This is a genomic window from Enterococcus faecium (genome assembly GCF_029023785.1).
In the GTDB taxonomy this organism is placed as follows: domain Bacteria; phylum Bacillota; class Bacilli; order Lactobacillales; family Enterococcaceae; genus Enterococcus_B; species Enterococcus_B faecium.
In genome coordinates this window covers 1,066,888-1,124,558 of record NZ_CP118955.1, presented here as the reverse complement: position 1 = coordinate 1,124,558, position 57,671 = coordinate 1,066,888, and the positions used below count along the sequence as shown (strand labels likewise).

Here is a 57,671-nt window from a genome sequence, read left to right as displayed (position 1 = left end):
AAAAATCACAACCAGCAAAAGCAGATTTAGAATGATTTTAGTTTTCGTTCCTTTAGACGACATCTCCTGCTCCTTAATGGAAAAAATAAATGAGAATCAAATCAACAAGTACACCTGCAGCGAATCCTATAGTAAACTTCTTTTTCCGCGTTTTATGATGGAAAACTTTTCGAGAGATCAATCCTCCCAAACCACCGCCTAACAGGCTGACAAATACCAAATTATTCTCAGGAACACGCCAGTCGCTAGTTCTAGCCTGATGTTTATCATACCCCATCAGACAAAATAAGTAAAAATTCACAATGAAAAGGTAAAACCACAAAGGATTGTGTAACAATACATCCATTACTCTTCTTCCAACTTTCTGTTAACTACTATTTCTAAGCTTTTTCTTCTTTCTTTGGTGAATAAACTGTTAATCCTTTTGATACAACAGATAATTCAACTGGAAGATCATCTGTCGTGTCTCCATCCGTTCGAGTGCCCACAGATTTTTCCTGTGCTTGGATTTTCATGCGTTTGGCTGTGAAATAAGTAATGCCGGGGATCGTATAGAATTTGCCTCTCATGATTCTAGGCAAATAAAAAATAAATCGGAAAATATCTAAGGAAGGTACGATCGTTACATGGAATTTTCCATCATCTGGGGTCGCTGAGTCGTCAAAATTTGTAAAACCGCCCACGGAGTTAGACATCGTGACTGTCAACAGTTGGGATTTTCCTTTCCAATGCTCCTCGTCTGTTTCTAAATCCAAATGATATTTTTTCTTCTTCAGCAATAACTTAAAAAACTTCTTGATAAAGATCCACGAGCCGTAACGCTGTTTTTCTTCTTGACTGATCCAAACTGCTGTATCTGCTAAGATTCCGATTGTCAGTGTAGAGATAATGACTTCATCATTGACTTGACCATAGTCTATTTTCCGTACATTACCTTCCAGGATCACGTCAGCAGCTTCTTCTTTTTTGAGGGGAATCTCAAGAAAACGTGCAAGGTTGTTGACAGTTCCACCTGGAAGTAATCCGACATGGTATTGAGATAATGTTTTTTGGAACGCTTGGACGATATGATGAATCGTGCCGTCTCCACCTATAATTACTAAAGTATCAGCTTCTATAGCTTCTGCTTTCTTGACTAATTCCGCATCATCAATCGATGGGCCAGTTTCAGCTAGTTCTACATATAATTCTGGCTGCTTTTCTTTTACATAATCTTGAAACCAGCGTGCTAATTTCTCACCCTCATCTTTCCCTGAACTTTTGTTATAAAAAACTAGCAGCTTTTCCATTCTTTACCTCCTATTTACTCTTCAAAAAAGAGGGCGGGACAACCAATTCCATTGTCCTGCCCTTTAGCCTTAGACAGATGACATTCCATCATTGGGACGAACGCCTTGTCATAAGCTGTTCTTTTTCGATTTTAACTCTTTGTGTTCAATTCTGCAATTTTTACAATCACGTCTGTTGCTTTTTCCATTACTTGTAAAGAAACAAATTCGAATCGTCCGTGCATATTTTCTCCTCCGGCAAATAGATTTGGCGTCGGAATACCCATGTAAGAGATTTTTGAACCATCTGTTCCTCCACGAACTGGTTCGATCACTGGAGAGATACCAAGCTCGATCATTGCTTGTTTCGCTAATTCCACGATGCTCATATCTTTTTCAATGATTTCTTTCATGTTGTAATATTGATCATACATATCTACTTTGATTCGTTCTTGATCAAATCGCTGATTCAACTCTTCTTGGATATGGGTGATTTGTGCTTTGCGTGCTTCGAATTTTTCACGATCATGATCGCGAATGATATAACTCATAGAAGCTTCTTCAGGATTCCCATCCAATGCCATCAAATGGAAGAAACCTTCGTATCCTTCCGTTTTTTCTGGAACTTCATCGGCTGGAAGCTGATTATGAAAATCGATTGCTAACTGTAGAGCATTGATCATTGTATCTTTTGCCGTCCCTGGATGTACATTTTTCCCTTGGATCGTGATATTTGCTTGAGCAGCACTAAACGTTTCATACTGCAACTCACCTAAAGGACCACCATCGACTGTATAAGCAAAATCTACATCGAATTGCTCAACATCGAATTTATCCGCTCCGACACCGATTTCTTCATCAGGACCAAAAGCCACTTTGATGGTACCGTGAGGGATAGAAGGATTATTGATCAAGATCTCCATTGCAGTCATGATTTCCGCAATCCCTGATTTGTCATCTGCTCCCAGTAATGTACTGCCATCTGTTGTGATCAATGTGTGGCCTTCATAATTTTTCAAATTTGGAAAATCTTTTGTATTCAATGTATAGCGTTCTTCCGCATCTAGTACGATCGTCGACTCACCATCATAGTTTTCAATGATTTGTGGATTGACTCCTACTGCATTAAAATCTGCTGTATCCATGTGAGAAATAAATCCAATGGAACGCACTTCATGATCAACATTGCTTGGTAATGTTCCCATAACGAATCCGTTATCTTCATTATAGAAAACATCAGCTAAGCCTAACTCTTCCAATTCTTTTTTCAATTCTTGCGCAAAAGCAACTTGTGTCTGAGTCGATGGAGTCGTTTTGCTTGTTGCATCGGAGCGTGTTTCTGTTTTGACATATCGTAAAAAACGTGGCAAAAGATTTTCGTACATAGTATTCTCTCCTTTTAATTAAATTGAAATGGGTTTGTATTTGTTTCAGAAACGAAAAAGTTAATATCCCAATTTTCTTCTTGTTTCCAAGATTCAAATTTCTCGATAAATCGTTGCTTGCATAACGATTCAATATAATGACCGGGATCAATTGCGATCAACCCAGCGCTTTGCATATCATGAGCCGTATGATAATAGATATCTCCCGTGATATAGACATCTGCTCTTTGGGCGATTGCTTGCGGATAAAATTTTTCACCGCTTCCACCGCAAATCGCAATGCGCTTCACAGAGGATTTTGCATTTTTTGGCTGGACTATTCTCAGTCCATCTAGTTGGAACGCTTCTTTTACTTGTTCTACAAATGCCTCTATAGAAATTTCTTGCGGCAATTCACCTACTCGTCCTAACCCAAACATTTCGACTGGTTCATCTATAGCGAAAAGATCATAAGCAGGTTCCTCATAAGGATGAGCTGACCGCATGGCTTGAATCACTTGTTTTTCGATAGTTTCCGGCAAAATAACCTCAACTTTTGCCTCTTGAACTTGTTCTGTCTTCCCTACTTTCCCAATCGCTGGTTGTGCACCAGCTTCCGGAGTAAATCGACCGTGTCCAATCGAGGTAAAACTTGTACCGGTATAATCACCTTGTGTACCAGCACCAGCTGCAGCTAATACTTCACGCATTTTCTGTGCATGATCCACAGGTACATAAACGGCCAGTTTTTTATAATGAATCTCATGAGTCTTTACTAAATAACTCTCCACTTCAATACCGAGAAGTTCACAAAACCAGTCATTCAGTCCATCCCAAATAATATCCATGTTCGTGTGTGCTGCATAGACGGCAATATCATGTTTCAACAAATCTGCATACATTTTTTCTTGTGGCTGATCAGTAACCAGCCGTTTTACAGGACGAAAGATTGGAGGATGTTTAGCAATCAGCAAATCGATTTTTTTCTTGATTGCTTCTTCGACCACTTCTGGACGAACGTCTAATGTCATCATTACTCGTTGGATTGGCTTATCCAATGTTCCGATATGCAGTCCGACTGGGTCTCCTTCTTCAGCTAGCCACTGAGGACAATAGCTTTCAAACTTTTGGATGAAGGTGCGTCCGCTGATTGTCATGTCTTTAAAACCTCCTCAATCATTTGGATTTCCTGCTCGATTTGTTTTTGACGTGTCTCTTGATTAGCTGCTTGTTTGAGCTGTTCACGGATAGCTTTTCTTTGTTGAAGCTCTCTTGTCCATTTTGATTTGAAGATCTCACTTTTCTCTTCAAGCAGAAATGGCCCGAACATCAGCTCCATTTCATTGTAAGTAACTGGTTTTTGTTCTTTTTCGGCTACAATGATTTCATATATTTTTTTATTTTCTTCAAGTATTTTTTCTGATTGGATTTTATACTGATTTTCTTGCAGCCAAGATCGTAATGTACGCTCTCCGATGTTTGGCTGAAGGATCAAACGTTCTTGTCCGCTTAAGCGTTGATTCAACTTGCCAGCTTCTAGGATATCTCGGATCAGTGAACCTCCCATACCCGCAATCGTGACAGCTGTAATACCATCTTGTGGCTGGATAGCATCTAGACCATTTGCAAGGCGTACGGTGATACGGTCTTCTAATCCATCTTTTTTGACTTGCTTACGTGCTGATTCATAAGGACCTTGAACGACTTCACCAGCAACTGCATATTCGATTTTTCCTCTTAATATCAATGCAACGGGTAAGTAAGCGTGATCTGATCCAATGTCTGCTAAACGAGCGGATTCAGGAACAAAGTCACCCACTGCCGCTAAGCGCTGAGATAAATCTAAATGGTTCATAGCTTCACTCCTTCTAGATAATTATAGCATTTTCCAAATAAAATAAGGAGACTAGGAATAAAAAAATTCCCATATCTCCTTAAAAAATATACCTTTTCGTTCTATAAAACAACATTTTCTTATTTTTGAAAAAATGTTGTTGGTTATTTGTTCAATGAAACATCAATAATCGAATCTCCAGGAACTTGCGGTGGGATAGACATCGTCATGATCGGCATCTCAACTAATGTAAATTGGACTTTGTCACCGATTTTCAATTCATTTATGTCCACGCTTATTTTTTCAGCAGTAGCATTTAAGATCACTCCGTCATTGCTGAATGACGTTCCCATATTCGCTGGATCTTCTTTGGCCATGACATCGACGAGTTTCAACTGAAGCGTTTCTTCTTCTGCTTCTACTTGAGTGATACTTTCAATCGTTCCAACAAATATGCTTTGTCCCTCCGTTTTCGTACTGCTTGTTTTTACTGTTTGACCCGCATCAATCGAATCAACAGAACCTGTGTTGCTATCTGCGCTACCGCAGCCTGCTAAAAGAAAAAATAGACCAACTACAGATATACTAGAAAAAATAGCCCTCATAAAAAATCCTCCGTTTAAGTTTCTGCATTACTTGTTGCGGTGATTGTCTCCGGTCATTTCTGTCCATATAATGATTCGCTGACCTGCTTTTACTACTAGGTCAAATGTCAGTTGGACTTGTCAACTGTTCAACCATTGCGTCGGTTGCGACCAGTCATTTCGATTTCTTTTGTCAAATAACGTATGCGTTCCATTATCCGTTTCGCTTTTAGCGGCTCTTCATCTCCACGTTGAGTGACGGACAAATGCTGTTCCAATTCATCCATTGTAAAATTCGATGAGAAGAAGGTTGGTAACTGTTCCTGCATCCGATATTGAAGGATAACACCGAATACTTCGTCTCGTATCCAACTACTCATCGCATCTGCACCAATATCATCGATCATCAAAATAGGTGAACGTTTCACTGCATCTAACTTTTCTGCCACTTGATCTTTTCCGATTGCCTGTTTCATCTCAACGGCAAATGTCGGAAAATGGACTAGCGTCGTGGTGAATCCAGCAATCGCTAATTCTCTCGCTGTTGCTCCTAATAAATATGTTTTTCCAATACCAAAACTTCCTACTAGATACAGTCCTTTATGATACCCTTTTGGATCAGCAGTATATTTCTCTACAAAATCTAGGGCTTCTAAGCTCGCATATCCTCGTCCATCTGTACGTTCAAAGTTTTCAAAAGAAGCCGATTGAATATCTTTTGGCATATCCATTGCTTTTACTCGGCTTCTGATTTCTTCTTGTCTTTGCCGTGCTAACAATGCTTCCGTTGGTACATAAGTGACATCCACATAATGAAAATTCAATGTCAGCTTCGGCTCATAGCCGGGAGCGATCATCGTTGGATCGTTTTTTTGATATTTACGCTTTTCTTGCACGAATTCATACAATTTGGCGTAACTTTTTTCAATATCCGCTTGTGTCAATTCTTCTTGGTGTGCGCTTAGAAAAGCTTGAACATCCGCATCATTTAAGACTTCAGCGATCATTTCAGCATACTTTTCTTGATAATTGCGTTTGCTGATGATCCTCTTCAATTCTTTGCCTACGTCTTCCACTAGATGTCACCCTCCTTTTTTGCCAGGTATTCTTTAAAACGGCGGTCAATCTCTGCTTTTTTCTCGCTGCTGATCTGTTTTTCATCTTTTGGCTGATTGACCCAATCAGGAAGCTTTTCCCGCCGAACATTTCGCTTGCCATTTGGATAATTTGTTTGCTTCTTTTGTTTTGATTGTTTTGCTTGATTGCTTATTTGCCGAATATGCTGAATTGCTTCTTCTGCTGTGGCGATTTTCTTTTGTGCCCATTCATTTGCCACTGTATTCACATAACTAGCATTTAAGCTAGCATTATTTTTGATCACCAATACATAATTCAACAAAACATTGATCACGCTACTGGAAAGACCTGATTGAGAAACAAGATCTTGCAGTAACCAGTTTTCTTGTTTAGAAACATATCCGCCTTTTTCTGACTTGATTGCTTCCAGATATTTCATCGGTGGAATGCTCTGTGCTTCTTTTATCAGCTGAAGCGCTGCGTTTGTCAAATGTTCGTTTGACGAGGGTTCATTACTGTTTTCAGAAACCGCAACTGTTTCTTTTGTTTGCTTCACCGGACGTCTCTGCATTGCCAAAATGGCTTTTTGCAGTTCTTTTTCAGATACTTTTTGTTCACTAAAGTCATAAGATTGACTGATCAGTTCGCCAAGTGTCAATTCATCGAAACCGTAAAGCTGATGATACATGTCGACTTGTTTGATGATTGGATCATCAAGACTTGCAATATGTTTTTTTGCCAGCCAATCATTCAAAAACTGCCAATCGAATGTCGAATCTGCTTCAAGTAATGCTACTGATTCAGATTCTTCAAAAGATTTATTCAGCGATTCGATGTTTTCTTGATTAGCAGCGTACACTGCTTCATTGAAGCGATAAACATCTAAAAATTTTTTTGTGATTTTTTGATATCCCTCTGCTGTATGCCTTTTAGGTTCAAACAATTGGGTAAGCTTCTGGAATCGTCGTTCACCAACTTTTTCCAGAAGAAGAAAAGCCAGAACAGAGTCTTTGAAAAATGCTTTAGGAATGAGTGGTTCTAACAGCTCATAAATAAAACGAGGTCCCAGATCACTATCTTCTTTAAAATAAACATCCAGTAAGCCGATTCCTTCTAGCTTTTTTCTTGCATCATAAAATTGCGGGATACCGCAGCCTAGACTACTAAGCAGATCTGCATGCATCCCTTCAGGACCTTTGCCAGATTCTTGAGAGATTTCTGATAACAGGGTGAAATAGATACTCAAGGCTTCTCCGCCGATTAGTGGCTGATAAAGATACAGCAAGGCGTTCTTGCTGTCTTCTCTCAGCGGAGCCGCTTTTCTTCCTTGGTAAATATTTTTTGGTTGAAGCTCTTTCCAAGCATTTTCCAAGGAAATGCCTCCTTTTTGTTTCTTAATTGTTTTCTTTATTATTCTCTTTATTATTTTCTTTTGCTTTATCCACGATATCTTGCAACTCTTTTAAGAAAACAGACATATCTTTGAACTGGCGATAAACACTTGCAAAACGAATATAAGCGATTTCGTCTAAATCAACTAAATCTTCCATCACATATTCACCAATTAGATTCGTCGATACTTCGTTTTCTCCGAGACTGCGTACGCGGTTTTCGACATGGTTGACGATTTGTTCCATTTGTTCCATAGCTACAGGTCTTTTTTCTGCTGAACGGATGAGTCCTCTTAAAATTTTATCGCGATTGAACTCTTCGCGTTCCCCGTTTTTCTTGATTACTAATAACGGAGCAGCTTCAATTCGTTCAAATGTAGTGAATCGGAACGAACAATTCTCACATTCGCGACGGCGACGGATCGCACGTCCATCATCTGCTTGACGGCTGTCGATTACTCGTGAATTATTATGTTGACATCTGGGACATCTCATTTTGTCTCACCTCTTGCATCGCATTTTATATAAAGGATGTGTCTTTCTTTACAACTAGTTGTATTATAACACGAAACAAATCACAAACGCGACTGTCCTACCCAAAAAACACGGATATAAGAACAATTTTTTCTACTTTCATGCGTAATTGTGTCCCCTGTCCTTACTAAATTTCAATTTTCCAATACTGATCACCTTGATTACTGAGAAATAACTTACACAAAAGCTGATTTAGTCATCTAGCACAAAAAACTTGAAGCAGATGAACACCTTCTCATCTGCTTCAAGTCACATCTCGATTTTTTACTATTTTATAACTTCTCTTCGATTCCTGTATAGTGTTTCATTCGCTGTTCCTCGATTTTTTGCTCATCGGGAATGTGGTCACTTTCTGGGAGCGGTGTTTTACTACGATCAGGTGTCGGATTTTTTCGTTCTTGAGTCAAATCTTGCCGCTTCGCTTCTTCTTCTGCCTGCTGGTCTTCTATTTCATCGATTCTTGCTTGGTACTGCTTTTCTTTTTCTTCTGCTGTTTCTGATTGCGTACGACCTTCATCGATTAGATTTTCTTTATTGAGCATCTCGCCGATTTTTTCTTTTGCGTTACCTACGACTTTATCCTTTTGATTTTTTAATGATCCCATCGCTATCCCTCACTTTCTATATACTCAGGATAGCAAAATTGACACAGATACTCAAAGAAAGCGATTAGCAAAAAGCCAATTTTCGATTTGTCCCACAAGTTTTTCTTTTGTTCCATTGTTGTCGAACAAAATATCCGCACGCTGCTTTTTTTCTTCGATTGGAAGTTGACTACTAATTCTCTGCTGCGCTTGTTCTAGCGTCAGTTGATTACGTTTCATCAAACGCTGAAGCTGAGTTTCTGGCGTAGTATAAACGACAGCTACTGCATCCATATAGTGGTCATAATGACCTTCGTAGAGCAATGGGATATCTACAATTACTAAAGGATGATTGGAACTTAGAGAGGCGATTTGATCTTTTATCGCTTTTCGGATAAACGGATCTAATAGCTGATCAAGTTTTTGCCGTTTTTCCTTTGATGGAAAAACAATCATCCCAAGTTTCCCTCGATCTAGTTGCCCATCAGGCTGCAATACCTCTTGGCCAAACACTGATACAATTTTCCTCAGAGCAAGCGTTCCAGGCTCAACAGTTTCTCTGGCAATCACATCGCCATCGATCAAAGGAAATCCATGAGACTGAAAGACTTTGGCTGCCGTACTTTTACCGGTAGCTATTCCACCCGTCAAACCTAAAACAAATCCTACTTTGCGATTTTTAGCCTTTGACAATTCGGACAATAGTGCGTCCCCCTTTGTGCCACTTTTGTTTTCACGATCGGCGTTCCACAACGTATACATGGTTTGCCAGTTTGCTGATAGACATGCAGTGCTACTTGAAATCCGCCTGATTCTCCTAATGCATTCAAATAACTGCGAATCGTGGTACCTCCGGCTTCTATTGCACGATCCAAAACATCAATGATCGATAGACGTAATTGTTCTACCTCTTTGGGGCGCAGTGTGTTCGCCGGTTGTTCTGGATGGATCTTCGCTTCCCATAATGCTTCATCTACATAAATATTACCTAGACCAGTCACTAGACGTTGGTCTAGCAGCAATGGCTTGATTGCTTTGTGGGACTTTTTCAGTCCATTTGCGAAATCTGCTAATAAGAAGCTATCTGGCAAAGGCTCAGGTCCCAATTTCATGATTCCTCGGTAAGTTGCACTTGCTCCTTTTTCGACGATTGTCATACGACCAAATTTTCGTACATCGTTGTAGCGAAGTTGGCTTCCATCCTCAAAAAAGAAAAGTACATGCGTATGTTTATCGATTGGTGTATTTTCTTTCGTAAATTGATATTTTCCTTCCATTCGCAAGTGTGAGATCAGTTCATAATGATCGAGATGAAAAATTAAAAACTTCCCTCTACGTCCAATGGATTGGATGGTTTCGCCAACAAGAGAAGCCTCAAAGATGGGTGTCTCTGGTTGCTCGATGATCTTGGGCCACAAGACCTGAACTTTTTGAATCGTTTTTCCTACTACTAACCGTTCCAATCCTTTACGAACGGTTTCTACTTCTGGTAATTCTGGCATTTTTTCTTTTCACCTTCATTATATTGCTCTGTCTTAAACAATGTTTATTTTGCTTCGTACCACGTTTTTCCCCAACTGCTGTCAGTGATCAGTGGTACATGAAGAGAAACAGCTTGTTCCATAACTTCCTTCACCAATTTATCTAATGATTCAAGTTCTTTTTTCGGTACCTCGAAGACAAGTTCATCATGAACTTGTAACAGCATCGTAGCTTGAAGACCTGTTTCTTTTAATCGTTTATCCAATTCGATCATCGCGATTTTCAAAATATCAGCAGCACTTCCTTGGATTGGTGTATTGATAGCTGTTCGTTCCGCAAAAGAACGGATATTGTAATTTCTTGAATTGATGTCTGGCAGATATCGACGGCGGTGATACAGCGTTTCGACGTAGCCTTGGTCTTTTGCTTCGCGTACGATTCTTTCCATATATTCTTTGACACCTGGGTATTTTTCAAAGTACGTATCGATGTATTGCTGTGCTGCTTTTCGGCTGATTCCTAGATTTTGTGAAAGTCCGTAATCAGAGATGCCATACACGATACCAAAATTCACTGCTTTTGCCTGCCTACGCATATTTGGTGTGACATCCTCTGCCTTTTCGATTCCAAATACACGCATCGCTGTGCTGGCATGGATATCTTGACCTTCTAGGAAGGCAGCTTTCAAATGTTCATCATTTGAGATATGCGCAAGTACGCGTAACTCGATTTGTGAATAGTCAGAAGAATAAATCAGCCAGTCTTTTTCTCTAGGAACAAATGCCTGACGTATCTTTCTCCCTTCATCTAATCGAATCGGGATGTTCTGCAAATTAGGATCAACAGAGCTTAATCGTCCTGTTTGGGTCAATGTCTGGACATAACGGGTATGCACTTTTCCATCTGATTGGATCACTTTCAGCAGTCCCTCGACATAGGTAGATTGAATTTTTGCAATTTGACGATAGGTGAGGATATCCTCTACGATTGGTGCTTGTTCACGAAGCTGTTCCAGTACATCTACGGCTGTGGAATATCCAGTTTTTGTTTTTTTGATAACGGGTAATCCCATTTTTTCAAATAAGATCACTCCTAATTGCTTTGGTGAATTCAAATTGAATTCTTCGCCGGCTTCTTCGTAGATTTTTTGTTCGATCTCTCTTAAGCGAGCAGAGAACTCGCCCTTCATTTCTTGTAAGCGAGTCGCATCTACTTTGATCCCGCTTATTTCCATCTCTGCCAAAATGATAGACAATGGCAGTTCCATTTTCCGGAAAAGATCTTCTTGGTTTTTATCTGCCAGTTCTTGGCTCAATTTTGGTGTCAACGCATTGATTGCAGCTACTTTTCGCGCTAAATGAGCAAAAAAGAGTTCCTCTTCTTCTGGTAAACCTTTTTTCGCCCCTTTGCCGTATACAGCTTCATCTGATTGGATATCGTTGTATCCGTAATGAGCAGCTATTCCTTCGATATCTGTGCTTTTTTCATTCGTATCGAGAAGGTATGCACCTAGCAAGACATCAAAATCGATTCCTTTCGTTTTTCCAGTATAGCGGTTTAAAGCAACATAAGTTCGTTTCGCATCATATACTTTTTTCAGCCGAGTCGGATCAGTGATCCAAGAATGGAACGCTCGGTTTTCGAATACAGATAGATCGTTCGTGACATAAATTTTCTTTTCTGTCCCCCACGCTACTCCGACGATTTCCTCTGTATGATAATTGTCGCCCATCATTTCCACGTACAACGCCATATCCGTAGTAAACATTTCCTCTTTGAATTCATGAACGACTTCAAACAAAATATCATCCATTTTTACTTCTTCTTCTACGATATTCAATTTAGAAAGGAACTGATTGAAATCCATTTCTTTATAAAACGGAACGAGTTTATCGAGATTTTTCCCTTCATACTTCAATGAGTCGATAGAGACATCCACAGGCGCTGAAGTATTGATGGTCGCCAATTTTTTCGATAAGAAAGCCTGCTCTTTGTCATTTATCAGATTTTCTTTCATTTTGCTTTGCTTCATTTCATCGATATGTTCATAAATTCCTTCGACTGAGCCATATTGTTTCAATAGCTTGATAGCTGTTTTTTCACCGATTTTAGTCACACCGGGGATATTGTCAGAGGCATCTCCGGCTAGTCCCTTCATGTCAATAATCTGTTTTGGCGTCAACCCATCATATTTTTCCGCTACATGTTCTGGTGTATAGCTTTCGATATCGCTGACACCTTTTACAGTGATATCCACTTTTACTTCTTTACTAGCTAATTGAGTCAAATCCCGATCACCTGAAAGCACGACGACATCAAATTGATCTTTGTCTACTTTTTCTGCCAAAGTACCGATAATATCATCTGCTTCATAATTGGGCAATTCGTAATACTGTACCCCTAGTCCTGTCAACAAATCACGTATATATGGCATTTGTTCTTTGAATTCGCCAGGTGTTTTGGATCTTCCACCTTTGTACTCCGCATACATTTCTGTCCGAAAAGTCGTTTTTCCTGCATCGAACGCAACCAGAACATGAGTCGGTTGCTCTTTTTGCATAACATTTTCAAACATCGTATTGAATGCATAGATTGCATTTGTATGAAGACCGTTTCTATTTTTGAAACGTTCAAGAGAATTGTGAAGCGCAAAGAATGCGCGAAAAGCCACACTGTTCCCATCAACGAGTAATAATTTATTTTTTGTCATCTTCTTAACTCCTTACTGTAAAGTTCTTATTCATTCTAACAAAGAATCCTGCGGAATGCGAAAAGAAAAAGCGGGACCATACCAAATAATTCGGTATAGCCCCAACTGATGAATTTTTTTCTTTTTTAGTTGTTCCGTCCAAAGATTCTCAGAAACGCCAAGAACAAGTTGATAAAGTCCAAATACAGCTTCAATGCCATGAATACAGCAATTCCACTATGTGCTGTTCCGTTTGTCTGGACATAGATATTACGGATGCTTTGGTTATCATAAGCTGTAATCCCTGCAAAGATGACGACTAACAGTAGGGAGATGAACAGCTCAACTACGCTACTTCTCAAAATGAAGATGTTCAAGACTAGTGCAATGATCACTCCGATTAAAGCTGCCTGTCCTGCTCTTCCAACCCCGCTAAGATCTCTTTTTGTTGTTACTCCGACAACAGACATCCCCATGAACATCAAAGTAGCTGTCAAGAAAGCTTGCGTTACTGTTCCAATATCGTAGTATGCAAGAGTAACCGCTAATGTTATGCCATTCAAAAGAGAGTAGGCAATAAATCCACCGATTGCTAAGCTCGGATTCTTTTGTGCTTTTACGCCTAGAACCATTACTAAAATCAGTTCAACGATCCACAGACCCACAAAGCCTAGTGGAAAATTATTGATAAAAGTTGCTAATTGCAAAGGAAATACCCAAAGAGCCAAGTAAGAAGTGACTGCACTAAGGGCAAGTCCCATACCTAAAAATCCATAAACTTTTGCATAAAAACGATTGATACCTGACATTGATGTACTTGGATTATTCATTCAATTCACCTTCACTTTCGATTGCTATTTCCAATTCAGGAACTTGTGGCGGTTGGACCATAACGACAGCATCCAACACACGATCTTCGTTCGTATTCTCCGCTTCTACAGAAATCGTCACCACATCCTTCATCTTATCTACTTTTATGACCTCAAACTGAAAAGTCAGTGTTTCATAATGGAAAACCGGTTCAATAAAATTGACAGAAAAATTGACAACATGTGATCCTGGTCCAGGAAGATGCTTTGAAATTGCACTTGTGATGATCCCCATCAGCATCACTGATGGAACGATTGGCTGTTGATATTCTGTTTTTTGTGCAAAGTCATGTTGGATATACAAAGGATTTGCATCATTCGTCAATCCCAAATACAGCAAAAGCTGGTTATCTTCAATAGATTCTGTTAAGGATAACGAGTCGCCTTCCTCGATTTCATTTATTGTTTTTCCTAGTTTTCTCGGCTTACCTATGTTCAAGATAGAAACCCTCCAGTTTATTTTTAATCATACATTATTGTACCAAAAGTAGCGTAAAAGGCAAGTTCTGCTCCCTTGATTTAACAGATTCCTATAGTTTACAGAGGTCGTGAAAAAGCTGTCCTGCATCAAATAATAAGAACAGCCAAGAAAAAACAGCTTCTCATATTTTTCATTTGGCTGGACTTATTACCGCAGATGCAAGCTTTTGAACACCGTTTATCTGAGGTCGTGAAAAAGCTGCCCTGCATCAAGTAATAAGAACAGCCAAGAAAAACAGCTTCTCATGTTTTTGATTTGATTGGGCTTATTACCGCAGATGCAAGCTTTTGAACACCGTTTATCTGAGGTCGTGAAAAAGCTGTCCTGCATCAAGTAATAAGAATGGTCAAATAAAAATAGCTCCTCATATTTTTCATTTGATTGGGCTTATTACCGCAGATGCAAGCTTTTGAACACCGTTTATCTGAGGTCGTGAAAAAGCTGCCCTGCATCAAGTAATAAGAACAGCCAAGAAAAACAGCTTCTCATGTTTTTGATTTGGTTGGGCTTATTACCGCAGATGCAAGCTTTTGAACACCGTTTATCATAAGTTGCAAAAAAGGGGGATTGGCAAGATTTTTGCCACTCCCCCTCTTTCTATTTTTATAAGGACACTGCAGTAATTGTATTACAGTACATTTTTCGTCGTGCTGCTTAAAAGTTTTTCATACGCTTGTTCAAATTTTTGAACATCTCCAGCACCCATGAAGATTACTACTGCATCATGATAATCTAACAATGGAGATACATTATTTTCTTTGATGACTTCTCCACCTTTTTTGATTTTCGCTCCAAGGTCTTCAATCTTAACGTTTCCTTGTTCTTCCCGAGCCGAACCAAAAATATCGCATAAGTAAACTTTATCAGCTAAATCAAGTGCTTCTGCAAATTCATCCATCAATGCAATCGTACGCGTAAACGTATGGGGTTGGAAAACTGCAATTATTTCTTTATCTGGATATTTTTGGCGTGCGCCATCAATCGTTGCTTTGATCTCTGCAGGGTGATGCGCATAATCATCGACTACGGTCATGTCTGCTACGATCTTTTCACTGAATCGACGTTTTACTCCTGGGAAAGTCAGCATTTCTTCTGCAACTTCTTTCAGATCCAGTTTTTCGAAATAAGCTACTGCAATAACACCTAAAGCATTTAAGATATTGTGTTTACCGAATGCTGGTACAGTGAAGTGCCCAACAAATTCATCCCCATGATAGACATCAAAAGCAGAACCAGAAGTTGTGCGTTCGATGTTTCGTGCTTGGATATCATCGTTTTCTGTGACACCATAATAATAAATCGGCACATTTGCTTTTAATTTGCGTAAATAAGCATCGTCACCATACGCAAAAATAGCTTTTTTCACTTGTCCAGCCATTGTTTGGAAAGCTGTAAATACATCGTCGATACTTGTATAATAATCCGGATGATCAAAATCGATATTGGTCATGATTGCATAGTCTGGTGAATAGGCAAGGAAATGACGGCGATATTCACAGGCCTCAAATGAAAAGAATTCCGCTTGCGGATCACCATGTCCTGTTCCATCTCCAATTAGATAACTTGTTGGACGGACACCACTCAATACATGAGAGAGCAGTCCAGTCGTACTTGTTTTTCCGTGAGAGCCTGTTACAGCGATACTCGTATAATTTTGGATAAAATGACCAATAAAGTCGTGATAGCGAATCACTTCCAAACCTAATTCTTTTGCTCGCTGGATTTCTTCATGTGAATCAGGAAATGCATTTCCTGCAATGATCGTCATCCCTGGTTTTACATTATCTGCGTTAAATGGCAGAATCGTGATATTTGCTTTTTCTAAATCTCTTTGTGTAAAGAAATATTTTTCAATGTCTGATCCTTGGACATTTAGACCTTGTTCATGTAAAACAAGAGCCAAGGAGCTCATTCCTGAACCTTTGATACCAACAAAATGATACAATTTATTTTGATTTTCCATTTGAATCCTCTTCTCTTATCTAGCGTCCATTCTTTTAGCTATTACATTCAACACGCTCCTCATTATCTTATAAACGATTGAAAATTTCAACCAAATTTATTTGGAAAGGAGGATTCGCTTGCTAAAATGGTCAAGTACGGGAAAAATCCGTTTTTATTGACTCTTTAATTCTGGTGTAAGAAGACCAAACTTCCTCTGATATATCAATGTGAGGAATAAAATCTTTTCCTTTCGGACCATAGCCGTTCTCATCGTCATGGAGACGTTCCATTTCTCCTAATACTAGCGCATGGAAATATTCCTTAGGCCATTGATGATTCAGTTCTTTTGCTGTAAAGATGATCTCTTCAGAAAAGTGAAGGATTTCCGGCACAAATGGCACAGCATTCGCGAAAATAGTTTGTTCATTTTGCCATACTTTCTCAAAAGTTGCTCGAGTCCTGCGTTGCAGTGTCGGATCATTCATCAATAAGATTTTTTCTGGTACAGCTCCTAAGGAATGAAGAATCTCCAGTGAAAAAGTGGCGTTCTCTCCAGAATTTGTAGACTTCGATTCTATCAGAAAAGCCTTATCGGGCAAATCATAGACTTCTTTTAGATACTGACGACAGATTTCACTTTCACTCATGCCATCTTCAAAATGAAATCCTTGCTTTTCAAAATTCTCATAAAGGATTCTAGTCGCATGCCCCACCCCTCCGACCAAAAACAATTGATCTACTTGGCCATTTAAATACATTTGTGCTGCTTTATCAGCTAAGATAGGAAGACAGTTTCCAGCTAAAATAAGTGTAGGTGCCGTCAGTTCCTCAAAATTTCCCTCTTCAGGTGCGGCTAAAAAATTTAATAGCTGATTCCAGTCTTTTAGATTCCTCTGCTCACTTTTTTCCAAAGGCCTTCTATCCTTTCATCTGATTTTTTGTGCTTCATTAAAGTCTTCTCTTTTTGTCTCAATCCATTTGATTTCTCCATGACATCTTCCACAACGATATTTGCGTACATCGATTCTTCTCTTGCGGCAGATCGTGGCAGAACAATCTTGGCATCGATAATACTCCATCTTTATCTGTTTCTTCGTCAAGGCTGGTGCATAGCGCAACCCTCCTGTTTTTTTCAAAAGATACTTGAAATCCATATCTTTATGCTGATACCCTCTTCCAGCTAGATGAAGATGATAATGGCAAAGTTCATGTTTGATGATTCCTGCAATCGTCTCTTCGTCTGACTCTTCAAATAGCTTCGCATTAAAATCTAAATGATGATCGTTTAAATGATAGCGCCCGCCAGTTGTACGTAAGCGTGGATTGAACATTGCTTGGTGCTTGAAAGGAAGCTGGAAGCTTTTTAATGATATCTCTTCTACTAACTGCTGCAGTTCTTCTTGTGTCAATTTTTGTTACTCCTCATTGTTACTCTTCATAAGGGGAAAGCATCGTCAAACTGATTCTGCCTTTTTTCGTATCGACTTGTTCTATCCAAACTGTTACGATATCTCCTACTGACACGACATCTGTAGGATGCTTGACGAATTTTTTGCTGAGTTTCGATATATGGACAAGTCCGTCTTGCTTCACACCGATATCAACAAATGCGCCGAAGTCAATGACATTACGGACCGTTCCAGTCAATTCCATCCCTGGTTTCAAGTCTTCCATACTCAATACATCTGTACGTAATAAGGGCGCTGGCATCTCATCACGCATATCTCGTCCAGGTTGTGTCAGCCCAGCTAAAATATCGGCTAACGTTTCTTCTCCGACTGATAGGCTTTCAGCCAGTTTCTCTACGGATAATCGTGTCAATTTTTCTACTGCTTCTTCTGTACCAAGCTCTTTTTCTGAAAGTTGGACTGAAGTTAATATTTCTTTTGCAATAGAATAACTTTCGGGATGGATACCTGTGTTGTCCAAAATGTTTTTCCCACCAGGGACTCGCAAGAATCCGATTGCTTGTTCATATGCTTTTGGTCCTAAGCGTGGCACTTTTTTCAATTGAGTTCGTGCGGTGAATTCTCCGTTTTCTTCACGATAAATGACAATGTTTTGGGCAGTTGTTTTATTCAATCCTGATATATGCTGCAAGAGCTGCGGGCTTGCTGTATTCACATCCACACCTACTTGGTTAACCGCTGTTTCCACAACAAAATCCAATTGTTCAGCCAAACGTTTTTGAGAAACGTCATGTTGGTACTGGCCTACTCCGACAGCTTTAGGATCGATTTTGACTAATTCAGCTAAAGGATCTTGCAGGCGACGGGCAATAGAAACAGCACTTCTTTCTTCAACTTGTAGATGCGGAAATTCTTTTCGTGCAATTTCGCTAGCGGAGTAAACAGAAGCGCCTGCTTCGTTGACGATAGCGTAATAGGTTTTATGGTCGGCGGATTTCAACTGCTCAGCCACAAAAAGTTCAGATTCCCGACTGGCTGTACCATTTCCGATAGCTACCATATCTACTTGATATTTATTAATTAATTGGATAAAAGCTGGTCCAGCAGCTTCTCTTTTTGCTTGCGCTGCAGGTTTATGAGGATAAATAACTTCGATTGCTAAAACTTTCCCTGTCGCATCTACGACTGCTAGTTTACATCCAGTACGATAAGCCGGATCAAATCCCAGGACAACTTTACCTTTTAGTGGCGGTTGCAACAAAAGATTACGGAGGTTTTCGCCGAAAATAGCGATTGCTTGCTCATCTGCCTTTTCAGTCAATTCATTGCGCAGTTCTCGCTCGATTGCTGGCTGAATAAAGCGTTTATAACTATCCTGATAGGCTTCTCTGACGAATGAAGAAGAAGGAGAGGCAGGATTTTTGACTATTTGGCGATCCAAGTAAGCTAAAATTGCTGCTTCATCTACTTGAAAGAATACTTTCAGAATATCTTCTTTTTCTCCACGATTAGTAGCTAATATTCGATGAGAAACCATTTTATGGACGGGTTCTGCAAAGTCATAATACATTTCATATACGCCTTTTTCATCTGCTTGCTCATCCTTGACATTGCTGACATACATACCTTTGTTATACGTATAAGACCGAATCCAAGTCCGAAATTTTGCATTATCGCTGACTTGTTCAGCAATAATCTCATGAGCACCGTGCAACGCTTCTTCGGCAGAAGAGACTTCTTTTTCTTTGTCAATATATTTTTCTGCTTCAGATTGCACCTCTCCATCTGTAAGCTGCATCAGCCACTTCGCGAGTGGTTCAAGTCCTTTTTCTTTAGCAATCGTTGCTTTTGTCCGTCGTTTTTGTTTGTATGGACGATACAAATCTTCCACTTGTTGCATTTTCACGGCTTGGGTGATTTCTGCTTCTAACTCGGGAGTCAGTTTCCCTTGTTCATCGATTAGCCGAATCACTTCAGTTTTACGTTTTTCTAAGTTTTCAAGATAGGCATACCGCTCTTCGATTTCACGAATCTGGACTTCATCAAGACTTCCAGTCATTTCTTTTCGGTAACGCGCGATAAAAGGAACAGTGTTTCCTTCATTTAACAAATTAAGTACAGTAGTCAACTGCTTAGGACGATAGTCTGAAAGTTCTTTTTGTACAAGCTGAATGATCGTCTGGTTCAAATTTTCCGTCATTAAAATGCCTCTTTTCTGCTAAAAATTGCTTCTTTATTCTATCATACTTTTTATCCTGGGTTAAACTACTGAAAGAAACAATATTCTCTATAAAAATAAAAAGAGCCGCAACAAAGTCACAGCTCCTTCATTCTTTCCATTAGTCAGATTCCATGCCAAGGTCCTTCGTTGTTCTGATATTCAATATCTTGAAGAATACCTTCCTTGTCAAAAACAACCCCATGCAATGACCCTCCGAATACAGCCCCACCGTCCATTCCGATTTTATGATCCTGAATCCAGAGGTCTGTTGTCTGCATATCTCCATGGAGCATTGGTGTAATCGTATGTCCAAATACAATTGTCTTACCTGTATTGTTTTTCCCTTCATGAAATGGTTCCCTTATCCAAATAAAGTCTCTTAGACTTGTCTTACGCCAGTCTTTCTTTGTCAAATCCACACCGGCATGGACAAAAAGATAATTTTCCCATTCATAATACAAGGGGCGCTGGACTAAAAATTTAATCAGTTCTGAATATCTCGATTGGATCATCATCGAGATTTCAGTTGGGGAGTATTCCTCCGATGCCCCTGGGTGAATCAGGCTTTCAAACGTTTCTTTTCCACCATTTCTCATATAAGGCGCATACCAGTCCTCCGGTGATTGCAGAAATTGCAAAAAATATTCTTCATGGTTTCCCCGGAGGTAAATGGCTCCTGTTTCTTCGACTAATTGCTTTCCTAATAAAAAACATTCTTTTGTACGAGGACCTCGATCATTGAGATCCCCTAATAAAACAAGCTGATGGATCTTTGGATCATAATAGTGAATAAGTTTTTCAAAAAGCTCATGTTTGCCATGGACATCCCCAATAGCATAAATCAATGATTTCATGTGGATCACCATCCTCAACGCTAGTATAGCGCATATTGGAAATGGTCGACAATCAAAACTATTGTTTTCTATTTAATTAAAGCTGTAAACCGCAGTTCTGCTTCTTCTGGAGAGATTCCATGGTCTTGAACATAGCGATTGCGCGGATGTTTCGCACACTCTATGCTACATGCTCCTAAATGTTTTTCTTCATTTTCAATGGAAGCAAGAATCTGACGATTGCACTCAGGATTGCTACAATTGATATATCGTTCACATGGTGTTCCGTCAAACCAGTCGCGACCGACGATTTGTTTATCTACTTGGTTGATATCGACAGCGATCCGTTCATCAAACACATACATCTTGCCGTCCCATAATTCTCCTTGGACTTCAGGATCCTTACCATAAGTAGCAATACCGCCATGCAGCTGTCCGACATCTTTGAATCCTTCACGGACAAGCCAACCAGAAAACTTCTCGCAACGAATGCCACCAGTACAGTAGGTCACTACCCGTTTTTCCATAAATTCTTCTTTGTGCTCGCGGATCCAGTCTGGAAGCTCTCGAAAACTGCGTATATCTGGGCGTACAGCCCCTCGAAAATGTCCCAAGTCATATTCATAATCATTCCGTGCATCAATCACCACTGTCTGTTCATCTAAAATAGCTTCTTTAAATTCTTGCGGTGAAAGATAGGCACCTGTCACTTGGTTTGGATCAATGTCCTCTTCTAGCTTTAAACTTACAAGCTCTGGACGGTATCTTACAAACATCTTCTTAAAGGCATGTCCTTCGCTTGGATCGATCTTGAACATCGTATCAGCAAATCGAGGATCAGCTTTCATTGCTTTCATATAGGCAGTCGTGTTTTCAACGGTTCCAGACACAGTACCATTTATTCCTTCTTCAGCTACTAGAATACGACCTTTAAGATCCAAAGATTTGCAAAAGGCTAAATGATTTTTGGCAAATTCCTCTGGTTCTTCGATTTTTGTATAATTGTAATAAAGCAGTACTTGATAATCCATGTATTTCTTCCTTCCTTCTTTTCGTTCCTAAACAGTATAAAGAAGGCGTTCGCATTTGACGATTTATTTGCTTGTGTATAATTACGCATGGAAAGTTTTTTGTTTACATAATATTATTATTTGAATTAAAAAGACTTCGCTTTCCTGTTTCGCACAGAAAAACAAAGTCTTTATTTCTATTATTTACCTGTAACCGCAAAGTAGTTGCCATCGGGATCAGCAAAGTTAAAGACATATTCTTCTCCAAGCTGTACCATATCACCTAATGTGACTGATTGCGTCTGCATTTTTTTATATAGTCCAAAGATATCTTTACTGTAAAACATCAAAGATGGGGCACTAGTAGCTGTGCCAGGTGAATGGGACTCAACAAATGCTCGATCATATAACAGAAATGAGGTTTGACTGTCCTCAACTCCTACTTCAATTATAAGCGTCCCATCCATTTCTTGACGATCTTTTTCCGCAAAGCCAACTGCTCTCCAAAACGTTGCATTTTTTTCTACATCGTCCACATAAAGCATGATTTTTATTTCATTCGTAAACATCTGTTTCCTCCTAAACGATCTGTTCTAACATTCTCAACTTTGTCAGTTTACCATAGGAAAATGGGAAAATCTACGAAAGCTCTCAACAGAATCGTCCTACTTAAATACGCTTTTCTTTAATAATAAATAAGTTGGTTGTTTTTGTTATTTACGCTTTCACTTTTCGGAATAAATAATGTGTATTTATATGGAATAAATAAAAAAAGAGGTCGTGACTAAAAACAAGTCACAACCTCTGGTAAACGGTGTTCAAAAGCTTGCATCTGCGGTAATAAGCTCAACCAAACGTAAAATATGAGGAACTATTTTTGTTTGGCTGTTCTTATTACTTGATGCAGGGCAGCTTTTTCACAACCTCTTATTCACGGTGTTTCAGAAGTAGCTTCTCGGAAATAAGCCGAAATTTCACAAAAATTTGAGAAACTATTTTTAGGAAACTTCTTCTTATTTCTTAAAGCTGACCACTTCTATCACAACCTCTTTTTGACTATGCATTCACATCGATCACTTTAGAATCATCATTGATGACATCGCGATCTAAATCTTTGATGCGTGCACTTGTCACGATACCAGCTACCATGCTACCGCTGACGTTTACTGCTGTACGTGCCATATCGATTAATGGTTCAACAGAGATAACTAACCCAACGATTGCTACTGGCAAGTTCATTGCCCCTAAAACGATCAGTGAAGCAAATGTTGCGCCCCCACCGACTCCAGCTACACCAAAAGAACTGATTGTTACAATTGCCACAAGCATCAAAATAAATTCCAAACTAAAGACATTCACTCCAGCTGCTGGTGCGACGATCGTTGCCAACATAGCTGGATAAACGCCAGCACAGCCGTTTTGTCCAATAGACAAACCAAAACTTGCTGAGAAATTAGCTGTTGCATCATCTACTCCTAAAGCTTTTGTCTGAGTCTCGATATTCAATGGCAAAGCTCCAGCACTTGAACGTGAAGTAAACGCAAAGCTCAATACCGGAAAGGCTTTTTTGAAATAGTTGATTGGATTGACTTTTGCACCAATCAAAATCAGTGAGTGGACAATCAAAACAGCAAGCAATGCTACGTAAGAAGCAACGACAAATTTACCTAAATTGACGATAGCTGCAAAATCACTTGTTGCCAAAACGTTTGTCATCAAAGCAAATACTCCATAAGGTGTCAAACGCAAAACAAGCGTCACGATCCGCATAATGATTTTATACAGACTGTCGACTAAATCTGAAAAGAATGCTGCTTCTTTTGGCGCTTTTCTTTTCACGCCTAGATAAGCGATTCCGACAAATGCCGCGAAAATAACGACTCCAATCGTACTTGTTGCACGACTACCTGCTAAATCAGCAAAAACGTTTTTAGGGATAAAGGATAAAATCTGCTGTGGAATCGATAAGTTTTCAACTGTTTCCTGACGTGTTGCCAGTTCAGAGATTCGTGCTGTTTCTGCAGCTCCTTGTGTGAATTTAGCTCCTTGGAGTCCGAACAGCATTGTTGAACCAATTCCGATCAATGCTGCAATAGCTGTTGTTCCAAGTAAAGAAGTCAATACAGTCGCACTAATTTTCCCTAGCTTTTCAGAAACTTTCATTTTTGTGAATGCACCAATGATCGAAATAAACACTAAAGGCATAACTAGCATTTGCAAGAATGATACATATCCTTGACCTACAATCCCGATCCATTCCATTGATTGAGTAACGACTTTGTCGTCTACACCAAAGATCAATTGAAGCAGACCGCCAAAGACGATACCAACTCCTAATGCTGTAAAGACGCGTGTTGAAAATTTTGTATGGCGCTTTTGCATACGATAGAACACATATAATAATGCCGCAAAAACTAGAACCACTAAAACTGTGATGAGTGTTGTCATTTTTCTCCTCCTCATATTATTAATGACAAGTCCATCGAAGGAAGTAAAGGTTCCCGAGAATGATTCTTCAACCATCCTCCTGAAAAAATTTTTTTCAGTGACTTTTATATTTTAGACGATTTTTATCGAAATGACATTCTTTTTGCTTACAATTAGTAATAAAAAAACATACCTGTGATAGCTTTAATCTATCGCAGGTATGTTTTTACTGTCTATTCTTGTTTTTCTGATTGAAAATTCAATTTTACCCCAGGCTGATCTAAGGCGATCTCTGTCACCTCATAAGACATTCGGCGTACGATATCGAATAACGGTGCTACTAGCTCGTCCACTTCTTCTTGTGTGACATCATTTTGACCTTCAATTTTCCGATTGAGGATATGATTGATCTGACTCACACTTCCAGATAAAACATATGTATCAAACACTAAACGGAACTCTAAGCGTGCTCCTACGATGCTATGTTCTTTCGGATAGTTTTCGATCGTTTCTTTTAAAGGCGAGAAGCCTACTTTCAAATCTGTTTCTACTTCTTGGTTCGGCAATCTCATATCATAATGAAATGCTTCTACAACTTCTTTTTGTCTTCTGATTTCCATATAATTTTATCACTCCTTTATGAAAATTATAACATATCTCCTTTGAAAGGGGATACTACTTTTTAATGATGCTCTGCAAGGTAAGGATTTCATTCAGATTTCCTACCACATAATCTGCCGGGATCTCACCCAGAAAATGATCGATGTCGTAAAGACAAGTAGCGACTCCTGCATTTTTCCCTGCTTCGATATCTAAACGACGATCGCCGATCATCATCGTGTCTGTTCTTTCTAAATGAAAAGTATCGATCAAATAATTTAAAGATGCTGGATCAGGTTTACGAGGAAAGTCCTGATCGATCCCTACTACTTCCTCAATCAGATGTGCCAATCGATGTTCTTTTAACAGGCCCCATGTTGATTCTGTCAAACGGTGGGTCAGGATGAAATGACGACCGCCGTTGTCTTTTAGCATTTCCAGTACTTGTTTCGTTTCTGGAAATGGACGGGAAACTTCCGTACTTTCTTTTTCATATCGGTGAAATAATTCATTAAACTCTCTGGCATTCAAGTTTGATTCATTGATCAAATAACTAGTAGAATACTTTTTCATTTTGAAGTAGATTTCTTTTTTGTCCATACTGATACCAAAATCTTTTAGTGCTTGCCATGCACCATCTACCATTGCGGGATACGTATCAAACAATGTACCATCAAAGTCCCATATATAATTTTTCATGTTCCTTTTGTTCCATTCCTTTGCTTCTTTTTTCTATCTCTCACTTTTAGATAAAGGTGTTCTTTAAAGTATTTTTTTGTCCAGAATTGTCAAATCATCTGCTAATGTATACTGGATTGGTTGTGCATTTGGGATATCGATCGTATCCATTTGATCTTCAGGAACATCTTCTAAATATTTTGTCAGTGCTCGGATGCTATTACCATGACCCACAACTAGTAAATCTTGCCGATCTTTTAGTTTTGGTGCTAGATGATCTTGCCATAAGGGAATGATCCGATTCACTGTCATTTCCAGACTTTCTCCGTATGGGATCAAATGCGGATCCAAGTGATCATATCTGCGGTCAAATCTATTTTCTGCGGTTAACGGCGGAACTTCCGTATATCCTCTGCGCCATGTTTTTACTTGATCTTTTCCGTATATTTCTTTCATCTTATCTTTGTTTTTACCCACAAGATCCCCATAATGCCGTTCATTTAGACGCCATGTTTTTATTATAGGAAGCCATAACTGACCCATTTCTTCTAGTGCGACTTGTCCGGTAAGAATCGCACGTTTCAAAACAGAGGTATAAACGGCATCGAATTGAAGTCCGGCTTCAAGCATTTTTTGACCGGCAACTGCTGCTTGTTCTTTTCCTTTTTCTGTTAAGGCGACATCTAGCCATCCTGTCCAGTAATTTTCAAAATTTGCTTCGCTTTCGCCATGACGTAATAATACTAATTTCATTCTTTTCTCCCTTAAACATTCGTTTCGAATTTTATACCACATGTTTTGCATGTCACACGTATTCGTCCTTTTCCTTTAGGTGCACGCTGCTTTTGATGACAATTCGGGCACTCAAAAAAAGTATAACTTTTTCGATCCATTTTGACTTGCTTTTTGTTTTTTATCTGATGATATTTTTCTTTGACTCTATCAAGATATTTCAAATAACGTTGATTCTCATTTAGTCTGGGGTAGATTTTTTTTGATAGGAAACGAAATATCATCCATCCGAAAAAGACGATGAACAACAATTGTCCGATTCTATAGGGCAACCAACGACTTAGCAAACTAAAGACAAGCGCAGCGATCAATAGACCGCGATTCAACTGATCAAATTTCGCATATCTTCCCTGCATAAGTTTGTGATAGTTCTGCTGAAATCGTATTAGCCTTTCTAACCATGTTTGCATCATATTATCTCCTCCATCATCTAATATTTATTATGACAAAAAAATCCAAAAAGAAAAAGCCTTAATTGGCCTTTTCCATTGCAACTTGGTGAAGGACATTCCGATTTCTGGTAAAGTCAATCACAATCACTTTCTTTTTATCTTCTCTGTTGACTACTCGAAATGTGTCCGTCAATGGAAGAAACAGCTTCTTAGATGGTAGCTGTTGCATACGTATAAAACGATGGATCATCGTAATCAATTGAGGAAATTGAATAGACGTGTGAAGCAGACCTGGATATTTTTTCAACAGCTGTGTCGTTTTGATCAGATTCCGTTTTTTACTGATCACTTTTAAAAAGCTTTTTAGAATCTTTTGCTGCCGTCTAAAAATAGAAAAAGAATTTTCGTCATCTATTTGATAACGCATTTGTTTTTGCAGTTCTGCTGCAGTCAGATGGATCTTCCCATCGTTTGTATCGATCATTAAACCTTCTGGAAACAGTTCAACCACTGCTCGATCCCAAGATTCAAGAGAAAGCTCGATATAATCTTTTACTGGTAATTCCAATTCTACCTTAAAAAAGTGCAAAACAGCCGACAGCCCTTCTGCTTGATAGATTTCTCCTAATGTTAGCCCCTCTAGATGGAACTCTGGTGAAAAATGCAGCAATGTTTTATTTTCCTGCAATTGAACATATAGAAATGTAGATCGCTCAATCAGAGTATCTTTTAAAACAACTAAAAAATTCATTTTTCTCCCCCTTTTTTCATCATTTTTAAAATAGCATATTTTGAAAAGAAAGTCTGATGCTTAGAGTAGAATTTCATAAAAATTTACTATTTCATAAGTATTCACGAGAAAAATACAAACAAAAAAGCGGAAATAACGCTCATCCGCCTTCTTGTTTGTGTTTATTTCCTCTTCAAACGCTTGTCTATGATTCAGACTTTTCTCTATCGTTATTTTCATCTAAAAGTTCTTGCATTCCGATAATTTCTCGATATTGATGAATCTTAGTGATACCAATGACTTTGTCTACATCAATACTAAAACAAATACCATTACCTGGAATATCGATGTTGATGCCTTGACCAATCGCATCCATTACTTTATTCGTCAAACTATCGGGTACTAATGTCAACACAATATCTTTTTCTGGCGAAATGTCCAAACCTAAAAATTTCCCTGAATCATGTACACCAGAACCTCTTCCATGTAAGATCGTTCCGCCTGCTGCACCTGCTTCTTTTGAAAAGTCGATAACATCTTCGCCCATTCCTCCGTCAACGATCGTCACAATCATGTGAAGATTCAATGCTACAAGATCTTTCATTTGCTTTCCCCCAATTTTTGCAATCTTTCTTTTTCGATTCTGTCTTTTTCATCTTTTCGTTTATAAATATATCCTAGTACTAAAGTGGATAATATTGGTGTCAATGCAATCATTGCAACCACACCAAACCCGTCAATGATCGGATCTCTTCCTTCAATTTGTGCAGCGATTGCCACGCTCATTGATAAAATAAATGTCGAACACATCGGGCCCGTTGCTACTCCACCGTTATCAAAAGCCATTGCTAAAAAGATCTTGTCCACTTTTCGTCCTAAAATAAATGCTAGCCCGTATCCTGGGATCAAGAAATAATAAAGAGAGAATCCGACGAGCAAACGCCACATAGACAATCCTACTGCTGCGCCGATCCCAATTGAAATTACCATCAGCATGATTTTCGATCGGATTCTCCCCTCGCTCAATTCTTCAACCTGTTTGACCATTACATGAATCGCCGGCTCAGCAAACCCTACTAAGAACCCCATTAAAAAGCCAAGGGGAACCAGTATATAATTGTAAGGCAATCCCGCAATAGCACTGCCTAAATGCTGTCCTACCGGTACATAAGCCATATTGACTCCGTGCAGGAAAAGGATCAACCCAATAGTCGTTATCAAGAAACCTTTCATAATGTCAAAGAAACGCTTTTTGCGCATACGAAAACTAATGATATTCATTAAAACAAATAGGATTACGATAGGTGCCACTGCCAAAATGACTTCCATGGTAACGATTTCGATTCCATCTATCACTTGCTGCCAGAAACTCATTGGAAGATCACCCCCAAAATCATCACGGCAAGAATCGGCCCTAACGAAGCAATACCGACCATTCCAAAACTGTCATTTTCATTTTTCTTTTGTTTGATCATACTAGTCATCCCTCCGGCAAGGGCCAAGATAAATGGAACAGTTACTGGACCAGTAGTCACTCCCCCCGAATCAAAAGCAATCGGCATAAATTCGGAACTGGTGAAAAATGAGGCGATCAAAACGCCTATGTAGCCTATAGCCATCAATTGATAATAGGATAGCTTGAATACGACCCGAAGCAGCGCAAAGGCTAGAAATACTCCAGTGCCGACGCTGACGATCCCAATCAGCAACACTCTGCCAATCTCTCCGTCAGATATATCATATACTTGTTGTCCCAAAACTTGCACGGAAGGTTCAGCAATCGTGATCACGATCCCGATAGCAAATCCCAAACTGACCAAAACAGTCAAACTTTTCTTTTTGATCATATATTTCCCTACTAGATCTCCGACTTCCATCATAGAATAATCTGCTCCAAACAAAAAGAGCGTCATTCCGATCATCATGATTGCCGCACCAACCAGAAATGAAGCGAGGTCTTCTCCTTCTAACGGTGCAAAAACAAACGTTAAAATGACAATCAGGACAGTCATCGGCAATATAGCAGCAATCACTTCTTTAAAATTTTTTAGCATGTATCCTCCTCCTTTACTCTTTAAGTTTACCTTAAAATGAAAGAGTTTTCGAGCACAAACTTAAAACGTTATCATTTAATTTTTCTCAACATAAAATAACACACGTCCCAAAAGTATCTTTTTACTTGGAAAAATGACTTTGAAGGAACGCGCTTATTGTGTTTTTTTATTTTACAGAGCCGATCATTCCTTGAACGAATTGCTTTTGCAAAACAAAAAATACGATGGCAGTTGGTAAAGTAGCGATGACTAATCCAGCCATGATCATTCCATAGTCTGGTGTATAGGAAGCACCCATAGCAGATAAAACAAGCGGAACCGTCCGTTTATCAGGAGATTGCAAAGCTACTAAGGGCCATAAATAATTGTTCCAGCTACTCATGAATGTGATGATTGCAGCCGCGGCATAGGTATTTTTAGCCGTCGGCATATACACTCTAAAAAAAATACTTAGTTCTTTTAGACCGTCTAATCGAGCGGCTTCTACTAGATCTTTTGGAAAAGATTTAACATTTTGTCGAAAGAAGAAGATCAAAAAAGCAGTGCTAACAGATGGCAGGATGACAACCAAGAAACTGTTGATTCCCAAAACCGTTCCGTTCAATTGTGAAAACATTCGATATAAAGGGATCATCAATGCCGCAAAAGGAACCATCATCGATAGCAGTAGAATATTGAAAATTAGGTCTTTTCGTTTACTTTGATAAATCTCAAATCCATATCCTGACATTGACGAAATCAGCAATGCAAACACAGTGGTCACCAAAGCGATCATCGCTGAATTCCAAAGGGAACGAGTAAAATTCAGCTCATTGGAAAACAAATTTTGAAAATTGATGATCAAGTTACTGCCAATCTTTATTTTTCCCGATGTGATATCCACGGGTGTATTCGTCATTCCCAAAACCATCCAGACAAAAGGGAAAATGGAAATAAATGATAGGATGCTTAATGCTGTATACTTTAATACTGACCCAATTGTCGAACGAAGTTCTAATGCTTGTTTTTTGACGTTGGGGCGTTCGATTGTTTCTTTTTCTACCATATTTTTCATCGACTTTCTCCTCCTACTTTCGTTTGGATTATCGACAATATCACAATAAAGGAAACAATAACAAAGGAAACTGCTGCCGCATATCCAAAATTAGGCGTGAATTTATAACTCAAATTATAGATGTATTGAGATAGGGTGGTCGTTGCATTTGCTGGTCCCCCGCCAGTAATATTTTGTACTTCATCAAAAAGCTGCAATGTCCCGATCGTCGAAGTAATGGAAGTAAACAAAATGATTGGTTTTAAATTTGGGATCGTCACTTTGATAAACTGCTGCCATTTAGAAGCACCGTCAATAGATGCTGCTTCATAAATCTCCGAATCAATATTTTGCATGCCTGAAAGGAAAAAAATCATATTGTATCCAGTCCAACGCCAAGTGATCGAAAGAATGATCAGAACTCTCGCCCAAATTGGATGAGTCAACCAGCCAATCGGTGTGTCAATCATACCAATGCCCAACAACAAGTTGTTTACAAGGCCAGATTGAGAAAATAGACTTTTCATGATCAGAGAATAACTGACCATCGAAGTGATACATGGAAGAAAGATAGCGGTTCGAAACAACCCTTTATATTTCAACTTTTTATCATTTAAAAGGTTGGAAATAAAAAGTGCTAGAAACAACATGATCGGTACTTGTACAAGTAAATACAGGAATGTATTAAAAAAAGCTTTTTTAAAAGTTGCATCTGTCAACATCCGCTGATAATTACCTAACCCGTTAAATGTCATATTGACAGGGGGACCACTTTGAAAAGACGTGATCAAAGCCAAAACCATCGGAATAAAAACCATGATTGATATCAAAATGACTGGCAAGATTAAAAAAGCATGCCCGTTTTTGAATAAATCTTTCTGCTTCATTCTTTTCCCTCCAATTCTATCATTGATTATCTACATGAAAAGACAAGAAAGACAATATCTGTAAGGCAGACGTGATCTTTTTTGTCTTTTCGTTTGTCTGATGAAAAAGCGAAGAAATTCACTTTTTTACCACCGATCAATTAGCCAATTGTGCTTCTACTTGTTTTTGTGTATCTGCTAGTACCTTGTCTGTCTCTTCTCCATTGATGATTCGATGAAGAGCTTCAGCTACGACTGCTTCAATTGCATAGGTCTCATGTCCGTAATTCACTTCTGGTATTTCAGATGTCCATGTTGAAAAATCGTCAAAGATCTTTTGACCACTGTAAAATTCAGAAGCTTCTTGATAAGCTTCTTGTTCATTCGCGCTAAGCATCGTAGATACTAGTCCGATTTCTTTCGCAAGAGTGCCCATCAGTTCTTCATTCGAAGCAAACGTTGCTTCTAGGAAATCTTTCGCTGAATCTTCTCCAGCTACTCCTTTGATCACATACCAGCCAGCGCCGCCAAGGTTAGAAGCTTGCGCTTTTTGCAGATTTTCTGGAAGTGCAGGTATTGGTGCAATCTTCCATTTTCCAGATTGGTTTTCTGCTCCTTGGATCGTTGAAGAATACCAAGCGCCAGTTGGGCTAGAAGCTACTGCTCCTGATTGTATCGCAGTTACTCCAGCATTCCAGTCAGAGGTTTGTTCGACTAGATCTTCTTTCAAAAGAGTGGCAAACAATTCAAGACCATACTTTAAAGATGCATTGTCTTGGATCGTGACTGTCTCCCCATCTTCAGATGTATACCATTCTCCTGCCTGTTGCATAATCATCCTTACTCGACCAAGGTCAGAAGGATTGACTTCAGCGATTTTCTTTCCCGTCTTTTCTTTGACATCTCGCGCTACTTGAATATACTCGTCCCACTTCAGATTCTCCATATCCTCTTCTGTATAACCTGCTTCTGCCATCAGATCCGTACGATAGAAGTTTGCTGTTACGCCCGAATCGAAAGGAACACCGTATATTTTATCTCCTACTTTGTTTACCGCAAATTTATACGGTGCAAAATGATCTTCCTTTACAATAGCAGACAAATTAGCGAATGCATCTGGATAAGAAGTCAAATAGCCTTGTATCCTATAATCTTCAATCAAGACGATATTGGGCAATCCTTCTGTATTCCCGCTCGCTAAAGCGGTGTTCAGTTTCTGAACGATATCATCCTGAGACATCGTAACAACTTCTATCTCTGTTTCTTCGTTCTCATAAACTTTTTTTGCTTCATTCACTGCTTTGATATTGAATGTCTCATCCCACGCCCAGACAGTGACTTTTTCTTCTTTGTCTGCTGTACTACTAGCACTTCCGCATCCTGTTAAGAAACCTGATGCTGCCGCTAAACAAACGACTCCAGCAATTAACTTTCTGATGTTCATTTTTATCCGCTCCTTTTCCATCCATTAGTTGTTTACGTTTGCTACATTCATCATACCAAAATTTGAAAACGGTTTCTTTATTATTCAGATACTTCAAAAATTTCTCCTAAAATAATAAAAAAATACAAATCAACTATGACAAAAGGAATAATCTTAGCATCTAGACCAAAGATCGAAATGGTGAGGTTTCTTTAAAATAAAAATATCCTTGCATTTTCTCCTAGAAATAAGTATTTTTAAATTACAAGACTATTCTTAAGGCGGGTAAAAAAATGCCAATACGCGTAATTCTTATCGATGATGAACAGACGATTTTAGATGGAATGAAACAGTTGATCAATTGGTCTGAGCACGGGTTTCAATTAATAGGGACTTTTTCCAGTCCGTTGAAAGCGCTTGATTTTTCTTTGGTACATGCAATCGATATCGTGGTCACAGATGTAATGATGCCTGAATTAAATGGAATCGAATTATCGCGGCTATTAAAACAGCAACAACCTGAAACACAGATCCTTATCCTCTCTAGCTATGATGAATTTGATATGGTTAAAGATTCTTTTAAAGAAGGCGTCGCTGATTATCTTTTAAAGCCTCGATTGAGTCCTGATTTTTTTCTAAATTCCTTAACTGCCGTTTCACAAAAAATCAAAAAAAAGCCCAACAAAAGCCCAATCACCAATCGTTATGAGCAGATCTGCGAGAATCTTTCACAGCAGATTGCTGGACAAACTCGTCCATTGCTTGACCCTCTTCTTTTTGAACACACCTTGTTTTTTCTGTTATATACCGAAAAACGGCCATTCAGTTCAAAACAAGGCTCTAAACAAAAACAGTCGATCACCCATTCATTGATGGATAGCGACGATTCGTTTACTATTTATCCTGTTTCTACCTTTTCGGAAGAATCCGGCTATGTAATCAATACTGATTCCAAAGATACACTTAGGAAGTTTGTTCAAAAGTTTCGTCAAGAAGTTTTTCCAGGTGATTTTTTTGTTGTTTCTGATTCTTTTGCAATCCAAGATATCAATGAAATATTCCAAGAGATCAGAAATTGCACCAAAGGACAACGTTTCTATCATAAGGGAAAGAACCTTGCTTATCAGCATGAACTTCTTCCGTTATTAACCAACCACGAGCAGCAAGCAAGTAGTTATTTAACAAAAATCGTTCATAAAGACTACGCTTTAGCTGTCAAAGAACTTGAGAATTTCTTCACGACGATATTGGAACAGCCTATTGATCCAGCTTATTTGAAACATGAGGCAATCAATCGTTTCTATGCATTACTCAACGCTTTGGCTGACGAGCATGTTGGGAATGAAGAACTTTCTTTGCTCAAGATCGCCCTTCCTTCTTTATTAGCCGATGCTGAGTATTTCGAAGATTTTTCTATTCTTGTCAAAGAAACACTTGAGAAACTCACCCACTTTTCTGCAAATGCAAAAAAAGACAATTTCGATATCTTGACTTTGATCTACGAGTTCGTCCAGGAAAATTATGAGAAAGAAATCAATTTACAACTTTTATCCGAAAAATATCATTTTTCATATAGCTATCTCTCAGCCATCTTTACTGAAAAATTTGGTATCAACTTTTCAAAATATCTAAAAAAAGTCCGTATCAGTAAAGCCAAGCTCTTTTTGACGGAAACACGGCTTACTTTGACGGAAATCTGTGAGAAAGTCGGCTATACCGAACTGGGTTATTTCTCCAGAGTTTTTAAAGAAGAGACAGGAATGACACCTTCTCAATACCGTAAAGGAACTTTTGTAAAATGAGAAAAAAAATCAAAGAGCATGAACTCTTTGCCAAACTTCTGTTCATTTTGTTCATCGGTCTTTTTCTGCAAGCCATCGTCATTTCTTTGTTTATTTATCATCGATCAAGGGATGCCTATATCCAGCTGTTCAATCAATCGAATGATGTGGTACTAAAAAAGATTCAATCTGAATTTGAAAGTTTGAATGATACAATCGAGAATACATTAGCCGCTTTTGATTCTAATCCAGCTGTCAAAAGCTATTTTTCCAATGATCCAGCCCAACATATGGAACAGCTTCAGCAACTAAGAACAATCCAAAAAATGAATGACTCTCTTTCAAAAATCCATCCAATGATCGATTACGATGTATTGATCTTTGGAGAAAATGGAAGAACTTTTGTCGGAAACGACATGCTCACTGCCGTATCTGCCGATTCTTTTTTTCAATCTGCGATTGCTCAGAGAGTGAATGAACGTGCTGCTGATACACAAATGCTTTTTGCACACCACGGATTGACTCTTCGCGATAAGAAAGCACCCAGCGTCTTCTTTGTCAAAAAACTGAAAAATACATTGAATCACGTTTACGGATATGCTGTTTTATCGATCTCATCCAAGCAACTAGCGAATCTTTTTCAATCTGTAGTAAATCCTGAGATATCGAAGATCTCCTTCATGAACGAAGAACAGACGATCATCGCATCAAATGAAGAAAATACAATTGGGAGCCGATCAATGATTTTCAAAAAACTAACAGTAGGTGAAACAACGATTTCAAATGGACAGCAGTTGACCCGTCTTCCTCTGTACCGCCAGGATTGTACATTACTCAGTCAAGTCGATCTTCATTCTTTATCTAACCAAATGGGCGTGATTTTTCCGATTATTTTGTATAATATCGTGACACTTGCTTTTGCTGGCTCATTGGTATTTATGTATTTGGATCGACACACAAAATCGATCTACCGCTTGATTGATTCGCTAAAACGGCTAGAGGAAGATGGCTTAAAAGCTACTGTTCCTGTACAAGGAAGCCATGAAGTCCAATTGCTAGGGAATACGATCAATCAATTGCTAAGTAATGCTCAGCATCATTATGAACAGACGATCCAAGACGAAAAGAAGAAACGTTCGCTTGAAATCCAAACTATGCAAGCACAGATACAGCCCCATTTTATTTATAATACGCTGACTAGCTTGAAATTTTTGATTTGGCAGAAAAAAACAGATGAAGCAGTTCAAGGAATCGACAGTTTCATTACTTTACTAAGAAGTACGATTGGGAAAAAAGAAGAAGTGATTCCAGTCAAGGAAGAAATCAAAAGCGTACAAAGTTACATCGATCTTTTGAGTATGCGATATGGCGAAAGAATCTCGGCTAAAATAATGATTCCTGATGAACTGCAGTCATTATCTATGCCGAATATGATCCTTCAACCAATTATCGAAAACGCCTATCTTCATGCTTTTCACAATAAAACGCAAGGATTCATCACGGTGTACGGCAAAACAAAAAATCAGCTTCTTTTATTCGAAGTGATTGATAACGGCGATGGCTTCGATACTGAAAATACCAAACAAAAAAATGATCATTTTTCAGGAATCGGCATCAGCCATGTAGATGAGCGGATACGCCTAATGTATGGCGATGCATATGGCTTAACGATCCAATCAGTGATTGGGACAGGAACGACTGTAACGATTTGTCTACCGCTTCTTCCTAAAAATCAATCAGAATATCAAAAATAAAGAATAGCCAAGCACTGATTTTTTTATTTTAAGTTAAATAAATCAATCAGTATTCTTGACTTTCATCTACGCGTCTCTTCTACTGTCAGCACTGGATAACAGCCCAATATTTGACTTTCTCCTCCGAGCATCTTGATTTCTTGGAGCGCATTCTCTACTAATGTCATTGGGCGGTCCAACAACAAATCGATCACGAAAAAATATTCTCCCAAACTGGTTTTCAATGGTCGGGATTCAATCTTACTTAAGTTGATCTCCCGCCATCCGAAAGCTGCCAGCATTTTATGAAGCATCCCTGGCCGATTAGCAGGTAGTGTCAAGATGACACTCATTTTTACTGGAGCTGGCTGCTGGCTGGTCATCTTTCGATCACCTATGATCCAAAAACGTGTCTGATTCAACTCATTATCTTGGATATTCTCAGCTAAGATCTCCAATCCAACATGCTGTGCTGTTTCTAATGAAGCAATCGCTGCTGCGTCTTCTTTCGGATGTTCTGCTACATACATTGCTGCAGCAGTTGTTGATTCTGTTGCTACTAAAGGAACATTAGGATAATGCGTTTCTAAAAACTGTTGTGATTGTGCTAGTGCTTGTGGATGTGAAAGGATTTTTGTAATCTTTGTTGCTGGATTGCCTAAAAGCTGCTGCTTGATAGGAAGAACGATTTCACTTTTAACTTCGACTTCTGGATGTTTGGAAAGAAGATCGATTGTGTGATGAACAGATCCTTCCAATGAATTCTCTACAGGAACGACAGCCAGATCGACTTGTTTGCGAAACAAAGCGCGCAAACAAGCAGGGATGGAAGCATACGCAGTCAATTGTTCTGTAGGAAATAGCTGACAAGCCGCCTGATAAGTGAATGAACTTTCTGGCCCTAGATAGCTGACGTTCATATGCTTTTGATCCTTTCTATAATGGTATCGATGATCTTTTCTGGTGTTTGATTGGTCGTGTTGATTCGATGTGTCGCACTTTCTTCATACCAAGAAAGTCGTTGTGCCAATAATGCTTTTATTTCTTCTCTTGTTTTTCCAAGAGCTAAAGGTCGAATAGACGTTTCATCTTGTTGGATACGATCAACTAGACAGTCCGCTTCTGCCTCTAAGTAAAGAACAATCGGCTGTGTTTTTAAAAAACGCCGATTTTCTGCACTTTGGACAATCCCTCCACCAGTCGCGATAATTTTATCTTCATTTGACAGCTTTCTTAAAATATCTGACTCCACTTTTCGAAAGCTTTTTTCACCGTAATAGTGAAAATATTCGGCAATCGACAATTGGATATGTTCCTCAATCTTTGTATCTAAATCTACATACTCTTTTTGTAAACGTTGAGCTAACCCTTTACCGATTGTTGTTTTTCCAGCGCCCATGAAACCAATCAGCAAAATGCTAGCCATGAGCTTCTCCTCCTGACACAAGTTCTGCTAAATCGTCAAAAAATGCCGGATAAGAGATTGAAACAGCTTCAGCTCCTTCTAGTTCGCAAGGTCCATCAGCTATCAAAGCAGCTACTTGCAGCATCATACCGATTCGATGATCGCCTCTGCTGGACACTTTTGCGCCATGCAGAGGTGTCGGCCCATGGATGATCAGACCGTCTGCTGTCGCTTTTATCTTTGCTCCCATTTTCTGTAATTCTTCTGCCACCGCATCAATTCTGTTGGTTTCTTTTACTTTTAATTCTTCTGCGTCTTTGATGATCGTGATTCCTTCTGCTTGAGTAGCCACTAAAGCTAGAATGGGCAATTCATCAATCAGACGTGGAATGATTTCTCCACCAATCGTTGCTTTCTTCAAATGACTCGTCTTGACACTTAAATCAGCCGATTGGTTCTGTTCATTGTGATTCGTCTGGGTAATCGCTGCGCCCATCTCCTCCAGCACATCTAAGATACCGGTTCTTGTTGGATTGACCCCGACATTTTTTAATAACAGTTGGCTTTCCGGAACAAGAAGCCCTGCTGCTAGAAAGAAAGCAGCCGATGAAATATCGCCTGGAACAGTTATCTGTTGACCAGTTAATTTTTGTGGTCCTGTTACCGTGATTGTTTTACCTTCTACTGAGATCCTTCCGCCAAATTGACGAATCATTTCTTCCGTATGGTTACGGGAACGTTCTTTTTCAACGATTACGGATGTGCCTTCTGCTTTTAATGCCGCAAACAGCAAAGCAGATTTGACTTGCGCACTGGCTACAGGCATATTGTATCGGATAGGTGATAAAGAGTTGGTTCCTGTCACAGTGATTGGTAGATACTGCTCATTCTCTTTTCCTTGCAAGTCAGCGCCCATCTCGCGTAAAGGTTCCATCACTCGCCCCATTGGACGTTTAGACAACGAAGCATCCCCGAACAGAGTAGTCATAAAAGGCTGTCCAGCCAAAATACCCATCAATAAACGTATGGTCGTACCGGAGTTTCCCATGTCGATTGATTCGGTTGGTTGGACAAATGAGTGGCTACCGCGACCATGAATCTTGATCATCTCTTCCTCTTCTTCGATTTCAACGCCTAATTGCTGGAAGGCATGTAAAGTACTCAGACAATCTTCTGCGCGCAAAAAATTTTGTATAGTCGTCGTTCCTTCCGCAATTGCCCCAAACATGATGCTGCGATGAGAAATTGATTTGTCTGCTGGTATCCTAACAGTTCCTCTTAATCCATGTATTTGTTGTAATAATTGCATTTATCCAGCCTCCTATTTGATCCAGCAATGATAACTGGTATTAGACATAATGATTCTTTTTGCTTGTAACAAATCCTGTTGGTTTTTAAAACTGATTTGCAGTATTCCTAAAATATCTTCCCTGGTCTCTTGGATCTTCAAATTAATCAAAGAAACTCCCGCTTTTCCGATCAGTCCAGTTACTTCTGCAATAACGCCAGGTTCATCTGGCACATCGATAAATAAATCAAAGAAGGCAGGAATCGCGCCTTGCTTATGGATAGGCAACTGGTCTCGACTTTCTTTTGCCCGATTGAAAAAAGAAAAGATTTCCGATTGGTTCTCAGTCATGATCCATTCTGCTATTTGTGCCATTTCTTGCTGCCAATCCGCCAATCGTTCCAATAATATCTGCTTATTGCTCAACAAAATATCTGTCCACATAACAGGATCCGAGGAAGCGATCCTAGTGATATCTCGAAAGCCTCCTGCTGCCAGTTGTTTGGCTCGCGGATACTCTTGATTGAATTGTTCTGCCTGATTGACTAAGCCAGCTGCCAGAATATGTGGAAAATGACTTAGCATTCCTGTTATACGGTCATGTTCTCTTGCTGTAAGAGTTACGTATTTTGCTTTGGTTCCGCAAAATAGTTCTTGCAGTTTTTCAACATCTTTTTTCGTCTTTTCCAAAGGTGTAAAGATGTAATAGGCATTTTCAAATAGTTTAGCATCTGCTGCCTGTATACCTGATTTATGAGAGCCAGCCATTGGATGTCCACCGACAAACCGAAGATTTTTCTGCTCAGCGGATGTCACGACTTGCTGCTTCGTACTGCTGACATCCGTAATGATGACGTGATCAGACAAGTTGATTCTTTCAAGGACAGCAAGATAAGCTAAGGTTGTACGGACGGGAACGGCTAATAAGATAACGTCTGCTTGTTCTGCACCTGTTTCAAAATCATTTGCAACGTAATCAACGATCTGCTGTTCTATTGCTTGCTCACGGGTTTTTGACTGACTATCCCAACCAACTACTATCAGTTCTGGATTGGTCTGACGAATACAAAGTGCCATAGAAGCACCAATCAGTCCAAGCCCCACGATAAAAACATGTTGTGCCATCTTATTTGCCCCCTTTTTAATAATGTTTCAAGTAGTCACGGTACTCCTTCACTGCAACTTTCAACTCAACAAGCGAATCACTTGGGAATTTTGACAATAGCTCTGTCGCTACCACAGTGGCTACAACATTTTCCGCAACGACGCTAGCTGCAGGAACTGCTGTACTATCCGAACGTTCTACACTTGCTTTGTAAGGTTCTTTTGTATCGATATCAACACTTTGAAGTGGCTTGTACAATGTAGGGATGGGTTTCATGACCCCGCGAATGACAAGTGGTTCGCCATTGGTCATTCCGCCTTCGAAGCCGCCTAGATTATTGGTACGTCGGAAATAGCCTCTTTCTTCTTCCCATAGGATCTCATCCATCACTTCTGAGCCTGGTAATGAACCAGAAGTGAATCCGACCCCAAATTCTACGCCTTTAAAAGCATTGATACTAACCACAGCTTGTGCGATTTTGGCATCTAGCTTCGTGTCCCATTGTACGTAGCTTCCTAATCCAGCTGGAACACCTCCAACGAGCACTTCTACAATTCCTCCGATCGTATCTCCATTTTTCTTTGTCTGATCGATCAAATCTTTTATTCTTTGCTCAACTGCTGGATCAACAACTCGTACTTCTGACGCTTCAGAAATTTCTTTGATTTCTTGAATCGAGATATTTCCAGGTATTTCTGCTTGGATTCCACCAAGACAAATCACGTGTCCTGCTACGATGATGTCAAGTTCTTCCAGAATTTTCTTGGCAATTGCGCCGATTGCTACACGCATGGTCGTCTCTCTTGCAGAGGACCGTTCAAGCACATTCCGAAGATCTCGATGATGGTATTTCATACCGCCTACCAAATCCGCGTGTCCTGGACGCGGACGTGCAACTCGCCGCAGTGATTGGTCTTTTTCAGGCACTTCTGCTACAGACATGACAGTTGTCCAATTTTTCCAATCTTTATTTTCTACCACTAAAGTGACAGGTGAACCAATTGTTTTGCCGTGACGGATGCCAGACGTGATCCGAACACGATCTTTTTCGATCTTCATCCTTCCTCCTCTGCCGTAACCAGCTTGTCTGCGAGCGAGTTCGTGATTGATTTCTTCTTCTGACAGAGGTAATCCTGCTGGTAGTCCTTCAATAATCGCTGTTAATTCTGGTCCATGGGATTCTCCCGCAGTCATATAACGCATCTTACAGTCCTCCTAAGTAATCTTTGAATGTCTCTGTGGGAACAGGAACGATTTTTGCTTGCCCAATCTTTTCTAGCAAGATGATATTCAATTGGCTTCCTCTTGCTTTCTTATCATGGGTTATCGCGTGGAATAATTCATCTGGATGACTTAGATCATACGTAATCGGCAGATGGAATTTTTGAAGTATCCTTTCTAAAGCAGCTGTCGATCCAGTTGGAGACAAGCCGATTTTTTCTGCATGAGAAGTGATGGCTACCATTCCAATAGCTACTCCTTCTCCATGACTGACTACCCCATATCCTGCTGTATTTTCAATTGCATGGCCAATTGTATGACCAAAATTTAAAATAAGTCGATTTCCTTGGTCAAAGACATCTTCTTCCACTACTTTTCGTTTGATTTCCAACGTAGCAGTAATGATTGGAACAGCATGTTCCAGAAGATTTTTTTCGTCTTTCAGCTCGTTCAGCTGTTTCCAAAGCGTTGCATCTGCTATAGCTGCTGATTTGATGATTTCAGCGATTCCTTCTCGTAAACGACGTACCGGCAAAGTTTTTAGAACCTCAGGATCAATCAATACACCAGCTGGCTGGCTAAATGTTCCGACAAGGTTTTTCGCTTTGTTTGTATTGACTGCTGTCTTCCCGCCAATACTAGAATCTACTTGTGCAAGTAGCGTAGTCGGAATTTGAACGAAATGGATCCCACGCATGAACGTCGAGGCCACGAATGCGGCTAGATCACCCACCATTCCTCCACCAAGTGCAAGTATCCCATCGCTGCGGGTAAAATCATTATCTGCTAAAAAATCGTATAACTCAGCTGCTTGTTCTAAAGATTTACTGGTCTCACCCGCCGGTACGATTGAAAGGACTGGTTCAAAATTAGCTTGTCTCAATTGGAACATGATTTTTTCTGCATATAGTGGAGCAACGTTTGTATCAGTGATCACAGCTACTTTTTGAGGTCTCCAAATCGTTTGAAGCCATGATCCAGCCTGTTCTAGTGCGCCTTTTTCAATATGAATATCGTATTTTTGGTTATCAACATGTACAGTAAGCATTCATTTCACTTCTTTCTTTTAAAAAGCTGGAATTAATCGAGTGTCTGAATCTTTTCCATTGCTTCTTTCATGATCGCAACTTCTTTCATCATGCGTGAGTAAGTCTTTTCATTCAACGATTGGGGACCGTCTGACCAAGCATTTGCAGGATCAGGATGGATCTCTACGATCATGCCATCTGCTCCGCTTGCCACACCCGCACGAGCCATTGGTGGTACAAGTTCCCAAATTCCTGTACCATGACTTGGATCAACAATCACAGGGAAATGAGTTAATTTTTTCATCAATGGGACAGCACTTAAATCAAACGTATTACGTGTCGCTGTTTCGTAAGTCCGAATCCCACGTTCGATAAAAATGACAGGAGATTTGTCTTCGACTGCAATGTATTCTGCAGCATTAAGCCATTCATTGATCGTACCGGAAATTCCACGTTTCAATCCAACAGGTTTACCTGTTTTACCGACAGCAGATAGCAGTTTAAAATTTTGCATATTACGTGCGCCAATCTGTAGGATATCGCTGTACTCAGCCACCATGTCGATATGCCCTTCATCCATCACTTCAGTAATCACTTTCATTCCAAATTCATCAGCCGCTTGACGGATGTATTTCAATCCTTCTTCTTCTAAACCTTGGAAAGCATACGGAGAAGTACGTGGTTTGAAGGCACCACCTCGCAGAATTTTTGCGCCCCCGGCTTTGGCCATTCGCGCACATTCTCTGATTTGGTCTAATCCTTCGATAGAACAAGGACCAGCCATCGTCACGAAACTGCCGTCACCAATTTTTACTCCGTCTACATCCACGACTGTATTGCCAGGATGGAATTCTCGAGAAGTCAATTTGTATGTGTTTAAAATACGCACAGCATTTTCTACTCCTTCATAGCGTGTAAATGCTCCTTCTTGTAAACTTCGCGTATCACCTTTTAGTCCAATCACTACTCGTTCTGTTCCTTGATCGATTGAGACTTTGAATCCTTCTTTTTCGATATGATCGACGACTTTTTTTATTTGTTCTTCCGTTGCTTCTTTTTTCATAATTACTATCATTGTTTTTCCCGCTTTCTTTTGTTTACTTATCTATCTTGGCTGATTTTCTCTACTTTTTCAAGGTGGTTTTACATTAATTCCTACTAAATGACCGTGTCCTGTTGTTCTCATTTTCGCTCCTTCTTTCCTACTTATGACCCAGATAATCAACAAAAAAAGATGTCCCTGTAGGAAATTGCCTCTACAGTGAACATCTTCAACGAGCCTTAAAAAGCGCTGCAAAAATATAAAATAGCCACTATAGATGAATTTCTCTACGTGGCTGTAAGTCGTGTTTAAAAATCTTTAGCCATCATAGATACAAACCTGGTTTGTTTGTACCCACGAAGTCATGAATACAAACCTATCTAAAATAGCTAAAGTAATACGTATTCAGTTTTGTAAGTTTTCTAGATTTCATAAAAAATCGCTCCAAACTGATGTAAGAATTGTACCTAGTATAGACATAAAAAAATCGACTGTCAATCATTTTTATGAAACTTTTTTAATTTTCTGATAATTAACTTTGTTTTTCAGAAAAATAACAATTGGTTTTATTGAAGAAAATAGTCATGAACAAAAGTATCTGAGAACTTTTTTACTCTCTTGTTCATGACATATAGAATAAAGCAGCTTTGTCTTGTAAACTCCGTTTTTCAAATAATAATCTAAAGATTGCTACTGAATAATAAAGCCGATTTCATGGTCCTCTTCGCTGCTGATTCGGTAAGGTGACTCAACATCCGCTCCCCAGCTATTGATACCCCCGACTCCTCTTACTTTTGCAAAAATCGTAAGAACCGTTCGTCTTTCTGGCGGTAGTTCTTCTATATGTGTTGCCTGTTCCAGTTCTTCTGCTTTGAATGGTAAAGCGGAAAAAGCAAATGGCGTATCCTGCTGTTCAAATCGCAACGAAAAATCTTCTTGATCTTTATCCGTATTATCCAACGTTTGATTTCTTGTTAGTTCTACCCATTTCGTTTCCATATGCATGCCGCATTCTTGGGGAACAAGGTATGGGGAAACGGGGAGTCCTGCCACTTTATAAATACCTTCGACACCACCAGCCATCCGATCCGGATATGTTTCCCCTGATAGGCCTTCATACTCAAAAAATTTTGCTTTCGTTGGCATAATGAACCTTAAACCCAATGCGGGTAATTCCGGTAATCCTTTTTGTCCATAATAATGCATATTGACAAGCATTTTACCCTCTCCAGCGATTTGGTAGGAAATTGTCACTTGGGTTTTTGGTACTGTGTTGATTTCCAGTGTAAAAATAATTTCAACCGTTTCAGCGTATTCATTACTTGAATATTGATTATTTACTGGAGCAATCGGCAAATCGATCTTTTTATTGTCCACCAGTACTTCTATTTCTTTGACTTTTGGATACAATCCGGCTCCTAACCACATACCGGATTTAAATCCAAATCCGCTACCTCTGTCATTATCGGTCGTTGCTCGCCAAAAAACTGGAAGTGTTTCCCGGTATAGCCATTCTTTTCCGTTTTTATTGAGCGATTCCAGTCCGCCTCTTGTATAAGAAAAAATATAATGCGTATTCCCCGATTTGACACCTAATGTACAGTCGCCGAAGACGATTGCAACTTTTTCCGTATCCATATGACTTTTATTTACTGTATTTTTCATAATAATATCTTACCTCCTGCATGGCGGGTTTTTCTTGTCCATCTGCAAAAACGATCCCATTCCCTGAGAATTCATAGTCACTTGGTTTATCGTCAAAGTCACCGCCATAGCGCATCACTTCTCTGCCTGTGATTGGATCAGTCACTTGGATTGCCTGATCTTTAAAATCCCATATATAGCCTCCTTGGTACATTTCATAACGATCAAGCAACGTCATGTAAGAATCCATTCCACCTAACGAATTCCCCATGTCATGCATATACTCGCATAGGATGAACGGTTTTTCCGCTTTATTTTCAAGGTAGTCAATGATCTCTTCTGGTGGCGCATACATGCAGCTTTTTACATCTGAAATCGAATCTTCGAATGCTGGATTTGGAAAATTCCCTTCATAATGGACAAGTCGATCGGGGTCTACTTTTTTGAAGTAATCGTTCATTTGTCGAATGTTTACTTCCGCATAGGATTCATTTCCAAGAGACCAAAAAAGAATACTTGGATGGTTTTTTAATGTTTCGAAATTCGTTTTTGCTCGATCAAGAACAGCCGCCTGCCACTGAGGTACTGCACCTGGTACGTTGTAAGAAGGCTCAAATGCGCCCATTTTTTGCCATGAGCCATGGGATTCGAGGTTCGTTTCCGCCATCACATGGATTCCTGCTTGGTCGCATAAATAATACCAAGTGATCTGGTTGGGGTAATGAGATGTCCGTACGCCGTTGATCTTTGCATTTTTTATGATAGCCAAATCTTTTTCCATATCTTCTATAGTGATGGCGCGTCCTTTTTTCGGATGCCACTCATGTCGATTTACCCCGTTGATAATCATCCGTTTTCCATTGAAGTATATGATTTTATCTTTGATTTCGATTTTACGAAAACCGAAGGAATAGTCAATATATTCTGTTACTCTTTTTTCTTCGTCTATCGTCTCCAATTCAAGCTTATATAAATTGGGCTGAAAATGCCCCCACAGTGCCACATTTTCAAATCCATCGATGCGAATCGTCATTTGCTCTTTTAACGGATATTGCTGTTGATAGATTTCCTTCCCATCAGGATCTAGTATCGCTACATTCAGCTGACTGTTTTTGGCTACTTGCTCAAAAGACAAATCTACTTCAAGTTTGCCATTTTGACATTTGTCATCTAAGCGAGGTTTGATCCAAAGATCTTCTAAATGGTTTTGTCCTCGAGCAACTAAGAAGACATCTCTGAAGATCCCAAAAAATCGGAAAAAGTCCTGATCTTCCAAGAATGCAGCTGTACTTCTTTTGTAAACCTCCACAGCTAGAATATTTTCTTCTTCCAAATAAGGTGTTAAATCAAATTCAGACGGAGTGAACGAATCTTCGGCATACCCGATAAAATGACCATTCAACCAAATAAACATTGCTTGTTCTACACCAGCAAAATGAATCGAGATTTGTTTTCCCTTTAGACCTTCTTCTAATCGAAAAGTCGTCAAATACGAACCAACCGGATTGTCTTTAGCAGCTGAAAAGATCCCTTCCGCCTCTTTCTCAGGGCTTGTCGTGAAAGGGGGACGGCGAAATACATGTCCCTCCCACGGATACATCGTATTGATGTAATGGATCTTGTCATAATTTGCTAATTCAATATGACTAGGAACAGTGATTTCATCAAAAGAACAGGCATCAAAATCTTTTTTATAAAATGTTTTTGGACGTACCGAAGGATTTGGCGAATAACAAAAACGCCATGTTCCATTTAAAGACTGTTTAAGGGAGGATGTGGTTTCTACTTCTTCCCTTGTTGCATAGCAAACATGATCGCTATGTGCATTTGATTGGTTCACTCTAAAAACTTGTGGATCATCTAACCATTTTATATTTGCTTTCATACTTTTTTCCTTCTCTCTCATAACTTTTTGAAATGAAGCAGTTCTGTTTGGAAATCACCTTGAAAATCGGGGAAGTAAAGTCCAACTGTCATCAATTCGGCCCCCGAAAATATCCGCTTCGAGGTCTGTTCCTGATAAAGTGCCTCATCATCTAACCCCATCAGATATACTTCATGGAACGCTGGTTGAGCTGAAGCTAGTATCCTCCCTAAAAACACAATAGCTTCATCTTGTTTAGGAGACACAAACATCCATGCGGCAATATTTTCTTCAAAAGGACTCGCCAAACGATAATAATGGCCATACTGGATCACCGGACGAATCGTTTGATAGGATATAATTTGGTCTTTGACTTGCTTTTTTTCTTCAGGAGACAACTTTGTCAAATCCAGTTCATAACCAAAAACAGCGCTCATAGCTGTTTCTCCTCTTGTTTTCAACGAAGTAGATCTGTCGGTCTGATGATTTGGCACAGCTGATACATGAGCTGTGATGGACGAAATCGGATAAGCAAGACTTGTTCCATATTGGATTTTCATACGCTCCACTGCATCCGTGTTATCACTTGTCCATGACTGCGGCATATAATAAATAAACCCGGCATCAAACCGTCCACCTCCACCAGAACAGCCTTCCCATAAGATTTCCGGATAATCAGTTGTCAAATGTTCAAGTAGTTCATAAAGCCCGAGCATATAACGATGCGCTACTTCTCCTTGTCTCTGTGGGTCAAGGGTAATCGAATAGACATCTGAAAGCGAACGGTTCATATCCCATTTGATGTAGTCAAGAGGAATCGTATCTAAAATCTTTCTCATTTGTTTCTCAATCGTCTGCCGAACATCTAACCTTGTAAAATCCAGTACATGTTGTGATCTGGAAGCAGAAGGCATTCTACCTGGCTCCTGCATAAGAAAATCAGAATGTGTTCGATACAGTTCAGAATCAACCGAGATCATTTCAGGTTCAAACCATAAACCAAATTTCACCCCTTTGCTATGAGCATAATCTGCTATTTCACGTAATCCATTTGTCAACTTGCCTTCATACTCGAACCAGTCTCCTAATGAAGAATTGTCCGCATCTCTTTTTCCAAACCAGCCATCATCTAATACGAACATTTCGATGCCTAGCTCCTTTGCTTCATCAATGATCGCCTTGATTTTTTCACTATTGAAGTCAAAGTAAGTGTCTTCCCAGTTATTGACCAGAATCGGCCGTTCAGCAAATTGATGACGACCTCTTGCGATTCTTTCACGTAGCAACTCATGGTGGATCTGACTCATTTTGTTCAATCCCTGACTTGAGTAAGAAAGGATCATTTCAGGTGTTTGAAAAGACTGGCCTGCATTCAATTCCCACGAAAAACGATGGCTGTTGATCCCACCGACGACTCTCAATTGATTGATTTGATCTTTTTCAAGTTCGAAAGAATGGTTGCCGGAATAAACAAATTGAAGTCCGATCGCTTCTCCAGTATTTTCTGTCGTATGATGATGAACTAAAGCAATAAAGTTATTCATATGGTGACTGCTCGTTCCTCGACGGCTTTCAAATACTTTTGTTCCAGATAAAACAGATTGCCGTGAAATCTGTCTTTCATTGACATGTGCTCCTGGCAAAGCAATGACTTCATCAAATCGCCTAGTATGGGCAAAGTCTAGCTGGAAACTAGCTGCTTTTTCTAGTTTGATTGTTTCTCCGGTTTCATTTCTTATCTTTACAGATCGTGTGATCACTGCTCTATCAGTAAATATGGTATAGAACAAATCGAAATAAATCGCTGTTTCTCTATCCTTAAGTGAAATCATCAACGTTTGTGCCTCTGACTTGTCCATCACATAAGTTTGAGGCAAGCCTTCGATCTATGGCTTCCCATCTGTAATATAATGGCTGTCATATCTCAGATCCAGTAAGTCTGACCCATTCTTGCGCTGAATGATCGATGCGGGCGTTCGAAAGTCCATGCTGCCATGAGAAGAGTATTCTTGCGGTAGTGTATCTTTCGACAGAGACCGGTCAGGATTTAAGGGAACATTTCCTGAAAATCCACGATCTCTTCGGGGATAATTTTTATTGTCTTTGTACTGCTTGACTGGTTTGCCAAAATAAATATGCGCCAATACATTGCTTTCTTCTATCTTTATCAGATAAGAAAGAAATGTATTTCGTAAATGGAAGACTCGGCTATTTTCATCAAATAAGATGAAATTTTTATCTGTTTTTCTATGCGTAATATCCATCATTTCACTCCCATCAAAACGGAAACCGTTTACTTTTTTTATAATTCCTGTATACTGTTTACTAAACAATTTTGTCAATAGAAATTTTTTATTTTTTTGAGGAGTGTGTAAAAATGGTTGGAATTAGAGATGTCGCACGAAAGGCAAATGTCTCTCCTGCTACAGTTTCCCGCGTGTTGAATAACGATCAGACGATCCATGTGGCTCAGGCTACTCGGCAACGGATAGTAGAGGCAGCTGCTGCGTTGAATTATGACATCAGTACTCGTAAATATATCAAAAAGAGAATGCCTTCGATTGGTGTGATCTCTACGATCGGCAAAGCGAGCGAAGAACAGGATGTCTATTACAAACATTTGCGAGTAGGGATGGAAGAAGAAGCTCGACGTCTGCATTTAGGGATGAATCGAATCTATAATCTATCTGATAATCCTAAACAATGGGAAGATCTAGATCAGTTAGGTGCGGTGATCGTTGTTGGGACTGTTACGAAAGAATCGATTACCGCTTTGTTAAAACAAAACATGCAAATAGTCGTCGTGGATAACCCTGACATCCAGCAAGAGGTCGATATGGTGTATGCAGATCTTGAACGGATGACTAAAACCGTACTGGAATTGTTCTTAGAAAATGGTCATAAAAGAATAGCCTATATCGGGGGATATAAAGTCGATATGGATGAATTCGGTGGGAAGCAGATTTCTATAAACGAAAAGAGGATGCGTGCCTATCAGCATTTTATGATCGATCATCACTTAGAAAAATATATGTCTTATCGTCTAGGTGGCTGGACAGAAAAACAAGGTGAGGTACTTGCGACTGATCTATTAGAAAATGAATCCCCTCTTCCTACTGCCATTCTTGTCGGGAGCGATCCACTGGCAATCGGTGTCTATCGGGCATTGAAGCAAAAAAACATCCAAATTGGAGAAGAGATTGTTGTAGCAAGCTTCGATAATATCGAGACAATTGCAAACCTCTCCCCTAGCTTGACCAGTGTTCAAATCAATGCAAAATCAATTGGGCAAGCAGCTGTTCGAATGGCGTTGGAGCGAATTGACGGTATACGTGATGAACCGATCATTTTGACTTATCCTGCGCGATTGATTGTTCGGGATAGTTTTATCCCAAGAACAAAAAGATATTGAAAAAGAGGTTGTGAAAAAGCCGCTTAGTTTCTTCATACTCAAAACTAAACGGCAGGATCACAGCCTCTTACTTATACTTATTCACAAAATCCAATGTCTGCTGGTAACAATTTTGCGATTCTTTTAACGTGTAATCAAATTGATATTCATGAGTAATCTCTTTTTTTGTATCTGTATAAAACAAGGATTGCACGGGTACTTTTAATTCTGTCAATCGGTTTTCTAATGCTTGACCTTGTTCTTGGAATGAGTAAGCATTTCCGTCAGTTATATACGTTGGCGGAAATTCCTTAGAAACATGGTCAGCCACACTGGCTTCTTTCAATTGCTCACTCGTTTTCCAATCTTTTGTTCCAATCAACGACCACGCAACGGTTTTGACGAAAAACTTCATAAATCGATCATCCGAATGCTGCTGTGCTGTTAGCTTCAAATCAACAGGTCCGCAATAAGAAATGGTTCCTTTCAGACTATCTTTTGGAAGTAGCTGTTTGATTTTCATTTGTTTAGCATACGCGTCATTCGTTTGTATAGCTGCATATTGCAATGCGATTTGTGAACCTGCACTATCTCCACCAAAAAATAGTTGTTCCATGTCTAGCAATTTGTCGTCTTTTTCTTCAGCTAATAAATCTTTGATCAGTTCATTCACTTGAAGAACTTGATTAGGGTATTCTGAATCAGGCGCTAATTCATAATTCATCGCAACTACTGCGATGTTGGCGTCTGAAACTAATTTTGTCGCAAATTCTTTGACACCCGATTTATCTCCGCCGACGAATCCTCCACCATGTACCCAAAATAGAACAGGAACAGGCCCCTTGCTGTTTTTTGGATAGTAGATGTCATAGGTATTCTCTTTATACTTGGACTCATACGTCAAATCTGTTTTTTTCGCCACGTTTTTTTCTGCTTGATCGAACGTTTTTTTATCAGTGATTTGAACAGTATTTGAAAACATATGGTTGATCAAGAATGCTCCAGGTCTGGGGGAAAGCTGGAAGGCAAGAAAGATTGCAAACGTGATCCCAAGAATGATTCCGAAGAACCATCCGATAAATTTAAGAATTTTCTTTTTCATAAGGCTCCCTCAGTAGTTAGTATTAAGCATTCTGATTATACCATAGTGTTATTTCCTATCAAGCTCTCCTAGATGATTTAATGATTTTCCCCAAACTTCTTCTGCAATGCTTTTGACAAAAGAAATTTTTTCCATTGTTCTTCAAACAAAACATTTTCTTCTTCTGTTGAAGCAAATCCACATTGAGGACTTAAGCACAAACGATCCAAAGGCAGATATCGTGTCGCTTCGTAGATCCGGTCAATCACTTGCTGGTGCTCTTCCAGTTCGCCATTTTTCATTGCAGTCAAAATCTAAGACAACTAATTTATCTTCAGAGACTTTCTCTAAATGAACAAAACTCCCAGCACGTTCACTATCGTATTCTAAATAATAGGCACGGACATTTTCTTGAGTAAAATAATGGGTCTGCTACGTCGTCATCCCCCCTGATGCCGCCCAAATCGAATAATAATTTCCGCGTCAAACATGTATATTTAGTGTTGAATCATTTGAGAATATGAAAATAAAAATCTTTTTGATCAATCAGTTAATCAAATTGAAATAACGAAAAATCTGAGACAGAATGACGTTCATTCTGACCCAGATTTGATTTTGCACAACTCATCAGTCCTTATTGGCAAATCGCCAAAATAATGTAGACTAACTAAAAAGACTAAGAAACAATAACAAAAGTTAACGCTTCTTAGTCTTTCTTTAGCACGTCTATTTATTAAAGATTTTAGGGCCTTTTCTCATGTTTTTACGATCATTCTTAGGTGTTTCCATTTGTTTGGATCGGCCTCCACCTTGTTTCTTTTTGATCAATTCTTTCATTTTTTCTTTTTGGTCCATTTTTATTCTCCTTTAACGAATGAAGCGACTAATTCGATATGATGGGTTTGCGGGAAAAGATCTACAGGCTGAACTTTCTTCACAACATAACCTGCTTCTGCCAATAACTTAGCATCTCTTGCAAAAGTTGCTGGATTACAAGAGATATAGACGATTCGTTCTGGTGACATTTCGATTGCTGATTCAATAAAATGATGATCTAATCCTTTACGTGGAGGGTCTACTACGATCACAGATGGTTTGACCCCTTTTTCTTGCCATTTTTTCATGACTTTTTCTGCTTTTCCGACTTCATAATGAACATTTTCGATTTTATTATTTAAGGAATTGAACTGTGCATCTTCAATTGCTTCTGGAATAACTTCCATCCCATATACCTTATCTACTCTGTCAGCTAGAGACAATCCGATTGTACCTATTCCTGAATAAGCATCGATCACAATGTCTTTTTTATCCAACTCGGCAAATTCGATGGCTGTTTGGTACAAATACTCTGCTTGTTGAGTATTTACTTGATAAAATGACTTCGCTGAGATTCGATAGGTTTTTCCTAATAGCTGATCTTCGATATAGTCTCTGCCGTATAAAACTTTTTCTTTGTCTCCTAAAATCACATTTGTTTTTTCTTCATTGATATTTTGGATGACCGAAACCACTTCTGGCAATTCTTCATGAATGGCTTCAGCAATTTCCTTGGATTTAAAGAATTTTTCTTTACGAGTAACTAAAACGACCATCATTTCATGGGAATAATGACCACGACGGATAATGATGTGACGAAGCTGTCCTTCATTTTTTTCTTCATTATATCCTCGTACTTGGAACCGTTGCAAGATATCTCTGACTACTTTGATTGCTTGATCGATGACAGGATCTTGGATATAAAAATCTTCGATAGGGACTAGATCATGGCTATTCTTTTTGTAAAAACCGGTGGCTAACTGTCCATCGATACGGCGAACAGGGATCTGTGCTTTATTACGGTAGCCAAATGGTTCTGCCATTCCGACCGTTGGAAGTACAGGAACTTCTGGCATCTTAGCAATCTTCGCCATTACATGCTCTACTTGTTTTTGTTTGAAGACAAGCTGTTGTTCATACTTCAAATGGGCTAAAGGTGCGATACCTGTGCGAAGTAATGCATTGTTTTCTACAGGCTGACGATCAGGTGATTGTGTAATAAATGTTTCGACTTTTCCATATCCAAACTTATTGCCTGCTTTCACTACTAGTATTTCTACTTCTTCTCCAGGGAGTGCATTTTCGATAAATAATGGATAACCATCGATTTTTGCTACCCCCATTCCTTCATAACTCAAGTCGACGATTTCGACTGTATATCGTTCGTTTTTCTTTACTATTTGCTGTTCTGTCATATTTTGCTCCTTTAAGCCTATTTTTCAATCCTACTGAACTCTACTATAAATCAGCTAATTACACAACTAAAACCGGCACTGACCTTACTACGTTCAGCACCGGCTTTTGATTAATTCTTTTGATTAGGTGTTTCGTCTGCTATTTTTCCGTCACCGTCGATATCTTCATCCGTTAAACGTTCGACTTCTTTTACGAATTCTTTGCTGACAACCTCTAATTCTTCTTCATCTGTGCCTGTGATTGCTTCATCAGGAATCTGATCGGTATTGGCAAAGAACTCAATATGCTGATGAAGATTTTGGAAATGCATCGGTGCTTCCCCACCATATTCACCATCTAAGTTGATCATTACTGGTCGATTGATATCATCTTCTGTTTCGACGAACAAACTGCTTGTTTTGGTATAGATTACTCTTGGATCATCGACATGACGACCGCCATTTAGCATGAGTGCCGCAATATGCAAGATCTCAAAGATATTTGCTGTCTTCACAATGATTAAAGAAAACTTCCCATCATCCAATTTGGCATCTGGCGCGATCTGTTCGAATCCTCCAACAGAGTTCGTCAGCCCTAGGAAAAACATCGAAGCATTTCCGATATATTCCCCTTCATCATACTTCAAGCGCATTTTGATGGGCTTTACTCGAGGGAGCATCTCTGCTCCTTTTGCAAGATAAGCAAGATAACCAAAAATACTCTTTAGTTCTGATGGAACTTCATAAGTCAATTCTGTCAAATAGCCACCGGCAGCGATATTGATGAAGTAACTGTTATCAGAAAGGCCGATGTCCATTTTTACGGTTTGATGCTTTTTGATCACTTCTGCTGCTGCTTTAATATTATCTCTAGGAATTTTTAATGCTCGAGCATAGTCGTTCGTTGTACCAGCTGGGATGATGGCCATTTTAGGACGGTGTTCAAGCGGAGCGATTCCATTAACCACTTCGTTGATTGTGCCATCGCCACCAGCTGCCACTACTAGATCAAAACCTAGTTCTGCGACTCTACGTGCTTCATTCTTGGCTGAATCAGGTTCTGGTGTAGTTGCATAGGCGCTGGCTTCAAATCCTGCTTCTTCTAATGCCTGTAGGATATCCGCCAAATTTTTTTTCAATAATTCTTTTCCCGAGGTGGGGTTATAAATTACGCGTGCTTTTTTCATTTTCAGCCTCTATCGTTTCGCTAATTCATCTTTAAGTAGCTTATTCACGACACCAGGATTTGCTTGTCCTTTAGTTGCTTTCATGATTTGACCGACTAGGAAGCCAACCGCACGATCTTTTCCATTTTTGAAATCATCGACAGATTGTTGGTTGTTATCCAAAATTTCATTAATGATTGGCAGTAGTTTGTTCGGATCAGATAATTGCACCCAACCATTTTTTTCAACTACTTCTTGGGCTTCTCCGCCATTTGTGATCAATTCACGGAAGACTTTTTTGGCGATTTTTGAGCTGATCGTTCCATCGGCGATCAAACGAATCATTCCTGCTAAGTTCTCAGGTGTCAATTTTGTCTCAGCTAATTCCAGTTTCTCACTGTTCAAGTAAGCAGAAACTTCACCCATCAACCAGTTAGATGCTTGCTTGGCATCTGCACCATTTTCCAAAACAGCTTCAAAGAAATCAGACATTTCTTTTGTAAGTGTCAATACCATTGCGTCATACTCTGGAAGACCAAACTCACGGATATAGCGTTCGCGACGAGAAGCTGGCATCTCAGGCAAACTAGCTTTTACTTTTTGAATCCATTCGTCATCGATCACGAATTTCGGGATATCAGGCTCTGGGAAGTAACGATAATCACTAGACCCTTCTTTGACACGCATCAAAACTGTTTTATTCGTTGTTTCGTCAAAACGGCGTGTTTCTTGTTGGATTTCTCCTCCTGAAAGAAGAACTTTTGCTTGACGTTTTTCTTCAAAAGCTAAACCTTTTTTCACGAAAGATAAAGAGTTCAAGTTTTTCAATTCTGCTTTCGTACCGAACTCTTCTTGTCCATAAGGGCGAAGAGAAATATTGGCATCACAGCGCATAGAGCCTTCTTCCATTTTCACATCGCTGACTTCTGTAAATTGGATAATTGATCGCAATGCTTCTAGATAAGCGTATGCTTCTTCTGGTGAACGCATATCAGCTTCAGAAACGATTTCGATCAAAGGCGTGCCTTGTCGGTTCAAATCAACGTAAGAATAACCGCCAATACCATGCATGTTTTTTCCAGCATCTTCTTCTAAATGGACACGTTCGATCCGGATTTTTTTCTTTTTACCTTCTACTTCGATTTCGATCCATCCGTCATGACCGATTGGTTGATCAAATTGGGAAATTTGATATGCTTTTGGATTATCTGGGTAAAAGTAATTTTTCCGGTCAAAATGAGTATCTTTAGAGATTTCACAGTTTAATGCCAAAGCTGCTTTCATCCCGAATTCCAGCGCAGCTTTATTCATTACTGGCAGCACGCCTGGATAACCCCAGTCGATCACGTTTGTATTGCTGTTTGGTTCTGCACCAAAATGAGCTGGCGCTGGAGAGAAAATTTTTGAGTTGGTTTTTAACTCGACGTGGACTTCTAGTCCAATGACTGTTTCAAAATTCATTCGTCTTTCCCTCCTAAAATAGCTGGTTGTTGTGTGTGGAATTCTGTTGCTTGTTCAAACGCATATGCCGCTTGATACATCGTTTTTTCATCAAAATAATTACCGATGATCTGCAATCCAACTGGTAATCCTTCTGACAATCCTGCCGGTACAGACATACCTGGAAGTCCAGCCAAGTTGACAGGGATCGTTAAGATGTCACTCATGTACATTGTGATTGGATCGTTAATGTTTTCACCGATTCCGAATGCCACTGTTGGTGAAGATGGCCCGATAATCAAGTCATAATCTGCAAAGACTTTTTCAAAATCTCGTTTGATCAATGTACGGACTTGTCCTGCTTTTTTGAAGTAAGCGTCATAATAACCCGCACTTAAGGAGAATGTACCTAACATGATACGGCGTTTTACTTCTTCACCGAATCCTTCTGAACGTGAGTTGACATATACATCATCTAATGATTTCACATTTTCAGAGCGATAACCGTAGCGGATACCATCGAATCGTTGCAAGTTGGAACTTGCTTCTGATGAGGCAATGATATAATAAACAGCCACACCGTATTTTGAATGAGGCAAGCTGACTTCTTCCACAACAGCACCTAATGAACGGAATGTTTCTGCTGCTTTCAATACAGCTTCTTTTACGCCAGGGGCTACACCTTCGCCTAAGTATTCTTTAGGTAAAGCAATCTTCATTCCTTTGATGTCGCCTGTCAGTCCCTCTGCAAAATTAGGAACTGAAACGCCTGAAGAAGTACCGTCTTTTTCGTCATAACCGCTGATAGCTGTCAATGCTAATGCATTATCTTTCACCGTACGGGTCATTGGTCCAATTTGGTCAAGAGATGAAGCAAAGGCAATCAAACCAAAACGTGAGACACGGCCATAAGTAGGTTTCATCCCTACGATGCCGTTAAAAGCTGCTGGTTGGCGGATACTTCCCCCAGTATCACTACCTAAAGAAACTGGAATTTGTCCAGCTGCAACTGCTGCTGCAGAACCACCAGAAGAGCCACCAGGTACTTTTGTTGGGTCCCAAGCATTTTTTGTTTTCTTGAAATAAGAAGTTTCTGTACTTCCACCCATAGCAAATTCATCCATGTTTAGCTTACCAACAGGGATCATATCTGCTTGATAGATTTTATCCATGACCGTTGCATCATAAATTGGTTCAAAATTGTAAAGGATCTTAGATGCAGCGGTTGTCAAGATATCTTTTGTTACGATATTATCCTTGATACCAATTGGAATACCAGCAAGGACGTTGCTTTCATCAATCCCTTTTTCATCTAAAGCTTTTGCCTGTTCCAATGCTTTTTCTTCGTTCAATGTAATGAATGCTTCGACCTCAGGCTCTGTTTCTTTGATTCGTTCAAATGTTGCTTTTGTCAAATCTTGTACAGTGATTTCTTTCGATACAAGCATATGATGCAGTTCTTCTAGAGAACGATTGTGTAATTCTGTCATTATGCGCCAGCCTCCCCATTATCGATGATTGCGGGTACTTTGATAAAGCCGTCTTCTGTTTCCGGCACATTTTTCAATAATTCATCGCGGTTCCATCCAGCTTGCGCCCGATCTTGTCGCATCACGTTTACTGTTTCAACCACATTCGACGTAAATGGAACACCTTCTGTATCTACTTCTTCCAGCATTTCAACCATATCGATGATTTTACCT

55 protein-coding genes and 2 pseudogenes (2 of these 57 only partly in view) are annotated in these 57,671 nt (G+C 39.4%); 4 read left to right on the top strand and 53 right to left on the bottom strand.

Going from position 1 to position 57,671, the window contains the following annotated elements; genetic code table 11:
* The 35 genes from PYW34_RS05325 to PYW34_RS05155 form a co-directional block, all read right to left on the bottom strand.
* Positions 1-63 carry the 5' end (the start) of a lysylphosphatidylglycerol synthase transmembrane domain-containing protein gene (locus PYW34_RS05325; RefSeq protein ID WP_002300648.1) on the bottom strand. The gene continues 984 nt to the left of window position 1, outside the view, so only the first 63 of its 1,047 coding nucleotides appear in the window; it begins with the start codon at positions 61-63; the stop codon falls past the left edge of the window.
* 10 nt (positions 64-73) lie between these two features.
* A complete protein-coding gene (locus PYW34_RS05320; protein WP_002330119.1) occupies positions 74-346 on the bottom strand; it encodes a DUF1294 domain-containing protein in 273 nt (90 codons plus the stop codon).
* Between the two features lie 34 nt (positions 347-380).
* A complete protein-coding gene (locus PYW34_RS05315; protein ID WP_002300651.1) occupies positions 381-1,289 on the bottom strand; it encodes a diacylglycerol/lipid kinase family protein in 909 nt (302 codons plus the stop codon).
* Positions 1,290-1,420: 131 nt separating this feature from the next.
* A complete protein-coding gene (gene pepT, locus PYW34_RS05310) occupies positions 1,421-2,653 on the bottom strand; it encodes a peptidase T (RefSeq protein WP_002288340.1) in 1,233 nt (410 codons plus the stop codon).
* Positions 2,654-2,667: 14 nt separating this feature from the next.
* The gene (locus PYW34_RS05305; protein WP_002288338.1) at positions 2,668-3,789 is read right to left on the bottom strand and encodes a Nif3-like dinuclear metal center hexameric protein; all 1,122 of its coding nucleotides are present in this window, start codon (positions 3,787-3,789) and stop codon (positions 2,668-2,670) included.
* Positions 3,786-4,487: a tRNA (adenine(22)-N(1))-methyltransferase gene (locus tag PYW34_RS05300; RefSeq protein WP_002300656.1), complete on the bottom strand. Its 702-nt coding sequence runs from the start codon at positions 4,485-4,487 to the stop codon at positions 3,786-3,788. Before PYW34_RS05300 ends, PYW34_RS05305 begins: the two co-directional genes overlap by 4 nt.
* A gap of 143 nt (positions 4,488-4,630) precedes the next feature.
* Positions 4,631-5,071 (bottom strand): hypothetical protein, encoded by a 441-nt coding sequence (locus tag PYW34_RS05295; RefSeq protein WP_002323022.1) that lies wholly within the window; start codon positions 5,069-5,071, stop codon positions 4,631-4,633.
* 128 nt (positions 5,072-5,199) lie between these two features.
* On the bottom strand, positions 5,200-6,126 hold the full coding sequence (dnaI, locus tag PYW34_RS05290) for a primosomal protein DnaI (protein WP_002288331.1): 927 nt from the start codon (positions 6,124-6,126) through the stop codon (positions 5,200-5,202).
* Positions 6,126-7,499: a replication initiation and membrane attachment family protein gene (locus PYW34_RS05285; protein WP_002300664.1), complete on the bottom strand. Its 1,374-nt coding sequence runs from the start codon at positions 7,497-7,499 to the stop codon at positions 6,126-6,128. Before PYW34_RS05285 ends, dnaI begins: the two co-directional genes overlap by 1 nt.
* Positions 7,500-7,521: 22 nt before the next feature.
* Entirely contained in the window at positions 7,522-8,013 is a 492-nt protein-coding gene (gene nrdR / locus PYW34_RS05280) for a transcriptional regulator NrdR (protein ID WP_002288327.1), read from the bottom strand.
* A 311-nt stretch (positions 8,014-8,324) separates the two neighbouring features.
* Positions 8,325-8,657 (bottom strand): hypothetical protein, encoded by a 333-nt coding sequence (locus PYW34_RS05275; protein ID WP_002288325.1) that lies wholly within the window; start codon positions 8,655-8,657, stop codon positions 8,325-8,327.
* Positions 8,658-8,708: 51 nt separating this feature from the next.
* Entirely contained in the window at positions 8,709-9,338 is a 630-nt protein-coding gene (coaE, locus tag PYW34_RS05270; RefSeq protein ID WP_002288324.1) for a dephospho-CoA kinase, read from the bottom strand.
* The gene (mutM, locus tag PYW34_RS05265) at positions 9,302-10,138 is read right to left on the bottom strand and encodes a DNA-formamidopyrimidine glycosylase (RefSeq protein WP_002300666.1); all 837 of its coding nucleotides are present in this window, start codon (positions 10,136-10,138) and stop codon (positions 9,302-9,304) included. Before mutM ends, coaE begins: the two co-directional genes overlap by 37 nt.
* 44 nt (positions 10,139-10,182) lie before the next feature.
* Positions 10,183-12,828, bottom strand: coding sequence for a DNA polymerase I (gene polA / locus PYW34_RS05260; RefSeq protein ID WP_002333048.1), 2,646 nt, complete (start codon positions 12,826-12,828; stop codon positions 10,183-10,185).
* A 125-nt stretch (positions 12,829-12,953) separates the two neighbouring features.
* Positions 12,954-13,637 carry a Bax inhibitor-1/YccA family protein gene (locus tag PYW34_RS05255; protein ID WP_002296397.1) on the bottom strand — a complete coding sequence of 228 codons (684 nt, stop codon included), beginning with the start codon at positions 13,635-13,637 and terminating at the stop codon, positions 12,954-12,956.
* A complete protein-coding gene (locus PYW34_RS05250; protein WP_002296398.1) occupies positions 13,630-14,115 on the bottom strand; it encodes a MaoC/PaaZ C-terminal domain-containing protein in 486 nt (161 codons plus the stop codon). Before PYW34_RS05250 ends, PYW34_RS05255 begins: the two co-directional genes overlap by 8 nt.
* A gap of 670 nt (positions 14,116-14,785) precedes the next feature.
* Positions 14,786-16,120 (bottom strand): UDP-N-acetylmuramate--L-alanine ligase, encoded by a 1,335-nt coding sequence (gene murC / locus PYW34_RS05245; RefSeq protein ID WP_002296400.1) that lies wholly within the window; start codon positions 16,118-16,120, stop codon positions 14,786-14,788.
* A 130-nt stretch (positions 16,121-16,250) separates the two neighbouring features.
* On the bottom strand, positions 16,251-17,012 hold the full coding sequence (locus PYW34_RS05240; RefSeq protein WP_002296401.1) for a YdcF family protein: 762 nt from the start codon (positions 17,010-17,012) through the stop codon (positions 16,251-16,253).
* 15 nt (positions 17,013-17,027) lie between these two features.
* Positions 17,028-17,510 (bottom strand): SprT family protein, encoded by a 483-nt coding sequence (locus PYW34_RS05235; RefSeq protein ID WP_002296402.1) that lies wholly within the window; start codon positions 17,508-17,510, stop codon positions 17,028-17,030.
* A 19-nt stretch (positions 17,511-17,529) separates the two neighbouring features.
* Positions 17,530-19,710: a Tex family protein gene (locus PYW34_RS05230; protein WP_002296403.1), complete on the bottom strand. Its 2,181-nt coding sequence runs from the start codon at positions 19,708-19,710 to the stop codon at positions 17,530-17,532.
* A 143-nt stretch (positions 19,711-19,853) separates the two neighbouring features.
* On the bottom strand, positions 19,854-20,585 hold the full coding sequence (locus PYW34_RS05225) for a metallophosphoesterase (protein ID WP_002296404.1): 732 nt from the start codon (positions 20,583-20,585) through the stop codon (positions 19,854-19,856).
* Positions 20,586-20,653: 68 nt separating this feature from the next.
* Entirely contained in the window at positions 20,654-21,595 is a 942-nt protein-coding gene (locus tag PYW34_RS05220; RefSeq protein WP_002296405.1) for a rhodanese-related sulfurtransferase, read from the bottom strand.
* A gap of 179 nt (positions 21,596-21,774) precedes the next feature.
* The gene (locus tag PYW34_RS05215) at positions 21,775-22,143 is read right to left on the bottom strand and encodes a lactoylglutathione lyase (protein WP_002296407.1); all 369 of its coding nucleotides are present in this window, start codon (positions 22,141-22,143) and stop codon (positions 21,775-21,777) included.
* 487 nt (positions 22,144-22,630) lie between these two features.
* On the bottom strand, positions 22,631-24,022 hold the full coding sequence (locus PYW34_RS05210) for an L-cystine transporter (RefSeq protein ID WP_002295194.1): 1,392 nt from the start codon (positions 24,020-24,022) through the stop codon (positions 22,631-22,633).
* Positions 24,023-24,234: 212 nt separating this feature from the next.
* Entirely contained in the window at positions 24,235-24,621 is a 387-nt protein-coding gene (locus tag PYW34_RS05205) for a DUF1149 family protein (protein WP_002291995.1), read from the bottom strand.
* Positions 24,622-24,676: 55 nt separating this feature from the next.
* Positions 24,677-25,300, bottom strand: coding sequence for an HAD-IA family hydrolase (locus PYW34_RS05200; protein WP_002295196.1), 624 nt, complete (start codon positions 25,298-25,300; stop codon positions 24,677-24,679).
* Between the two features lie 63 nt (positions 25,301-25,363).
* Complete coding sequence (locus tag PYW34_RS05195; RefSeq protein ID WP_002295197.1) at positions 25,364-26,032, bottom strand: 2,3-bisphosphoglycerate-dependent phosphoglycerate mutase; 669 nt, start codon at positions 26,030-26,032, stop codon at positions 25,364-25,366.
* 11 nt (positions 26,033-26,043) lie between these two features.
* The gene (locus PYW34_RS05190) at positions 26,044-26,484 is read right to left on the bottom strand and encodes a hypothetical protein (protein ID WP_002322028.1); all 441 of its coding nucleotides are present in this window, start codon (positions 26,482-26,484) and stop codon (positions 26,044-26,046) included.
* A 58-nt stretch (positions 26,485-26,542) separates the two neighbouring features.
* A complete protein-coding gene (locus PYW34_RS05185; RefSeq protein WP_002295199.1) occupies positions 26,543-27,214 on the bottom strand; it encodes a transcriptional regulator in 672 nt (223 codons plus the stop codon).
* A gap of 184 nt (positions 27,215-27,398) precedes the next feature.
* Complete coding sequence (locus PYW34_RS05180) at positions 27,399-27,797, bottom strand: P-II family nitrogen regulator (RefSeq protein WP_002295200.1); 399 nt, start codon at positions 27,795-27,797, stop codon at positions 27,399-27,401.
* Complete coding sequence (locus PYW34_RS05175; protein WP_002295202.1) at positions 27,794-28,567, bottom strand: DUF1538 domain-containing protein; 774 nt, start codon at positions 28,565-28,567, stop codon at positions 27,794-27,796. Before PYW34_RS05175 ends, PYW34_RS05180 begins: the two co-directional genes overlap by 4 nt.
* Complete coding sequence (locus tag PYW34_RS05170) at positions 28,564-29,247, bottom strand: DUF1538 domain-containing protein (RefSeq protein ID WP_002296409.1); 684 nt, start codon at positions 29,245-29,247, stop codon at positions 28,564-28,566. Before PYW34_RS05170 ends, PYW34_RS05175 begins: the two co-directional genes overlap by 4 nt.
* A 166-nt stretch (positions 29,248-29,413) precedes the next feature.
* Positions 29,414-30,301 carry a carbohydrate ABC transporter permease gene (locus tag PYW34_RS05165; RefSeq protein WP_002333049.1) on the bottom strand — a complete coding sequence of 296 codons (888 nt, stop codon included), beginning with the start codon at positions 30,299-30,301 and terminating at the stop codon, positions 29,414-29,416.
* Positions 30,298-31,167, bottom strand: a complete 870-nt coding sequence (locus PYW34_RS05160; protein WP_002289132.1) for a carbohydrate ABC transporter permease — start codon at positions 31,165-31,167, stop codon at positions 30,298-30,300. Before PYW34_RS05160 ends, PYW34_RS05165 begins: the two co-directional genes overlap by 4 nt.
* Positions 31,168-31,303: 136 nt before the next feature.
* A complete protein-coding gene (locus PYW34_RS05155) occupies positions 31,304-32,590 on the bottom strand; it encodes an ABC transporter substrate-binding protein (RefSeq protein WP_002289133.1) in 1,287 nt (428 codons plus the stop codon).
* A gap of 272 nt (positions 32,591-32,862) precedes the next feature.
* Here PYW34_RS05155 and PYW34_RS13120 point away from each other — a divergent pair.
* From PYW34_RS13120 to PYW34_RS05140, 3 genes and pseudogenes are all read left to right on the top strand, one after another.
* Positions 32,863-33,123, top strand: a pseudogene (locus tag PYW34_RS13120) (response regulator); the annotation flags it as partial.
* A 318-nt stretch (positions 33,124-33,441) separates the two neighbouring features.
* Positions 33,442-34,371 carry a helix-turn-helix domain-containing protein gene (locus tag PYW34_RS13115; protein WP_002289135.1) on the top strand — a complete coding sequence of 310 codons (930 nt, stop codon included), beginning with the start codon at positions 33,442-33,444 and terminating at the stop codon, positions 34,369-34,371.
* On the top strand, positions 34,368-36,104 hold the full coding sequence (locus PYW34_RS05140; protein ID WP_002289136.1) for a cache domain-containing sensor histidine kinase: 1,737 nt from the start codon (positions 34,368-34,370) through the stop codon (positions 36,102-36,104). Before PYW34_RS13115 ends, PYW34_RS05140 begins: the two co-directional genes overlap by 4 nt.
* A gap of 62 nt (positions 36,105-36,166) precedes the next feature.
* On the opposite strand, the gene pheA is transcribed toward PYW34_RS05140, so the two are convergent.
* The 10 genes and pseudogenes from pheA to PYW34_RS05090 form a co-directional block, all read right to left on the bottom strand.
* Complete coding sequence (gene pheA / locus PYW34_RS05135) at positions 36,167-37,003, bottom strand: prephenate dehydratase (protein WP_002295212.1); 837 nt, start codon at positions 37,001-37,003, stop codon at positions 36,167-36,169.
* The gene (locus tag PYW34_RS05130; RefSeq protein WP_002295213.1) at positions 37,000-37,509 is read right to left on the bottom strand and encodes a shikimate kinase; all 510 of its coding nucleotides are present in this window, start codon (positions 37,507-37,509) and stop codon (positions 37,000-37,002) included. Before PYW34_RS05130 ends, pheA begins: the two co-directional genes overlap by 4 nt.
* Entirely contained in the window at positions 37,502-38,797 is a 1,296-nt protein-coding gene (aroA, locus tag PYW34_RS05125) for a 3-phosphoshikimate 1-carboxyvinyltransferase (RefSeq protein WP_002333052.1), read from the bottom strand. The genes PYW34_RS05130 and aroA overlap by 8 nt, the downstream gene beginning before the upstream one ends.
* 12 nt (positions 38,798-38,809) lie before the next feature.
* On the bottom strand, positions 38,810-39,901 hold the full coding sequence (locus PYW34_RS05120) for a prephenate dehydrogenase (protein ID WP_002295216.1): 1,092 nt from the start codon (positions 39,899-39,901) through the stop codon (positions 38,810-38,812).
* 16 nt (positions 39,902-39,917) lie between these two features.
* A complete protein-coding gene (gene aroC / locus PYW34_RS05115; protein WP_002295218.1) occupies positions 39,918-41,084 on the bottom strand; it encodes a chorismate synthase in 1,167 nt (388 codons plus the stop codon).
* A gap of 1 nt (position 41,085) precedes the next feature.
* Entirely contained in the window at positions 41,086-42,150 is a 1,065-nt protein-coding gene (aroB, locus tag PYW34_RS05110; RefSeq protein ID WP_002323120.1) for a 3-dehydroquinate synthase, read from the bottom strand.
* Positions 42,151-42,182: 32 nt separating this feature from the next.
* Complete coding sequence (aroF, locus tag PYW34_RS05105) at positions 42,183-43,205, bottom strand: 3-deoxy-7-phosphoheptulonate synthase (protein WP_002289144.1); 1,023 nt, start codon at positions 43,203-43,205, stop codon at positions 42,183-42,185.
* Between the two features lie 657 nt (positions 43,206-43,862).
* Complete coding sequence (locus PYW34_RS05100; RefSeq protein ID WP_002289516.1) at positions 43,863-44,837, bottom strand: beta-galactosidase small subunit; 975 nt, start codon at positions 44,835-44,837, stop codon at positions 43,863-43,865.
* Positions 44,818-46,701, bottom strand: a complete 1,884-nt coding sequence (locus PYW34_RS05095) for a glycoside hydrolase family 2 TIM barrel-domain containing protein (RefSeq protein WP_002333053.1) — start codon at positions 46,699-46,701, stop codon at positions 44,818-44,820. Before PYW34_RS05095 ends, PYW34_RS05100 begins: the two co-directional genes overlap by 20 nt.
* A gap of 17 nt (positions 46,702-46,718) precedes the next feature.
* Positions 46,719-48,944 (bottom strand): annotated as a pseudogene (locus PYW34_RS05090) (alpha-galactosidase).
* Positions 48,945-49,057: 113 nt separating this feature from the next.
* On the opposite strand from PYW34_RS05090, the gene PYW34_RS05085 reads away from it, so the two are divergent.
* Positions 49,058-50,092, top strand: a complete 1,035-nt coding sequence (locus PYW34_RS05085; protein ID WP_002333055.1) for a LacI family DNA-binding transcriptional regulator — start codon at positions 49,058-49,060, stop codon at positions 50,090-50,092.
* A 67-nt stretch (positions 50,093-50,159) separates the two neighbouring features.
* On the opposite strand, the gene PYW34_RS05080 is transcribed toward PYW34_RS05085, so the two are convergent.
* From PYW34_RS05080 to gatC, 8 genes are all read right to left on the bottom strand, one after another.
* Complete coding sequence (locus PYW34_RS05080; protein WP_002333056.1) at positions 50,160-51,173, bottom strand: alpha/beta hydrolase; 1,014 nt, start codon at positions 51,171-51,173, stop codon at positions 50,160-50,162.
* A gap of 77 nt (positions 51,174-51,250) precedes the next feature.
* Complete coding sequence (locus PYW34_RS05075; RefSeq protein WP_002295227.1) at positions 51,251-51,454, bottom strand: hypothetical protein; 204 nt, start codon at positions 51,452-51,454, stop codon at positions 51,251-51,253.
* Positions 51,455-51,878: 424 nt separating this feature from the next.
* Positions 51,879-52,007, bottom strand: a complete 129-nt coding sequence (locus tag PYW34_RS05070; protein ID WP_002295229.1) for a 30S ribosomal protein S9 — start codon at positions 52,005-52,007, stop codon at positions 51,879-51,881.
* A gap of 2 nt (positions 52,008-52,009) precedes the next feature.
* Positions 52,010-53,383 carry a 23S rRNA (uracil(1939)-C(5))-methyltransferase RlmD gene (gene rlmD, locus PYW34_RS05065; protein WP_002333057.1) on the bottom strand — a complete coding sequence of 458 codons (1,374 nt, stop codon included), beginning with the start codon at positions 53,381-53,383 and terminating at the stop codon, positions 52,010-52,012.
* Positions 53,384-53,493: 110 nt separating this feature from the next.
* Complete coding sequence (locus PYW34_RS05060) at positions 53,494-54,549, bottom strand: diacylglycerol kinase (RefSeq protein WP_002295235.1); 1,056 nt, start codon at positions 54,547-54,549, stop codon at positions 53,494-53,496.
* Positions 54,550-54,558: 9 nt separating this feature from the next.
* Complete coding sequence (gatB, locus tag PYW34_RS05055) at positions 54,559-55,989, bottom strand: Asp-tRNA(Asn)/Glu-tRNA(Gln) amidotransferase subunit GatB (protein WP_002288473.1); 1,431 nt, start codon at positions 55,987-55,989, stop codon at positions 54,559-54,561.
* On the bottom strand, positions 55,986-57,458 hold the full coding sequence (gene gatA, locus PYW34_RS05050; RefSeq protein WP_002295237.1) for an Asp-tRNA(Asn)/Glu-tRNA(Gln) amidotransferase subunit GatA: 1,473 nt from the start codon (positions 57,456-57,458) through the stop codon (positions 55,986-55,988). Before gatA ends, gatB begins: the two co-directional genes overlap by 4 nt.
* On the bottom strand, positions 57,458-57,671 hold the 3' portion of the coding sequence (gatC, locus tag PYW34_RS05045) for an Asp-tRNA(Asn)/Glu-tRNA(Gln) amidotransferase subunit GatC (RefSeq protein ID WP_002288477.1). It continues 92 nt past the right edge of the window; the window shows 214 of its 306 coding nt (coding positions 93-306); the start codon falls outside the window, past its right edge; the stop codon is at positions 57,458-57,460. Before gatC ends, gatA begins: the two co-directional genes overlap by 1 nt.

Excerpts from the sequence above, each read along its gene's own strand:
- PYW34_RS05300 (WP_002300656.1), bottom strand. The coding sequence starts at position 4,487 with ATGAACCATTTAGATTTATCTCAGCGCTTAGCGGCAGTGGGTGACTTT.
- PYW34_RS05175 (WP_002295202.1), bottom strand. The coding sequence starts at position 28,567 with ATGAGTTTCTGGCAGCAAGTGATAGATGGAATCGAAATCGTTACCATG.
- pepT (WP_002288340.1), bottom strand. The coding sequence starts at position 2,653 with ATGTACGAAAATCTTTTGCCACGTTTTTTACGATATGTCAAAACAGAA.
- PYW34_RS05185 (WP_002295199.1), bottom strand. The coding sequence starts at position 27,214 with ATGAATTTTTTAGTTGTTTTAAAAGATACTCTGATTGAGCGATCTACA.
- PYW34_RS05095 (WP_002333053.1), bottom strand. The coding sequence starts at position 46,701 with ATGAAAGCAAATATAAAATGGTTAGATGATCCACAAGTTTTTAGAGTG.
- PYW34_RS05205 (WP_002291995.1), bottom strand. The coding sequence starts at position 24,621 with ATGGAAATCAGAAGACAAAAAGAAGTTGTAGAAGCATTTCATTATGAT.
- PYW34_RS05080 (WP_002333056.1), bottom strand. The coding sequence starts at position 51,173 with ATGAAAAAGAAAATTCTTAAATTTATCGGATGGTTCTTCGGAATCATT.
- pheA (WP_002295212.1), bottom strand. The coding sequence starts at position 37,003 with ATGAACGTCAGCTATCTAGGGCCAGAAAGTTCATTCACTTATCAGGCG.
- nrdR (WP_002288327.1), bottom strand. The coding sequence starts at position 8,013 with ATGAGATGTCCCAGATGTCAACATAATAATTCACGAGTAATCGACAGC.
- aroA (WP_002333052.1), bottom strand. The coding sequence starts at position 38,797 with ATGCAATTATTACAACAAATACATGGATTAAGAGGAACTGTTAGGATA.
- PYW34_RS05140 (WP_002289136.1), top strand. The coding sequence starts at position 34,368 with ATGAGAAAAAAAATCAAAGAGCATGAACTCTTTGCCAAACTTCTGTTC.
- PYW34_RS05180 (WP_002295200.1), bottom strand. The coding sequence starts at position 27,797 with ATGAAAGATCTTGTAGCATTGAATCTTCACATGATTGTGACGATCGTT.
- PYW34_RS05120 (WP_002295216.1), bottom strand. The coding sequence starts at position 39,901 with ATGGCACAACATGTTTTTATCGTGGGGCTTGGACTGATTGGTGCTTCT.
- polA (WP_002333048.1), bottom strand. The coding sequence starts at position 12,828 with ATGACAAAAAATAAATTATTACTCGTTGATGGGAACAGTGTGGCTTTT.
- PYW34_RS05165 (WP_002333049.1), bottom strand. The coding sequence starts at position 30,301 with ATGAAAAATATGGTAGAAAAAGAAACAATCGAACGCCCCAACGTCAAA.
- gatA (WP_002295237.1), bottom strand. The coding sequence starts at position 57,458 with ATGACAGAATTACACAATCGTTCTCTAGAAGAACTGCATCATATGCTT.
- mutM (WP_002300666.1), bottom strand. The coding sequence starts at position 10,138 with ATGCCAGAATTACCAGAAGTAGAAACCGTTCGTAAAGGATTGGAACGG.
- PYW34_RS05075 (WP_002295227.1), bottom strand. The coding sequence starts at position 51,454 with ATGAAAAATGGCGAACTGGAAGAGCACCAGCAAGTGATTGACCGGATC.
- murC (WP_002296400.1), bottom strand. The coding sequence starts at position 16,120 with ATGGAAAATCAAAATAAATTGTATCATTTTGTTGGTATCAAAGGTTCA.
- PYW34_RS05170 (WP_002296409.1), bottom strand. The coding sequence starts at position 29,247 with ATGCTAAAAAATTTTAAAGAAGTGATTGCTGCTATATTGCCGATGACT.
- PYW34_RS05295 (WP_002323022.1), bottom strand. The coding sequence starts at position 5,071 with ATGAGGGCTATTTTTTCTAGTATATCTGTAGTTGGTCTATTTTTTCTT.
- PYW34_RS05190 (WP_002322028.1), bottom strand. The coding sequence starts at position 26,484 with ATGATGCAAACATGGTTAGAAAGGCTAATACGATTTCAGCAGAACTAT.
- PYW34_RS05085 (WP_002333055.1), top strand. The coding sequence starts at position 49,058 with ATGGTTGGAATTAGAGATGTCGCACGAAAGGCAAATGTCTCTCCTGCT.
- rlmD (WP_002333057.1), bottom strand. The coding sequence starts at position 53,383 with ATGACAGAACAGCAAATAGTAAAGAAAAACGAACGATATACAGTCGAA.
- PYW34_RS05275 (WP_002288325.1), bottom strand. The coding sequence starts at position 8,657 with ATGGGATCATTAAAAAATCAAAAGGATAAAGTCGTAGGTAACGCAAAA.
- PYW34_RS05215 (WP_002296407.1), bottom strand. The coding sequence starts at position 22,143 with ATGTTTACGAATGAAATAAAAATCATGCTTTATGTGGACGATGTAGAA.
- aroF (WP_002289144.1), bottom strand. The coding sequence starts at position 43,205 with ATGATAGTAATTATGAAAAAAGAAGCAACGGAAGAACAAATAAAAAAA.
- PYW34_RS05195 (WP_002295197.1), bottom strand. The coding sequence starts at position 26,032 with ATGAAATTAGTATTATTACGTCATGGCGAAAGCGAAGCAAATTTTGAA.
- PYW34_RS05200 (WP_002295196.1), bottom strand. The coding sequence starts at position 25,300 with ATGAAAAATTATATATGGGACTTTGATGGTACATTGTTTGATACGTAT.
- PYW34_RS05230 (WP_002296403.1), bottom strand. The coding sequence starts at position 19,710 with ATGACGGAAAATTTGAACCAGACGATCATTCAGCTTGTACAAAAAGAA.
- PYW34_RS05060 (WP_002295235.1), bottom strand. The coding sequence starts at position 54,549 with ATGAAAAAAGCACGCGTAATTTATAACCCCACCTCGGGAAAAGAATTA.
- PYW34_RS05315 (WP_002300651.1), bottom strand. The coding sequence starts at position 1,289 with ATGGAAAAGCTGCTAGTTTTTTATAACAAAAGTTCAGGGAAAGATGAG.
- PYW34_RS05155 (WP_002289133.1), bottom strand. The coding sequence starts at position 32,590 with ATGAACATCAGAAAGTTAATTGCTGGAGTCGTTTGTTTAGCGGCAGCA.
- PYW34_RS05160 (WP_002289132.1), bottom strand. The coding sequence starts at position 31,167 with ATGAAGCAGAAAGATTTATTCAAAAACGGGCATGCTTTTTTAATCTTG.
- PYW34_RS05305 (WP_002288338.1), bottom strand. The coding sequence starts at position 3,789 with ATGACAATCAGCGGACGCACCTTCATCCAAAAGTTTGAAAGCTATTGT.
- PYW34_RS05225 (WP_002296404.1), bottom strand. The coding sequence starts at position 20,585 with ATGAAATCATTGATTTATGCTATTGGGGATGTCCATGGCAAACATGAG.
- aroB (WP_002323120.1), bottom strand. The coding sequence starts at position 42,150 with ATGCTTACTGTACATGTTGATAACCAAAAATACGATATTCATATTGAA.
- PYW34_RS05210 (WP_002295194.1), bottom strand. The coding sequence starts at position 24,022 with ATGACAACACTCATCACAGTTTTAGTGGTTCTAGTTTTTGCGGCATTA.
- aroC (WP_002295218.1), bottom strand. The coding sequence starts at position 41,084 with ATGCGTTATATGACTGCGGGAGAATCCCATGGACCAGAATTAACAGCG.
- PYW34_RS05255 (WP_002296397.1), bottom strand. The coding sequence starts at position 13,637 with ATGAATAATCCAAGTACATCAATGTCAGGTATCAATCGTTTTTATGCA.
- PYW34_RS05220 (WP_002296405.1), bottom strand. The coding sequence starts at position 21,595 with ATGGATTATCAAGTACTGCTTTATTACAATTATACAAAAATCGAAGAA.
- gatB (WP_002288473.1), bottom strand. The coding sequence starts at position 55,989 with ATGAATTTTGAAACAGTCATTGGACTAGAAGTCCACGTCGAGTTAAAA.
- PYW34_RS05320 (WP_002330119.1), bottom strand. The coding sequence starts at position 346 with ATGGATGTATTGTTACACAATCCTTTGTGGTTTTACCTTTTCATTGTG.
- PYW34_RS05130 (WP_002295213.1), bottom strand. The coding sequence starts at position 37,509 with ATGGCTAGCATTTTGCTGATTGGTTTCATGGGCGCTGGAAAAACAACA.
- PYW34_RS13115 (WP_002289135.1), top strand. The coding sequence starts at position 33,442 with ATGGATAGCGACGATTCGTTTACTATTTATCCTGTTTCTACCTTTTCG.
- PYW34_RS05100 (WP_002289516.1), bottom strand. The coding sequence starts at position 44,837 with ATGAAAAATACAGTAAATAAAAGTCATATGGATACGGAAAAAGTTGCA.
- PYW34_RS05070 (WP_002295229.1), bottom strand. The coding sequence starts at position 52,007 with ATGGACCAAAAAGAAAAAATGAAAGAATTGATCAAAAAGAAACAAGGT.